Source organism: Streptomyces sp. NPDC047002 (assembly GCF_040704505.1).
Taxonomy (GTDB): Bacteria; Actinomycetota; Actinomycetes; order Streptomycetales; family Streptomycetaceae; genus Streptomyces.
Genome location: NZ_JBEYWC010000001.1, coordinates 110008 through 165489 on the forward strand (window position 1 = coordinate 110008; position 55482 = coordinate 165489).

Annotated in this window: 52 protein-coding genes and 1 pseudogene (2 of these 53 cut by a window edge); 19 read left to right on the forward strand and 34 right to left on the reverse strand. The window is 75.0% G+C overall.

Annotation, left to right across the window (positions count from 1 at the left end; all coding sequences use genetic code 11):
* A protein-coding gene (pepE, locus tag AB0910_RS00565) for a dipeptidase PepE (protein ID WP_366742263.1) crosses the window boundary here: on the reverse strand, positions 1–457 show its 5' portion. The gene continues 269 nt to the left of window position 1, outside the view; the window shows 457 of its 726 coding nt (coding positions 1–457); it begins with the start codon at positions 455–457; its stop codon lies off the left edge, out of view.
* A gap of 110 nt (positions 458–567) precedes the next feature.
* Positions 568–1410, reverse strand: a complete 843-nt coding sequence (locus AB0910_RS00570; RefSeq protein WP_366742264.1) for an IclR family transcriptional regulator — start codon at positions 1408–1410, stop codon at positions 568–570.
* Positions 1411–1671: 261 nt separating this feature from the next.
* On the opposite strand from AB0910_RS00570, the gene AB0910_RS00575 reads away from it, so the two are divergent.
* The 4 genes from AB0910_RS00575 (at position 1672) to AB0910_RS00590 (ending at position 6155) form a co-directional block, all read left to right on the forward strand.
* Positions 1672–2685: a DUF1177 domain-containing protein gene (locus tag AB0910_RS00575; protein ID WP_366742265.1), complete on the forward strand. Its 1014-nt coding sequence runs from the start codon at positions 1672–1674 to the stop codon at positions 2683–2685.
* Between the two features lie 230 nt (positions 2686–2915).
* The gene (locus tag AB0910_RS00580; protein WP_366742720.1) at positions 2916–4553 is read left to right on the forward strand and encodes an OPT family oligopeptide transporter; all 1638 of its coding nucleotides are present in this window, start codon (positions 2916–2918) and stop codon (positions 4551–4553) included.
* A 61-nt stretch (positions 4554–4614) separates the two neighbouring features.
* Entirely contained in the window at positions 4615–5388 is a 774-nt protein-coding gene (locus AB0910_RS00585; RefSeq protein ID WP_366742266.1) for an AroM family protein, read from the forward strand.
* 74 nt (positions 5389–5462) lie between these two features.
* Positions 5463–6155: an aspartate/glutamate racemase family protein gene (locus AB0910_RS00590; protein ID WP_366742267.1), complete on the forward strand. Its 693-nt coding sequence runs from the start codon at positions 5463–5465 to the stop codon at positions 6153–6155.
* Between the two features lie 46 nt (positions 6156–6201).
* Here the strand turns inward: AB0910_RS00590 and AB0910_RS00595 are convergent, their stop codons facing one another.
* Positions 6202–7167, reverse strand: a complete 966-nt coding sequence (locus tag AB0910_RS00595; protein WP_366742268.1) for a pirin family protein — start codon at positions 7165–7167, stop codon at positions 6202–6204.
* Positions 7168–7291: 124 nt separating this feature from the next.
* Between AB0910_RS00595 and AB0910_RS00600 the strand changes: the two genes are divergently transcribed.
* Entirely contained in the window at positions 7292–7675 is a 384-nt protein-coding gene (locus tag AB0910_RS00600; RefSeq protein ID WP_366742269.1) for a tetratricopeptide repeat protein, read from the forward strand.
* Here the strand turns inward: AB0910_RS00600 and ligD are convergent, their stop codons facing one another.
* From ligD to AB0910_RS00625, 5 genes are all read right to left on the reverse strand, one after another.
* Positions 7676–8608, reverse strand: coding sequence for a non-homologous end-joining DNA ligase (gene ligD / locus AB0910_RS00605; RefSeq protein WP_366742270.1), 933 nt, complete (start codon positions 8606–8608; stop codon positions 7676–7678).
* A 37-nt stretch (positions 8609–8645) separates the two neighbouring features.
* On the reverse strand, positions 8646–11027 hold the full coding sequence (locus tag AB0910_RS00610) for a phosphoketolase family protein (RefSeq protein WP_366742271.1): 2382 nt from the start codon (positions 11025–11027) through the stop codon (positions 8646–8648).
* 55 nt (positions 11028–11082) lie between these two features.
* Entirely contained in the window at positions 11083–12480 is a 1398-nt protein-coding gene (locus AB0910_RS00615; RefSeq protein ID WP_366742272.1) for an NADP-dependent succinic semialdehyde dehydrogenase, read from the reverse strand.
* A 222-nt stretch (positions 12481–12702) separates the two neighbouring features.
* The gene (locus AB0910_RS00620; RefSeq protein WP_366742273.1) at positions 12703–14547 is read right to left on the reverse strand and encodes a transketolase; all 1845 of its coding nucleotides are present in this window, start codon (positions 14545–14547) and stop codon (positions 12703–12705) included.
* Between the two features lie 75 nt (positions 14548–14622).
* Positions 14623–15927, reverse strand: a complete 1305-nt coding sequence (locus tag AB0910_RS00625; RefSeq protein ID WP_366742274.1) for an NAD(P)/FAD-dependent oxidoreductase — start codon at positions 15925–15927, stop codon at positions 14623–14625.
* A 326-nt stretch (positions 15928–16253) separates the two neighbouring features.
* On the opposite strand from AB0910_RS00625, the gene AB0910_RS00630 reads away from it, so the two are divergent.
* Positions 16254–16703 (forward strand): DUF5709 domain-containing protein, encoded by a 450-nt coding sequence (locus tag AB0910_RS00630; protein WP_366742721.1) that lies wholly within the window; start codon positions 16254–16256, stop codon positions 16701–16703.
* Positions 16704–16826: 123 nt separating this feature from the next.
* Here AB0910_RS00630 and AB0910_RS00635 read toward each other — a convergent pair whose 3' ends face one another.
* Together AB0910_RS00635 and AB0910_RS00640 are read right to left on the reverse strand one after the other, a co-directional pair.
* Positions 16827–17345 carry an ATP-binding protein gene (locus tag AB0910_RS00635; RefSeq protein ID WP_366742275.1) on the reverse strand — a complete coding sequence of 173 codons (519 nt, stop codon included), beginning with the start codon at positions 17343–17345 and terminating at the stop codon, positions 16827–16829.
* A gap of 202 nt (positions 17346–17547) precedes the next feature.
* Complete coding sequence (locus tag AB0910_RS00640) at positions 17548–17928, reverse strand: hypothetical protein (RefSeq protein ID WP_366742276.1); 381 nt, start codon at positions 17926–17928, stop codon at positions 17548–17550.
* Positions 17929–18074: 146 nt separating this feature from the next.
* Here AB0910_RS00640 and AB0910_RS00645 point away from each other — a divergent pair, with 146 nt between their 5' ends.
* The gene (locus tag AB0910_RS00645; RefSeq protein ID WP_366742277.1) at positions 18075–18455 is read left to right on the forward strand and encodes a VOC family protein; all 381 of its coding nucleotides are present in this window, start codon (positions 18075–18077) and stop codon (positions 18453–18455) included.
* Positions 18456–18603: 148 nt separating this feature from the next.
* Here AB0910_RS00645 and AB0910_RS00650 read toward each other — a convergent pair whose 3' ends face one another.
* The 5 genes from AB0910_RS00650 to AB0910_RS00670 all read right to left on the reverse strand — a co-directional run bounded on the left by AB0910_RS00650 (position 18604) and on the right by AB0910_RS00670 (position 22702).
* Entirely contained in the window at positions 18604–19137 is a 534-nt protein-coding gene (locus AB0910_RS00650; RefSeq protein WP_366742278.1) for a type 1 glutamine amidotransferase domain-containing protein, read from the reverse strand.
* A 101-nt stretch (positions 19138–19238) separates the two neighbouring features.
* A complete protein-coding gene (locus AB0910_RS00655) occupies positions 19239–19625 on the reverse strand; it encodes an SAV_915 family protein (RefSeq protein WP_366742279.1) in 387 nt (128 codons plus the stop codon).
* 143 nt (positions 19626–19768) lie between these two features.
* The gene (locus AB0910_RS00660; protein ID WP_366742280.1) at positions 19769–20860 is read right to left on the reverse strand and encodes an ABC transporter substrate-binding protein; all 1092 of its coding nucleotides are present in this window, start codon (positions 20858–20860) and stop codon (positions 19769–19771) included.
* Between the two features lie 170 nt (positions 20861–21030).
* Complete coding sequence (locus AB0910_RS00665) at positions 21031–21897, reverse strand: ABC transporter permease (protein ID WP_366742281.1); 867 nt, start codon at positions 21895–21897, stop codon at positions 21031–21033.
* The gene (locus tag AB0910_RS00670) at positions 21887–22702 is read right to left on the reverse strand and encodes an ABC transporter ATP-binding protein (protein ID WP_366742282.1); all 816 of its coding nucleotides are present in this window, start codon (positions 22700–22702) and stop codon (positions 21887–21889) included. The genes AB0910_RS00665 and AB0910_RS00670 overlap by 11 nt, the downstream gene beginning before the upstream one ends.
* A gap of 223 nt (positions 22703–22925) precedes the next feature.
* Here AB0910_RS00670 and AB0910_RS00675 point away from each other — a divergent pair, with 223 nt between their 5' ends.
* Positions 22926–24554 (forward strand): sensor histidine kinase, encoded by a 1629-nt coding sequence (locus AB0910_RS00675; protein WP_366742283.1) that lies wholly within the window; start codon positions 22926–22928, stop codon positions 24552–24554.
* On the forward strand, positions 24551–25246 hold the full coding sequence (locus AB0910_RS00680) for a response regulator (RefSeq protein WP_366742284.1): 696 nt from the start codon (positions 24551–24553) through the stop codon (positions 25244–25246). Before AB0910_RS00675 ends, AB0910_RS00680 begins: the two co-directional genes overlap by 4 nt.
* 10 nt (positions 25247–25256) lie before the next feature.
* On the opposite strand, the gene AB0910_RS00685 is transcribed toward AB0910_RS00680, so the two are convergent.
* The 7 genes from AB0910_RS00685 to AB0910_RS00715 all read right to left on the reverse strand — a co-directional run bounded on the left by AB0910_RS00685 (position 25257) and on the right by AB0910_RS00715 (position 33852).
* Complete coding sequence (locus AB0910_RS00685; protein ID WP_366742285.1) at positions 25257–27149, reverse strand: glycoside hydrolase family 15 protein; 1893 nt, start codon at positions 27147–27149, stop codon at positions 25257–25259.
* 114 nt (positions 27150–27263) lie between these two features.
* Positions 27264–28508 (reverse strand): M20 family metallopeptidase, encoded by a 1245-nt coding sequence (locus AB0910_RS00690; RefSeq protein WP_366742286.1) that lies wholly within the window; start codon positions 28506–28508, stop codon positions 27264–27266.
* Between the two features lie 2 nt (positions 28509–28510).
* Positions 28511–29554, reverse strand: a complete 1044-nt coding sequence (locus tag AB0910_RS00695; protein WP_366742287.1) for a 2-dehydropantoate 2-reductase — start codon at positions 29552–29554, stop codon at positions 28511–28513.
* Positions 29551–30387: an SDR family oxidoreductase gene (locus AB0910_RS00700; protein ID WP_366742288.1), complete on the reverse strand. Its 837-nt coding sequence runs from the start codon at positions 30385–30387 to the stop codon at positions 29551–29553. The genes AB0910_RS00695 and AB0910_RS00700 overlap by 4 nt, the downstream gene beginning before the upstream one ends.
* A complete protein-coding gene (locus AB0910_RS00705; protein WP_366742722.1) occupies positions 30384–31724 on the reverse strand; it encodes an MFS transporter in 1341 nt (446 codons plus the stop codon). The genes AB0910_RS00700 and AB0910_RS00705 overlap by 4 nt, the downstream gene beginning before the upstream one ends.
* 2 nt (positions 31725–31726) lie before the next feature.
* Entirely contained in the window at positions 31727–32707 is a 981-nt protein-coding gene (locus tag AB0910_RS00710; protein ID WP_366742289.1) for a polysaccharide deacetylase, read from the reverse strand.
* A gap of 332 nt (positions 32708–33039) precedes the next feature.
* Positions 33040–33852 (reverse strand): MurR/RpiR family transcriptional regulator, encoded by an 813-nt coding sequence (locus AB0910_RS00715; RefSeq protein WP_366742290.1) that lies wholly within the window; start codon positions 33850–33852, stop codon positions 33040–33042.
* A gap of 302 nt (positions 33853–34154) precedes the next feature.
* Here AB0910_RS00715 and AB0910_RS00720 point away from each other — a divergent pair, with 302 nt between their 5' ends.
* Positions 34155–35159, forward strand: coding sequence for an aldo/keto reductase family protein (locus AB0910_RS00720; protein ID WP_366742291.1), 1005 nt, complete (start codon positions 34155–34157; stop codon positions 35157–35159).
* A 61-nt stretch (positions 35160–35220) separates the two neighbouring features.
* Here the strand turns inward: AB0910_RS00720 and AB0910_RS00725 are convergent, their stop codons facing one another.
* Together AB0910_RS00725 and AB0910_RS00730 are read right to left on the reverse strand one after the other, a co-directional pair.
* Positions 35221–36063 (reverse strand): DUF4232 domain-containing protein, encoded by an 843-nt coding sequence (locus AB0910_RS00725; protein ID WP_366742292.1) that lies wholly within the window; start codon positions 36061–36063, stop codon positions 35221–35223.
* 169 nt (positions 36064–36232) lie between these two features.
* A complete protein-coding gene (locus AB0910_RS00730) occupies positions 36233–37636 on the reverse strand; it encodes a serine/threonine-protein kinase (RefSeq protein ID WP_366742293.1) in 1404 nt (467 codons plus the stop codon).
* A 43-nt stretch (positions 37637–37679) separates the two neighbouring features.
* Between AB0910_RS00730 and AB0910_RS00735 the strand changes: the two genes are divergently transcribed.
* The 7 genes from AB0910_RS00735 (at position 37680) to AB0910_RS00765 (ending at position 43388) form a co-directional block, all read left to right on the forward strand.
* Entirely contained in the window at positions 37680–38234 is a 555-nt protein-coding gene (locus tag AB0910_RS00735) for a sigma-70 family RNA polymerase sigma factor (protein WP_366742294.1), read from the forward strand.
* 67 nt (positions 38235–38301) lie between these two features.
* Positions 38302–38916: a hypothetical protein gene (locus tag AB0910_RS00740; RefSeq protein ID WP_366742295.1), complete on the forward strand. Its 615-nt coding sequence runs from the start codon at positions 38302–38304 to the stop codon at positions 38914–38916.
* Positions 38913–39428, forward strand: coding sequence for a peptide-methionine (S)-S-oxide reductase MsrA (gene msrA / locus AB0910_RS00745; RefSeq protein ID WP_366742296.1), 516 nt, complete (start codon positions 38913–38915; stop codon positions 39426–39428). The genes AB0910_RS00740 and msrA overlap by 4 nt, the downstream gene beginning before the upstream one ends.
* 139 nt (positions 39429–39567) lie before the next feature.
* On the forward strand, positions 39568–40545 hold the full coding sequence (locus tag AB0910_RS00750; RefSeq protein WP_366742297.1) for a helix-turn-helix domain-containing protein: 978 nt from the start codon (positions 39568–39570) through the stop codon (positions 40543–40545).
* 227 nt (positions 40546–40772) lie between these two features.
* Complete coding sequence (locus AB0910_RS00755; protein ID WP_366742298.1) at positions 40773–41741, forward strand: aldo/keto reductase; 969 nt, start codon at positions 40773–40775, stop codon at positions 41739–41741.
* Between the two features lie 7 nt (positions 41742–41748).
* Positions 41749–42039, forward strand: coding sequence for a hypothetical protein (locus AB0910_RS00760; RefSeq protein WP_366742299.1), 291 nt, complete (start codon positions 41749–41751; stop codon positions 42037–42039).
* A complete protein-coding gene (locus tag AB0910_RS00765; protein WP_366742300.1) occupies positions 42036–43388 on the forward strand; it encodes an MFS transporter in 1353 nt (450 codons plus the stop codon). The genes AB0910_RS00760 and AB0910_RS00765 overlap by 4 nt, the downstream gene beginning before the upstream one ends.
* Before the next feature lie 74 nt (positions 43389–43462).
* On the opposite strand, the gene AB0910_RS00770 is transcribed toward AB0910_RS00765, so the two are convergent.
* On the reverse strand, positions 43463–44452 hold the full coding sequence (locus AB0910_RS00770) for an adenosine deaminase (RefSeq protein ID WP_366742301.1): 990 nt from the start codon (positions 44450–44452) through the stop codon (positions 43463–43465).
* 147 nt (positions 44453–44599) lie between these two features.
* Positions 44600–46030 carry an NAD(P)/FAD-dependent oxidoreductase gene (locus tag AB0910_RS00775; RefSeq protein WP_366742302.1) on the reverse strand — a complete coding sequence of 477 codons (1431 nt, stop codon included), beginning with the start codon at positions 46028–46030 and terminating at the stop codon, positions 44600–44602.
* Positions 46031–46158: 128 nt separating this feature from the next.
* On the opposite strand from AB0910_RS00775, the gene trxA reads away from it, so the two are divergent.
* Entirely contained in the window at positions 46159–46557 is a 399-nt protein-coding gene (gene trxA, locus AB0910_RS00780) for a thioredoxin (protein WP_366742303.1), read from the forward strand.
* Between the two features lie 189 nt (positions 46558–46746).
* Here the strand turns inward: trxA and AB0910_RS00785 are convergent, their stop codons facing one another.
* Both AB0910_RS00785 and AB0910_RS00790 read right to left on the reverse strand, forming a co-directional pair.
* Entirely contained in the window at positions 46747–47925 is a 1179-nt protein-coding gene (locus AB0910_RS00785; protein ID WP_366742304.1) for a 4-hydroxybenzoate 3-monooxygenase, read from the reverse strand.
* A gap of 11 nt (positions 47926–47936) precedes the next feature.
* A complete protein-coding gene (locus tag AB0910_RS00790) occupies positions 47937–49127 on the reverse strand; it encodes a thiolase family protein (protein WP_366742305.1) in 1191 nt (396 codons plus the stop codon).
* A gap of 167 nt (positions 49128–49294) precedes the next feature.
* Here AB0910_RS00790 and AB0910_RS00795 point away from each other — a divergent pair, with 167 nt between their 5' ends.
* The gene (locus AB0910_RS00795) at positions 49295–49759 is read left to right on the forward strand and encodes a type II toxin-antitoxin system PemK/MazF family toxin (RefSeq protein WP_366742306.1); all 465 of its coding nucleotides are present in this window, start codon (positions 49295–49297) and stop codon (positions 49757–49759) included.
* Positions 49760–49827: 68 nt separating this feature from the next.
* On the opposite strand, the gene egtD is transcribed toward AB0910_RS00795, so the two are convergent.
* The 6 genes and pseudogenes from egtD to AB0910_RS00825 all read right to left on the reverse strand — a co-directional run.
* Complete coding sequence (gene egtD, locus AB0910_RS00800; protein WP_366742307.1) at positions 49828–50799, reverse strand: L-histidine N(alpha)-methyltransferase; 972 nt, start codon at positions 50797–50799, stop codon at positions 49828–49830.
* Positions 50796–51551 (reverse strand): ergothioneine biosynthesis protein EgtC, encoded by a 756-nt coding sequence (egtC, locus tag AB0910_RS00805; protein WP_366742308.1) that lies wholly within the window; start codon positions 51549–51551, stop codon positions 50796–50798. The genes egtD and egtC overlap by 4 nt, the downstream gene beginning before the upstream one ends.
* Complete coding sequence (gene egtB / locus AB0910_RS00810; protein ID WP_366742309.1) at positions 51551–52945, reverse strand: ergothioneine biosynthesis protein EgtB; 1395 nt, start codon at positions 52943–52945, stop codon at positions 51551–51553. Before egtB ends, egtC begins: the two co-directional genes overlap by 1 nt.
* Positions 52942–54216 carry an ergothioneine biosynthesis glutamate--cysteine ligase EgtA gene (gene egtA / locus AB0910_RS00815; RefSeq protein ID WP_366742310.1) on the reverse strand — a complete coding sequence of 425 codons (1275 nt, stop codon included), beginning with the start codon at positions 54214–54216 and terminating at the stop codon, positions 52942–52944. The genes egtB and egtA overlap by 4 nt, the downstream gene beginning before the upstream one ends.
* A gap of 423 nt (positions 54217–54639) precedes the next feature.
* A pseudogene (locus tag AB0910_RS00820) lies at positions 54640–55428 on the reverse strand (lysophospholipid acyltransferase family protein); the annotation flags it as partial.
* Positions 55425–55482, reverse strand: partial view of a GNAT family N-acyltransferase gene (locus AB0910_RS00825; protein ID WP_366742311.1) — the 3' portion only. It continues 746 nt past the right edge of the window; the window shows 58 of its 804 coding nt (coding positions 747–804); its start codon lies beyond the right edge, outside the window; the stop codon is at positions 55425–55427. The pseudogene AB0910_RS00820 and the gene AB0910_RS00825, both read right to left, overlap by 4 nt.

The window sequence follows — 55482 nt, forward strand, 5'->3', positions numbered from 1 at the left end:
TGATCTGGAACGGCAGCAGGGCGAGCGCGTCGAACGACGGCGGCTGCACGATCGGCATGTCGTTGGTGGTGCGCAGCGTCGGGCAGGCCATGTTGGTGCCCGCGCTCGACCCCAGGTAGGGGGCGCCCGCCGCGGCCCGCTCCCGGATCGCGGCCACGAGGCCGAGGGCGTGCAGCGCCTTGAGGAGCCGGAAGCTGTTGCCGCCGCCGACGAAGACGGCGCCCGCCTCGCGGACCGCGGCCGCCGGATCGGCCGCCGTGTGGGCGCCGGTGACCCGGATGCCGAGCGGTTCGAGCGCGGCGGCGACCTGCGCGGTGTACGCGTCGTGGTCGGCCAGCGCGTACGGCACGAAGAGGAGGTCGGCGGCGCCGTCGAGCACCTCACGGATCTCCTCCTTGGCGTGCTCCAGGTAACGACGGCCGGGGGCAGTGGAGTTGGAGAGCAGCAGCAGCTTCATGGCGTCCTTGTCCCGTGGTGCGGATGGTTCGTGGTACGGAGGGCTAGTGGTGCGGAGGGGAGGGGCGTGGCGGTGCGCGGGGGCGGGCCGCGGCGTGGTGTGCGCACGGCTCAGCGCGCCTCGCCGCCGCGTACCGTGCGGGGCCTGCGCGGCGTGAGCAGTCTGCCGAGGTCCGCCGCGCTGCGCAGCAGCGGGGCGACCAGGTCGGCGCGGCGGCTGCGCAGCGCCTCGTGGGAGCCGACGACGGAGAGGGTGCCCACGGCGCGGCGGCCCACCGCGACGGGCGCGGCGAGCGCCGCGGTCTCCGGGTCGTACTCCCCCTCCGAGTACGCATAGCCGACGCGGCGCACCTCGGCGAAGCGCTCCTCCAGTTCGGCGGGGTCGGTGAGCGTGCGCCCGCCGAAGCGGCCCATGGGGCGGCTGTAGAGCAGGGCGGCCCGGTCGTCGGGCGGGAGCATGCCGAAGTAGGCGCGCGAGGTGGCGCCCGCGTGCGCCGGGTACAGCTCGCCCGCGAGGCCGTGCACCCTGAGCGGCCCGTGCACGCCGTCCGCCGCCGCCACGCAGCGCATGTGGATGCCGTCGGGCACGGCGAACAGCGCGCTCGCGTCCGACTCGTCGGCCAGCCGCTGGAGGACCGGCATCGCCAGTCCCGCGAGCCCGCCGTCGCGCTCCCAGCCCCTGGCCAGGTCCCACACCGCGGGGCCGAGCCGGTAGCGGCGGGAGCGCGGGTCGGAGACGAGGAAGCCGCGGTAGGCGAGGGCGGCGAGCAGCCGCTGCGCGACGGACTTGTCGAGGCCGAACTCCTTCGCCACGTCGGAGACGCCCCATTCCGGCCGGTCGCGGTCGAACGACTGGAGCAGGCTCAGCAGCCGGTCGGCGGTCTGGAGCGGCGGGCGCGAGGCAGGCGCGGCCACCGGCGGCGGCCCTGACGTTGCGCGGCGGTTGTCGGACATGACGCGCAGCGTAACAGTTCTCGTATATCGGGAAATAATTGCGCTCAGCGCACTGTCCGGGGAACTCTGGGCGCACCGGCGAACCGGAGAGCGGTCGTCCGCGGTACGGCGGCCGTGTGCGCGGTCCGCGGCCGCGGCCGTGCCCGGCGCGGCTGCGGGCGGTGGGCACCCTCCCCCGTCCGGCGCGCGCACCGGTCCGTCCGGCCGTTCCACCGCGGCGGCCGCACCCGTCGGGTCCGGCTCCTCAGAAAGGCGTTTCCCTTGTTGCAGCACGTCCTCGATGTCATCCGGCTCCTCGACCGCCCCCAGACCGGCGGCGAGCTGCTCGCCGCCCATCTGCGCTCCGTGCTCGCCGCGGCCCGCCGCGAGACCGCGGAGGCGGCCCGTTCCGGGGGCGTCCCCGACGCGGCGAAGGGCGTAAGGGCGGGCAGCGGCGAACCGGTGATCGAGGTGCGGGAGGTCTCGGGCGAGAAGGGCGCCACGGAATTCGTCTCGGTGACTGTCCCCGGCAGCAGCGGCCGGCTCGCCGGCGGTGAAGCGCCCACGCTCGGCGTCCTCGGCAGGCTCGGCGGCGTGGGCGCGCGCCCCGAGCGGATCGGCCTGGTCTCGGACGCGGACGGCGCGGTGGCGGCCCTCGCCGCGGCGGCGAAGCTGCTCGACATGCACGCGCGGGGCGATGTACTCGACGGCGACGTGGTGGTCTCCACGCACGTCAGCGGCTGGGCGCCGACCCGGCCGCACGACCCGGTGCCCTTCATGGACTCCCCCGTCGACGTGCTGACGTGCAACCGCGAGGAGGTGTCGGACGCGATGGACGCGATCGTGTCCATCGACACCACCAAGGGCAACCGGCTGCTCAGCCACCGCGGCGTGGCGCTGACGCCGACCGTGTGCCAGGGGTGGATCCTGCGGGTCAGCGAGGACCTGCTCTCCGTGCTGGAGACGGTCACCGGGGAGCAGGCCAGGGTCCTCGCGGTGACGACGCAGGACATCACCCCGTACGGCAACGGCGTGCACCACATCAACTCGCTGCTCCAGCCGGCGGTCGCCACCGCGGCGCCGGTCGTCGGGCTCGCCGTCACCGCGGGCACCGCGGTGGCCGGGTGCGCGACCGGCGCGAGCCACGAGACGGACATCGCAGCGGCGGCGCGCTTCGCGGTCGAGACGGCGAAGGAGTTCGGCCGGGGCGCGGCGCGCTTCCTCGACCCGGCCGAGTTCGAGCGGCTCGTCGAGCTGTACGGGCCGATGACCCGGCTCCAGGCGGCGGCCGGCTGACGCAGGGGGCCGCCCGCGAGGGCTCTCCCGTCCCGCGACCGGCCGGGTGGCGTCCGCCGTCCGGCCACAGGACCTTCCTCCGCGGGCGGCGCCCGCGATCCGCCCGCATCCCCGACCAGGCCCAGGAGGCACCCGTGCGACCCACCGCCCCGACCGGCCCGCCGGCCGCCGCCGACCCCGGAGCGCCGCCGCCCCCCAGGCACCCGCGCGCGCTCGAACCGGTCACCGCCGTGCTCACCGTCCTGCTCTCCGTGCTCGGCGCGCTGATCGGCGTCGTGCTGATCACCTCGCTCGGCGTCTCGCCCAACACGGCCGTGATCGGCGCGCTCGTCGCGATGGTCATCGGGCGCGTGCCGCTGCGCGTGCTGCGGGGCATGCGCTCGCCGCACCGGCAGAACCTCGTGCAGTCCGCGGTCTCGGGGTCCACTTTCGCGGCGGCCAACTCGCTGATGACACCGATCGCCGTGCCCTTCGCCCTGGGCCGCACCGACCTGGTCTGGCCGATGCTGGGCGGCGCCGTCATCGGCCTCGCCGTGGACAGCTGGGTGCTCTACCGGGTCTTCGACTCCCGGCTGCTGCCCGCTTCCAACGCCTGGCCCGCCGGGATCGCGGCGGCCGAGACCATCAAGGCGGGCGACTCGGGCGGGCGCAAGGCCGCCGTGCTGGGCGTCAGCGCGCTCGTCGGCCTCGTCGGCGCGGCCTTCAAGCTGCCGACCAGCGCGGCGGGCGTCGCGTTCCTCGGCAACATCTGGGCGCTGCTGATGTTCGGCGTCGGGCTCCTCGTCGCCCAGTACGCGCCCACCGTGCTGCACACCGACCTGTCGGCGGCGCACGTGCCGCACGGGCTGATGATCGGCGCGGGCCTCGTCGCGCTCGGCCAGGCGATCCGACTGATGCGCGGGGGCCGGGGGAAGCGGCCGGACGCGCGGGGCAGCGGGGCGGGCGCGGAGGATGCGGGCGCGGACGGCGCCCCCGCGGCTCCCGGGGCGGGCGCCGCCGGGCTGCCGGAACCCACGGTCGGCACCGGGCGGCTGCGCCGCGGCCTGCTCGAAGGGATGGGCCTCTTCCTCGTCGGCGCGCTGGTGGTCGCCCTGACCGGCGGGCTGATGGGCGGCATGGCGCCCGCCGCCCTGGTCGGCTGGGTGGCGCTCGCGGGGGTGGCCGCCGTGGCGCACCAGCTGATCGTGGGGCTCGCGGCGATGCACTCGGGGTGGTTCCCCGCGTTCGCGGTGACCCTGATCGTGCTGATCGTCGGCCTGTTCCTGCACATCCCCACCGTGCCGCTCGCGCTGCTCGTGGGGTACACGGCCTCCACGGGGCCCGCCTTCGCCGACCTCGGCTACGACTTCAAGGCGGGCTGGCTGCTGCGCAGGGACGCCGTGCCGTGGCAGCCGTTCGAGCTCGACGGGCGGCGCCAGCAGTACATCGCCCAGCTGCTCGGCTTCGGCGTGGCGCTCGTCGTGGTCGCCGTCGCCTGGCACTCGTTCTTCACCGACGGCCGCGTCCCCCCGGTCTCCAAGGTGTACGTCACGACCATCACGACGGGCCTCGACCCGGACGTCATGCGCACCCTGCTGCTGTGGGCGATCCCCGGCGCGCTGATCCAGCTGATCGGCGGCTCGTCCCGGCAGCTCGGCGTGCTGCTCGCCACCGGTCTGCTGGTGGCGACGCCGCAGGCGGGCTGGATGGTCCTCGGCGCCCTCGCCGTCCGCTACGGCTATGTGCGCTGGCGCCGCCGCGGCGCGCGGGACGCGGCCGAGCGGCGCCGCAGTGACGAGGAGGCCGACAACGAGCTGTCCCTCGTCGGCGCGGGTCTTGTGGCGGGCAGCTCGCTCAACGACCTGGGCCAGCTGACGAAGGCCCTGTGACACCCCGCCGGCCCCGGCGCGCCCGCGCCGCCCGCCGCCCATCCCAGGAGAGGTCCCCCCGATGAAGACCGCACACGACCCCGAGCAGGAGCAGGCCGCCGCGGCGGCCGCGGGTGGCCGGCGCCCGGGTGCCGCGCTCGGCCTGGTGACGATCGGCCAGGCGCCCCGCGACGACCTGCGCCCCGACGCGGAGCCGCTGCTGCCCGGCGTGCGGCTGATCGAGCACGGCGCACTCGACGAGGAGGACTTCTCCGGGGCGGCGGAGGCGGGGACCCGCAGCGCGCTGGCCCCCGAGCCCGGCGAGGCGCCCCTCGTCTCGCGGCTGCGGGACGGCCGCTCCGTGGTGCTCGGCCACGGCGCCGTCGTGCCCAGGATCGAGCGCGCCGTCGCGCGCGCCGAGCGGGACGGGGCAGCGGCGACCCTGGTGCTGTGCACCGGGCACTTCCCCTCCGTGCGCTCCGCCCGGCCGCTGCTGTACGCGGAGCCGCTGGTGCAGCACGCCGTGGCCGCCCTCGTGGGCGAAGACCCGGTGGGGCTCGTCTGCCCGCGCGACGACCAGGCAGGGGACGTGGGCGAGCGCTGGGCGAGGCTGCTGCCCGGCCGGGTGACCGCCGCGGGCGCAAACCCGTACGCGCCGCGCGACGAGGCGGTCGGCCTGGTCGCCGCGGCGGCGGGGGAGCTGGTGGGGGCCGGTGCCCGCTGGCTCGTCCTCGACTGCATCGGCTACACGGAGGAGATGCGGCGCGCCGCCGCGCGCGCCGCGGGCCGCCCCGTCCTGCTCGCCCGCTCGCTCGCAGTCAGGGCCGCGGGCGAGGCCGTCGCCGCCCACGGCTGACCCGCCCCGCTTCCCCACCCGTCCGCAACCCGACCCGAACGCCGGAGTTCCCGGCCCGCACTCAGGAGACGCCCGTGACCACAGCACGCCCCCTCAAGGCCCCCGCGACAGGCACCGCGGAGCGCACCGCGCCCGTCGGGGTGATCCGCGTGCTCACCAGCGACGACCCGGCCCTCGTCGACGACCACGGGCGGCTGCTGACCGAGCGCTACGGCTTCCCGACCGTCTCGCGCTGCATCCCCGGCCAGCCCGACGGCATCCACGACGACGCGACCCACCGGACGGCCGAACCCAAGATCGTCGCGCTCGCCCGCGAACTGGCCGCCGAGGGCGTCGGCACGATCGTCATCAGCTGCGCCGCCGACCCGGCGCTCGACGAGACGCGCGCGGCCGTGCGCGTACCGGTCGTCGGCGCGGGCTCGGCCGCCGCAGCGGTCGCCCTGGGGCTCGGGCGGCGCATCGGGGTGCTGGGCATCCGCACAGAGGCGCCGCCCGCCGTGGCCGCGCTGCTCGGGAACCGGCTCGCCGGGTCGGCGCGGCCCGAGGGCGTGCGCGGCACCCGCGACCTGCGCACCCCCGAGGGCACCGAAGCCGCGGTGGCGGCGGCCGCGGGCCTGGTGGAGCGCGGCGCCGACACCCTGCTCCTCGCCTGCACGGGGCTGACCTCCATCGGCGTCAGGAGCCGCCTCGAGGCCGCGCTCGGGGTGCCGGTCGTGGACCCGGTGCTCGCGGCGGGCCTGGTCGCCGCCTACCGCCGTACGGCCTGAGCCGCCGGGCGCCCGTCCCCCGCGCCGTGCCGGGCCGGGCGCGCGCTCAGCGGACCCGGCCGCGCGCCTTGAGCGGGGTGGACGGCAGCGCGGGCGCGTCCAGGCGTGCGCCGTCGTAGCCGTGGACCTCGCCGAAGCGGTCGCCCGCCACCCAGTCCTCGCGGGCCCGGGCGATCTCGTCCTGGGTCCTGCCGACGAAGTTCCACCACATCAGCAGCCTCTCCTCGAAGGGCTCGCCGCCCAGCAGCATCAGGGACGCGTCGGTGGCGGCCCGCAGCGGCAGTTCGCGGCGGCCCGCGCCGAGGTAGAGCATCGACCCCGGCAGCACGGTGACCCCGTCGGCCTCCGCCTCGCCCGCCATGGCGAGGACGCCGTACTCGAAGTCCGGCTCGACGGGGACGCGCTGCGCCGTACCCGCTGCGAGGGTGAGGTCTGCGCCCATCAGCGGGCTGTAGACGGTGCCTGGCGACGCGGCGCCGTCGAGGCTGCCGAGTACCACCGTGGCGGCGAGTCCCGGCGCGGTGACGGTCGGGAGTCCCGCGTGGTGCTCGAAGTGCGGTGCGACATGGCGGTGCGCGTCGGGCAGCGCCACCCAGAGCTGGGCGCCGTGCAGCAGGCGCGCGTGCTGCCGCGGGCTCTCCTCGGAGTGGGAGATGGCCCTGCCCGAGGTCATGAGGCCCAGTTCGCGCGGGCGGATCGTCTGCAGGCTGCCGAGGCTGTCGCGGTGCAGCACCTCGCCCTCGTGCAGCCAGCTGACGGTCTGCAGGCCCATGTGCGGGTGGGGCGGCACCTGCATGCCGGGCTCGTCTGCGATGTCGTCGGGGCCGTAGTGGTCGATGAAGGCCCAGGCTCCGATCATGCGGCGGCCGAGGTTGGGCAGCAGCCTGCGGACCTCGGTGGACTCTCCGAGCCGCACCCGGCGCGGGCTCAGCAGCTCACGGACCGGTGCGGCGCCCACGTCCTGCCGGCCGCCGCAGGTGGTGACGGTCGCCCGGCGCTCCAGATTGCTCATGGTGCCCAACGTAAGCCCGGGGGCACGGGCCGCGCACCGGCACCCGCGCAAAGCTTGTGGAATATTCAACTACTGATGCGGGTTGACGCCCGTGTCCGAGCAACCCGGCCCGTGAGGAGGCCCCGTGGAAGAGTCGAGCTACTTCGAGTACGGCACCCCGGCGGAGCGCTGGGACCGGGCACAGCTGTTCTTCGACGCCAAGGAGTACGTGACGGCCGCCCGCATCCTGCTGGGGCTCGTCGAGGAGGCACCGGAGCAGGTGGGGCCGCGGCTGCTGCTGGCGCGCGCCTACTACCACTCCGCCCGGCTCGGCAGGGCCGAGGAGCAGCTGCGCGCCGTCGTCGAGCGCGACCCGGTCGAGGCGTACGCGCACCTCATGCTCGGCAGGACCCTGGAGCGCCAGGGCCGGGCCGGGGAGGCCGCCACGCACCTGCGGATCGCCGCCGCGTTCGCGGGCGAACAGCTGGAAGGTCCCGGCAGCGCGCCGTCCGGTGTCACGCTGCGCTGATCAGCGCAGGGCCCGCAGGCGGCGCGCCGCGGGCCCGAGGCCGCGGCCCCTGGCCGGCAGATGGGACCAGGGGTCGCTGCGGGCCTGCTCCAGCACGTCGCCGACGCTCCAGCGCCGCGCGTGCACCCCGGGGTCGTCCAGCTGGTCCCAGGTCAGCGGCGTGGCGACCGGGGCGTCCGGCTTCGCGCGCACGGAGTAGGGCGCGACCGAGGTCTGCGCGTAGGCGTTGCGCTGGAGATCGAGGTAGAGGCGGCCGCCGCGCGCTTCGGTGCGCATCTCGGTCGTGAGGTGCTCCGGGTCGCGGAGGGTGAGCAGGTCGGCCGCCTCGCCCGCGAAGGCGCGCACCTCGTCGAAGCCGGCGGCCCGGTCGAGCGGCACGAGGACATGCAGCCCGCGCGAGCCCGTGGTCATCAGGGCAGCGGGCAGGCGGATCTCTTCGAGGAGTTCGCCGAGCCGCCTGGCCGCCGCCCTGACCTGCTCGAAACCACCGCCGTCCGCGGGGTCGAGGTCGAAGACGAGCCGGTCGGGGCGGTCGGGCCTGTCGGCGCGCGACTGCCAGCGGTGGAAGGTCACGCACGCCTGGTCGGCGAGGTAGAGCAGGGTCGCCGTGTCGTCGCAGACGGCGTGGGTGACCGTGCCGCCCTTCTTGGGGAGTTCGGCGCGGCGGATCCACTCCGGGTACGACTCCGGCGTGTTCTTCTGCATGAAGCGCGGCCCGCCGACGCCGTCCGGGTGGCGCTCCAGCATCAGCGGCCGCCCCTTGAGCCCCGGCAGCATGTACGGGGCGAGGTCCCGGTAGTGCCCGACCAGGTCCGCCTTGGTCAGCGGGGGCTCGCGGTCGGGGAAGAGGACCTTGTCGGGGCGGTGCACGCCGATGTTCCTGCGCCCCGCCCGTACCGTGCGGACGTCGCCGCCCGTGTGTCCACCGCTCACCGCGTGCTCCCTTCCGCCGTACGCGCCCGGCCCGGCCTCAGCCCTGCCAGGTCCAGTCCGCGACCTCCGGCAGGTCGGTGCCGTGCTCGCGGATCCACGCCTGGTGCCGGGTGCGTACGTCGGCCATGGCCTGACGCACCGACACCGCACGCACCCCGAGGCCGGGTACCCGGTCCAGCACGTCCATCACCAGCCGGTAGCGGTCCAGGTCGTTCTTGACGACCATGTCGAACGGCGTGGTGGTGGTTCCCTCCTCCTTGTACCCGCGCACATGGAGGTTGGCATGGCCCAGACGCCGGTAGGTGAGCCGGTGGATCAGCCACGGGTAGCCGTGGTACGCGAAGATCACCGGCTTGTCGCGGGTGAACAGCGCGTCGTACTCGGACTCGGTCATGCCGTGCGGGTGCTCCTCGTGCGGCAGCAGCCTGGCCATGTCGACCACGTTCACCACGCGCACGGCGAGCTCCGGCAGGTGGTGGCGGAGCAGTCCCGCGGCGGCCAGCGTCTCCTGCGTCGGTACGTCGCCCGCGCAGGCGAGGACGATGTCCGGCTCGCGGCTGCCGTCCTCGGTGCCCGCCCACTCCCAGACGCCCGCGCCGCGCGTGCAGTGCGCGATCGCCTCGTCCATGGTGAGCCAGTCGAACGTGGGCTGCTTGCCCGCCACGATCACATTGACGTAGTCGCGGCTGCGCAGGGCGTGGTCGGCCACCGAGAGCAGCGTGTTGGTGTCCGGCGGCAGGTAGACCCGCACCACCTCGGGGCTCTTGTTGAGCACGTGGTCCACGAACCCGGGGTCCTGGTGGGAGAAGCCGTTGTGGTCCTGGCGCCACACGTGTGACGTGAGCAGGTAGTTGAGCGAGGCGATGGGGCGGCGCCAGGCGAGGCGGCGCGAGGTGCGCAGCCACTTGATGTGCTGGTTGACCATCGAGTCGACGATGTGCGCGAACGCCTCGTAGCAGGAGAAGAGTCCGTGGCGGCCCGTCAGCAGATAGCCTTCGAGCCAGCCCTGGCAGAGGTGTTCGGAGAGCACCTCCATCACCCGGCCGCCGCGCGCCAGGTGCTCGTCGGTGGGGCGGGTGAGCGCGTCCCACGCCTTGTCGGTGGCGCCGTAGAGCGCTTCGAGGCGGTTCGACGCGGTCTCGTCGGGGCCGACGACGCGGAAGTCGCGGCGCCCTTCGGTGTCCGCCATCACGTCTTCGAGGAGCGCGCCGAGCACCCGGGTGGGCTCGTGCATCACGGTGCCCGGCCGCTCGACGGGCACGGCGTGCCGGGTCAGCGGCGGCAGCGGCAGCTCGCGCAGCAGGAGGCCGCCGTTGGCGTAGGGCGTCGCACCCAGTCTGCGGGTGCCCTCGGGGACGAAGCGCAGCACCTCGGGCCGGGGCGCGCCGGTCGCGTCGAACAGCTCCTGCGGGCGGTACGAGCGCAGCCAGCCCTCCAGTTGGCGCAGGTGTTCGGGGTTGGTGCGGACCTCGCTGAGCGGTACCTGGTGGGCGCGCCAGGTGTCGGCGACCGGCAGCCCGTCCACCTCGGCGGGTCCTGTCCAGCCCTTGGGCGTGCGCAGCACGATCATCGGCCAGCGGGGGCGCGCGGTCTCACCGCCCTCGCGGGCGGCGCGCTGGATCCCGCCGATCGCGTCGAGGGCGCGGTCCATGGCGGCGGCCAGGGCGCGGTGGACGGCCATCGGCTCGTCGCCCGTGACGTGGATCGGCTCGTGGCCGTAGCCGCGCAGGAGCGCGTCGAGTTCGTCCTCGGGCAGCCGGGCGAGCACGGCCGGGTTGGCGATCTTGTAGCCGTTGAGGTGGAGGACGGGCAGGACGGCGCCGTCGTGGACGGGGTCGAGGAACTTGTCGGCGTGCCAGGACGTGGCGAGCGGGCCCGTCTCCGCCTCGCCGTCGCCGACCACGCAGGTGACGAGCAGCCCGGGGTGGTCGAGCGCGGCACCGTAGGCGTGGGCAAGGGAGTAGCCGAGTTCGCCGCCCTCGTGGATGGACCCCGGCGTCTCGGGCGCGACATGGCTCGGCACGCCGCCGGGGAAGGAGAACTGCTTGAACAGCCGCTCCATGCCCGCCAGGTCCCGGCTCACGTCCGGGTACGTCTCCGAGTAGGAGCCCTCGATCCAGGAGTTGGCGAGGACGGCGGGCCCGCCGTGGCCCGGCCCCCAGACGGCGAGCGCGTCGATGCCCCGGTCCCGCACGACGCGGTTGAGGTGGGTGTGGACGAGGTTGAGGCCGGGCGAGGTGCCCCAGTGCCCGAGCAGCCGCGGCTTGATGTGCTCGGGCGCGAGCGGCTCCAGCAGGAGCGGGTTGGCCATCAGGTAGATCTGGCCCACCGCCAGGTAGTTGGCGGCACGCCAGTGCGCGTCGAGCGCCGCCAGGTCGGCGTCGGTGAGCTGCCCCGCCGCGGTCTTCGCCTTGCGCATCTGCCTCTCCCTGTTCGTGTCCCGGCGTCCGGCTGCCCCGGGCCGCGCGACGGTGTCAGTCTGCCGGGCCGTACCAGACCGTGGTGGCGTTCATGAACTCCCGGATGCCGTGGCCCGCCAGTTCGCGGCCGTAGCCGGAGCGCTTGACGCCGCCGAACGGGAGGGCGGGGTGGGAGGCCGTCATGCCGTTGAAGAAGACGCCGCCCGCCTCCAGGTCGCGGGTGAACCGCTCGGTCTCCGCATCGTCTCGGGTCCACACGTTGGAACTGAGCCCGAAGGGGGTGTCGTTGGCGACGGCGACGGCCTCGTCCACGTCGGCCACCCGGTAGAGGGTGGCGACCGGTCCGAAGGTCTCCTCGCGGTGGATGCGCATCGAGCCCGTGATGCCGGCGAGCACCGTGGGCTCGTAGAACCAGCCCGCGTCGCGGCCGGACGGGCGGCGCCCGCCGCACAGCACGGCCGCGCCGTGGCCGACCGCGTCGTCGACGAGCTCCTCCAGGTCGGTGCGGCCCTGCTCGCTGGAGAGCGGGCCGACGTCGGTGCCCTCGTCGAGCGGGTCGCCGACGGTGAGGGCGCGCATGGCGTCCGTGAACAGCGCGGCGAACGCGTCGTACACGTCCTCGTGGACGATGAACCGCTTGGCGGCGATGCAGGACTGCCCGGTGTTCTGCACGCGCGCGGTCACCGCGGTCTTCGCCGCCCTGGCGAGGTCGGCCGACGGCATCACGACGAACGGGTCGCTGCCCCCGAGCTCCAGCACGGTCTTCTTGATCTCGTCGCCCGCCACGGACGCGACCGCGCGCCCCGCGGGCTCGCTGCCGGTGAGGGTGGCGGCCGCGACCCGCCGGTCGCGCAGGATGTCCTCGATGGCGCCCGAGCCGACCAGCAGGGTCTGGAAGCAGCCCTCGGGGAAGCCGGCGCGGCGGAAGAGGTCCTCCAGGTAGAGGGCGGTCTGCGGCACGTTCGACGCGTGCTTCAGCAGGCCGGTGTTGCCCGCCATGAGGGCCGGGGCGGCGAACCGTACGACCTGCCAGAGCGGGAAGTTCCACGGCATCACTGCGAGCACCACGCCGAGCGGCCGGTACACCACCCGCGCGCGGGCGGCGCCCGAGTCCCGCACGTCGTCCTGCGCCGGGTGCTCGTCAGCGAGCAGTTCCTCGGCGTGCGCCGCGTACCAGCGCATCGCCTTGGCGCACTTGGCGGCCTCGGCGCGGGCCTGCGCGAGGGGCTTGCCCATCTCCTCGGTGATGGTGCGCCCGATGTCCTCGGCGTCCTTGTCCAGCAGGTCGGCGGCGCGGCCGAGGAGTGCGGCGCGCTCCTCGAAGGAGGTGGTGCGGTAGGTGCGGAAGGTGGCGTACGCGGTGCTGAGCCTGCGCTCGATCTCCTCAGGGCCGATCGGTTCGAACGTCCTGAGCGTCTCCCCCGTGGCGGGGTTCACCGTTGCGATCGGCATGGCCGATTCCTCCTGGAGTCGATGGTTATGAGCCTGGGGTGCGCCGGTGAGCCGCGCAACACGGACTCCGCCGCCCGTCGGCGTGGCCGAGGGGCGGCGGAGCGGGGGCTCACTGCCGAACCCTCCCGGGAAGGGTTGGGAGCCGCGCCCGCACGGGACGGGTATCCACTCGGCCGGGGTTCTCACCTGTCGGCGCCGACCCCGGCGGGCGCGGGCCCGGTGTCAGCGGATGATCTTCTCGGCGAGCAGCCGGACGCCCGCGGCGACGGACTCCGCGTCGATGCCCGCGGCCCTGCGCTGCTCCTCGCCGGTGGCGGAACCCGGCAGGTTGGTGACGGCGAGCCGCACCAGGCGCCGCGGCGCGGGCCTGCCGTCGCCGAACGCCTCGGCCACGGCGTCGCCGAGGCCGCCCTCGGGGTGGTGGTCCTCGACGGTGACCAGGCACTCGGTGTCCTCCGCGGCGGCCGCAAGGGTGTCCCCGTCCACGGGCTTGAGCGAGTACATGTCGATGACGCGGACCGCGATGCCCTCGGCGGCGAGCGCGTCGGCCGCCTCCAGGCAGGAGTGCACGGTGACGCCGGTGCCGATGAGGGTGACGCGGTCGGCGTCGGAGCGGCGCAGCACCTTGCTGCCGCCGATCGGGAACTCCTCGTCGGGCCCGTAGACGACGGGGGTGCCGCTGCGCATGGTGCGGACGTAGCGCACGCCCTCCAGGTCGTACGTGGCGGCGACGAGCCGTGCCGCCTGGTTGGCGTCGCACGGCTGGAGCACGGTCGAGCCGTGGATCGAGCGGAACATCGCGAGGTCCTCGACGCCCATCTGGGAGGGGCCGTCCTCGCCGATCGACACGCCCGCGTGCGAGCCTGCGACGGTGATCGAGGCCCTGCTGACCGCGGCCATCCGCAGGAAGTCGTGGGCGCGGGTGAGGAACGCGGCGAAGGACGCCGCGTACGGGGAGTGCCCGACGGCCTGCATACCGACGGCGGCCGCGATCATCTGCTGCTCCGCGATGTAGCACTCGAAGTAGCGCTCGGGGTGCTCCTTGGCGAAGTACTCGGCCCTGGTCGAGTCGCCGACCTCGCCGTCGAGCACGACCACGTCCTCGTGCGCGTGGCCGAGCGCGGTGAGCGCCTCGCCGAAGGCGTCCCTGGTGGGCACGGTGTCGCCGATCTCGTAGCGCGGCAGGGACAGCGGGCGGCTGCGCGCCGCCCCGTTGCCCGGGGCTGCCTGCGGGCGTGCCACGTCGACGCGGATCGAGCGCCTGCCGCCGAGTTCCGCGATGGCCTCCTCGGCGTCCTTGACGGGCTTGCCGTGCATGCCCTCCCGGTCCTCGACGGCGCGCACGCCCCGGCCCTTGCGGGTGCCCGCGATGATCGCCGTGGGCTTGTCCGAGGTCGACTCGGCCTCGTTGAAGGCGCGTTCGACGGCCTCCACGTCGTGTCCGTCGATCTCGACGGTGTGCCAGCCGAAGGCGCGCAGGCGCCTGCCGTAAGCGTCGAGGTCGCGCTGGTGGCGGGTGGGGCCGCGCTGCCCGAGCCGGTTGACGTCGACGATCAGGGTGAGCGCGTCCAGGTGCTGGTCGCCCGCGTTCTCGGCGGCCTCCCAGACCGAGCCCTCGGCCATCTCGCTGTCGCCCGACAGCACCCAGACGCGGTGCGGCGTGTGGTCGAGCCGGCGGCCGGCGAGGGCCATCCCGACGCCGACGGGCAGCCCCTGCCCGAGCGAGCCGGTGGCGACGTCGACCCACGGCAGCCGCGGCGTGGGGTGGCCTTCGAGGCGGCTGCCGAGGGTGCGGTACGTGCCGAACTCCTCCTCGTCGAGGGCGCCGGCCGCCAGGTACATCGAGTACAGCAGCGGCGAGGCGTGGCCCTTGGAGAAGATCAGCCGGTCGTTGCCGGGGTGGTCGGGGTGGTCGAAGTCGTAGCGCAGGTGGTTGGCGAGCAGCACGGCCATCAGGTCGGCGGCCGACATCGAGGAGGTGGGGTGCCCCGAGCCCGCCGTGTCGGCGACCCGGACCGAGTCGACCCTCAGCTGCTGGGCGAGCTCAGTCAGTTCACTGGTGTCCATGTCACTCCTTGGGGGTTCGCGGTCCGCCGGGGGCCGGCGCGCGGCCCGTCAGCGGCGGGTGGTGGGGGTCGGGCGTCACCGCGCCCTCGCGGGCTCGGGCGGCGATGACTCCAGGGGCACGGCGCCGGAGCGTACGAGGCCGAGCTGCACGGCCTGGCGCGGCAGCGCGGCGTCGAGCAGCCAGTCGGCCGCCACCCGTATCCGGTTGCCCGGCATGGCGGCCAGGTGGTAGCCGCGGGTGACGGCGCCGGCGAGGGGCCCGGCGAGCGGCACGCCGAGCGGGTTGGCCGCCGCCTGGACGCCGCCGAGGTCCACGACGAACCCGAGGTCGTCGTGGCGGTAGGCGCGCCAGTCGCCGAGCCCGAGGGACGCGGCGACGTTGCGGCCCGCGGCCTTGCCCTGCCGGGCGGCGTGCTGCGCCGTCATCGGGGTGTACTGCCCCGGCCGTGTCAGGTCGGGCACCGCGGCGGCGTCGCCGCAGGCGAACACCTCGGGCCTGCCGGGGACGGTGAGCCGCGCGTCGACGACGAGGCGGCCGCGCTCGACGGGCAGCCCGAGCGCCGAGACGAGGGGGTCGGGGCGCACGCCCACGCACCAGACGAGGGTGCGGGTGGGCAGGTGTTCGCCGTCGTCCAGGGTGATGCCGTCCCGGGTCGCCTCCGAGACGGACGTCCGCGTGCGGACCTCGACGCCCCGCCGCCGCAGGACCCGGTCGGCGGTGTCCGACAGGTGCAGGTCGAGCTCGGGCAGGACCCGCGGCGCGATGTCGAGCAGCAGCCAGCGCGGCGGGCCGCCCTGCCACCACCTGTGCCGCCTGCGGACGAGCGCGTCGGTGAACATCGTCCCCTGGGCCGCGACCTCGGTGCCGGTGTAGCCGGCGCCCACCACGGCGAAGGTGGAGCGTGCGGCACGCTCGCCGGGGTCGTCGGCCGCGGCGACGAGCTCTATCTGCCGGGTGACGTGGTCGCGCAGGTAGAGGGCCTCGGCGAGGCCGCGGAAGCCGTGCGCGTGCTCGGCGACGCCGGGGATCGGCAGCAGCTTGTTGACGCTGCCGACGGTCAGGACGAGCCGGTCGTAGCCGAGCGTCCCGCGGTGCCCCTCGGGGTCGGTGTAGCCGACCCGGCCCGCTTCGAGGTCGACGTGGTCGGCCGTGCCGAGCACGAGGCGGGCGCGGGGCAGGGTGCCCGGCAGCGAGACCGTCACCCTGCGGGGCTCCAGGATACCGGCGGCCACCTGGGGAAGCAGCGGCAGATAGAGGAAGTAGTCGGTCGGGTTGAGCAGGACGACCTCGGCGCGGTCCCCCACCTCGCGGGTGAGGGTGCGCGCCGTCTCGTACCCGGCGAAACCCGCTCCGACGATGACGATCCGCTGTCGGCTCACGCTCGGCTCCGGTGGTCGTGTCGTTCGCTTGGCGCCGCCCGCGGGAGCGCGGCCGCCGCGGGCGGCCTGCTCCCGGTGTCTCCCTGCGGACGGAACCACCGCGTGCCCAGGGGTGGCACGGGCAAACACACGCCCGGTCCGACCTGCGGTTTGACAGCGCACCGTTTGGTGGCAGCGTTGTCCTGGGAAGGGCCGGCGGACGGCCGGGCCCCGGGTGCGCCCGGGCGGGCGGCCGCCGTGGATAGTGCGGGCTGCGCCGGGTAGCCGGGCTGAACGCAATCGGACTCGACGAGGTGATCCACGTGACCGCGGACAACAGCGACCCCATGGCGGACGACGTCTACCAGCCCGACGCGGACGCCGACGTGACGGAGGACGAGGGCATCCTCGACCCCGAGGACACCCTCAACGAGAGCGAGCTCGACCCGTACGACCAGGGCTACTCGCCGCCGGAGAAGCCGCTCGGCGTGGAGTCGGACGGCACCACGGCTCAGGAGCAGCACGAGGGCGAGAGCCTGGACGAGCGGCTGGCCGAGGAGGTGCCCGACCCGCCGCTGCCCGGCGGCGACGGCATCGGCGACCTGGACGACGGCGACGGCGAGGTGCATGACGACGAGGTGGGCGCGGAACGGTCGGGCCGGCTCGTCGCGCCGGACGAGGGCGCGCACGCGGACGCGGAGAAGGACATGATCGCCGAGGACATCGGCATCGACGGCGCCGCCGCGTCGGCCGAGGAGGCCGCGGTGCACACGGTGGACGAGGACAGCGCGCTCTGACGGACGGCTGACGGCGGGCGCGGGCGTGCCCCGTACCCCCTGGGGTCCCTCGCTTCGAGGGCCCGCGGGGTGCGGGGCACGTGCCGTGCTCGGGCGGTGCCGCCGCCGTCCTGGTCCGCGGCGTCAGGCCGGTTCCGGGACGCGGGGTGCGCGGGGCGCGGGCTCCCCGGCGGCCGGCACCGGCTCGGCAGCGGGTTCGGCGGCGCGCAGGGCGGTGTCGACCGGCGTGGGCGGCACGGCGGGGACGCGCGGCTCGGACACGGGCGCCTGGACGCTGCGCGTGAACCAGACGACCTTGCCGTCCTCCGTCGGGCAGGTCCCCCAGCTGTCGCTGAGCGCGGCGACCCGGGCGAGTCCGCCGCCACCCGCGCTGAGCAGGCGCGGCATGCGGGGCCCGTCGTCGGTGACGGAGGCCGTCAGATGGCGGCCGCTCAGGCGCAGTTGGAGCACGCACCTGCTGGTGTCGCCGACATGGCGGTGGACGTTGGTCAGCAGTTCGTCGACACCGCGGCAGACCGCCGGTACGTGCGGACCGAGGTTCCAGTACCGCAGGTACGCGGCGACGATGCGCCGGACCTGGGGCACGCGCTCCTCGGAGACGTGCAATTCCAGCTCGTAGTGACGGTCGAGTGGAACTGTCATGGTTGAGGCTCCTCACAGCGAGGCCCACGTGCTTCAGACCGCGGACGGCCCCCGAGCACGAAGCGTGAGCAACAGCCACTTCTGGGTCACCCACAGCCTCGCCCCGCTGGGCCGAATGCGCAACACGATCACCCGGGCACACTCCGTGACCTGCGGCGGCGCGCCGACGCGGGGACCGGTCCCCCGGTCCCCCGTGCGGCGGTCAGCGGGTGGCGAGCCGCAGCTGGACCTCCTGCTCCTGGTCGCCCGACGAGGTGCCGACGATGCGCACGGCGAAGGCCGACTCCAGCGTGGAGCGCACGCCGTCGACGGCCTGCGGGCCGCCCTGGAGCACGGCGGTGACGGGCGCGCCGAGCGCCACGGGGCGCGCGTCGCCGTGCGGGGCCGCCGTGTCGAACGTCGCCGTCCAGACCGTGGTGCGGCCCTCGGCGCCCGCACCGCTCGGCGCGTCGTCGCGGTCGCGGTCGGAGGCGTAGGCGCTGTGCAGGACGCCGAAGACGGCCTGCGCGTCCTCGGGCGCCGGTCCTGTGAGTTCCACCGCCACCTCCGCAGCCGGGTGCGCGGAGGGCTCCGTGCTGGTCATGTGCTGACTCCTTCCGGTCGCCTGACCCGGGGGCCGTCCCCCGGACCAGGGCCGGGTACCCGGGGTCGGCCCGCGCAACCGCGGGCCGGGGCGCGGTGCGCCGCAGGGCCCTGCGTCCCGCCCGCAGCCGGGGGTAGACGGCAGCCATGACCGTCGCGAAGACCACCGTGCTCGTACTGGACGCCGCGGAACCCGCGGAACTCGCCGACTTCTACGCCGCGCTCCTCGACGCCGAGCCGCGCCCGGGTGACGACCCCGACTTCATCGAGGTCGTCGGCGAGAACGGGGTGCGGCTCGCCGTCCGCAGGGACCGCGGCTACGCGCCGCCGAGCTGGCCGCGCCCCGAGACCTCGCAACAGGCGCATCTGCGGGTCCTGGTGGACCGCGCCGACATCGACGAGGCGGAGCGCGAGCTGATCGCGCTCGGGGCCAGGCCGCTGGACACCAAGGACAACGGCGGCCCCCGGGACACCCGGATCTACTCCGACCCCGCGGGCCACTCCTTCACCCTGGCCGTACGGATGTGACGGCCGTACGGATGTGACGCGGCGCGGAGGGGGCGGGACCGTACCGGTGCGACCGGCGGGGTCCAGGGGTCCGACGGGTCGGTGTGCCGCCGTACGGCGGCCCCCGGGGCCCGGCCGCTGCCGGGCCCCGCGCGCTGCGGGGCGCGCCTCAGCCGCCGAGCTGGGTGACGAGCGCCTCGCAGAAGGCCGGCAGGTCCCCGGGGTTGCGGCTGGTGATGAGGGGGCTCGGCGCCGCCGTGCAGACCACGACCTGCTCGTCGACCCAGGTGCCGCCCGCGTTGCGGATGTCGGTCTGGAGGCTCGGCCACGAGGTGAGGGTCCTGCCCCGCACCCGGTCGGCCTCCACGAGCGTCCACGGCGCATGGCAGATGGCGGCGACGGGCTTTCCCGCCTCGAAGAACGAGTCGACGAACGCGACGGCGCCCTTGTCGGTGCGCAGGAAGTCGGGGTTGGCGACGCCGCCGGGCAGCACGAGGCCGTCGTAGTCGTCCACGGACGCCTCGCCGACCGTGCGGTCCACGGGGAACGTGTCGGCCTTGTCGAGGTGGTCGAAGCCCTGGATGCGACCGGCTTCGGTCGAGACCAGATGGCGTTCGCCGCCCGCGTCGCCGACCGCCTTCCAGGGCTCGGTCAGCTCGACCTGCTCCACGCCCTCCGGAGCCATCAGAAATGCGACTCGCATGTGTGTCACGTCCTTTCCGCTCGCACGGGAATCCCGGGCCGGTGGGCCCGAAAGCTCCGTGTGCCCAGCGCGGCCCTTCTCACACCGCGGCGCGAGAGGGGTCAGGACGCGCCGACGCGCCCGGCCGGCAGCGCGGGGCCGCCCGCGCGGCCGGTGCGGAGGACCTGCGCGGCGACCGGGAGGGGCGCGGCGACCGGCGCGGGCCTGGGGGCGGCGAGCTGCGGGTCGACGGTGAGGGCGGTGACCCCGAGGGGCAGGGCGAGGGCGCGCAGCGCCGGCTCGGCGAGCCTGATCCACGGCCGGTCGGCTCCGAGGGTGGCGGCAAGCAGCCGCGGTGAGGTGAACGCGACGGCCGTACGGCCCCCGAGGGGGGTGCGGAACAGGCGCAGGCGGTACCCCGTGCCGTCCGGCAGGACCGGTACGACGAGGGTTCCCGCCGGCCCGCTGGGCGCGGGCGCGGCCTCTTCTGCGCTGGGCAGCTCCGGCATGGGGTCACTCCTGACGGCGGGCGGGACGGCCCTGCCGCCCGTGGGGACCGGCGTCCGTCAGGACCGGCGGGGTGCCGGTCCTACGATATGCCCCTTGGGCGGCACCCGGTGCCGTCCCCCGGCGCCCCGCCCCGGGGACGGGCTCAGTCGTCGGACGACGGCGCGGTGTCCTTCACGAACTCCGTGGTGTACGTCTTCTCCACGTCGACGTCCACGTTCTGGAGGTTGGGGTCGAAGGTGGACAGGACGCGCTTGACGGTGGAAGGGCCGTCGGGCGGCATCACGCCGTCGGTGGTGAACATCGGCAGGCTGTTCTTGACGGCCTGCGCGTAGAGCGCCCTGCCGCCGCCCTGCTGGTAGTCGGCGGGCATCTTCGCCGCGATGTCCTCGGGGGTGTGGGAGGCCATCCAGCGCAGGGTGCGCACGAAGGCGCGGGCCAGCCGGTGCACGGTGTCCTTGTGGCCGTTCACCCACGCGGTGTTCATGTAGAGGCTCGACGAGGGGTAGAGGCCGCCGAGCGCGGCCCGCGACCCGTCGGGGGTGCGCAGGTCGACCAGGACGGATCCCGCCTTCTTGTCGAGGATGGTCGACACGGTCGGCTCGGTCGTCATCCCGGCCTGGATGGAACCCTGCTGGAGCGCGGAGACGAACGTCTGGCCCGCGCCGACCGCGACGGGGGTGAACTCGCTCGTCTTCAGCCCGCCGTGCACGGCCAGGTACTTGGTGAGGAAGTCGGTGGACGAGCCGAGCCCGGTGACGCCCAGCTTCTTGCCCTTGAAGTCCTCGGGGCCCTTGATCTCGTCTGCCGCCTTGGTGGAGACGACCTCCACCTCGCCGGGCGCCTGCGCCAGCTGCACGACCGACTCGACCTGCTTGCCCTTGGCCTGGAGGTCGAGGGTGTGGTCGTAGAAGCCGACGGTGCCCTGGACGTCGCCCGAGACGAGGGCCGTCTCCGCCTGCACCCCCGCGGACTCGGTGAGCAGCTGCACGTCCACGCCCTCGTCCTTGAAGTAGCCGAGGCGCTGGGTGAGCATCGCGGGCAGGTAGATGACCTTGTCGAGGCCGCCCACCATGATCTTCACCTTGCCCGCACCGCCCGCCGAGTCGGACGAGCCGGAGGCGTGGTCGGCGCAGCCGGTGAGCGCGGTCAGGGCGAGGACGCCGGTGAGGGCGACAGCGGCCCGTGCCGCGCGGGTGGCGCGGCGGGTCGGGATACGCGGGGTCGGAGCACGCATGGGAGGTCACGTCCTTGTGAGGTGCGAAAGCCTGAAGTGTGGTGCCTGCGGATGGCGGGGTTGTGACGGGCCGGCGGGAGGTGTGCGGCGGCGGTGTGCGGGTGTGGCGCACGCGGCGCCGGCCGCCGTCCGGTGCACGGGTGACGCGGGCGGCCGGTGGGGCGCGCGGGTCAGCGGCCGTCGCCCGGCTCGGCGGGCTTCCAGCGGAAGAGCCGCCGTTCCAGGAAGGTCAGCAGCCCCTCGGCGAGCAGCGCGACGACCGCGAGGATGACCATCGCGGCGTACACGCCCGCCGCGTTGAAGCTGCCCTGCGAGGCGGAGACCAGCAGGCCGAGGCCCTTGGTGGCGCCGATGTACTCGCCGACGATCGCGCCGATCAGCGCGAACCCGAAGCTGACGTGCAGGCTGGTGAAGATCCAGGAGGTGGCGGAGGGGATCACCACGCGGTAGGTGACCTGCCGGTTGCTCGCGCCGAGGATGCGCGCGCCGTCCACCAGGCGGCGGTCCACCTCGCGGGCGCCCTGGAAGGCGTTGAAGAAGACGGGGAAGAACACGAGGACGACCGCGGAGGCGATCTTGGAGGCGGGCCCGAGGCCGAACCAGATCAGGAAGATCGGGGCGAGCACGATCCGCGGCAGCGCGTTGAGCACCTTGATGTACGGGCCGAGTACGTCGGCGAGGAAACGGACGCGGCCGAGCGCGATGCCCAGCACGACCCCGCCGAACACCCCGGCGAGCCAGCCGAGGAGCGCCTCGTAGAGCGTGTACCAGATCTGCTCGGCGAGGGAGCCCTGCGCGGTGCCCTCGGTGGTCCACGCCCAGATCTGGGACCAGATCTTCGACGGCATCGAGAAGTTGAAGGGGTCGATGATCCCGGCGCGGGCGAACCACTCCCACAGGCCGAGGACGGCCACAAGGACCAGGACGCGTACGGACTGCACCAGGCGGCCGCGGCGGCGCGCGGCGCGCGCCCTGCCCCGGGTGCGGGCGCCGTCCGGGGCGGCGGACGGCGCGGCGAGAGCGGTCTCAGGCGGCATGTCCCGCCCCCCTCTCGCGGGTGATGCGGACCTCTTCGCCGAGCGAGGACCAGATCTCCCGATAGATGTCGGTGAACTCCTTCTCCAGCCGCACCTGTTCGACCTTGCGCGGGCGCGGCAGGCCGATCTCGAAGACCTCCTTGACGGTGGCGGGCCCCGCCGTCATGACGACGACCTTGTCGGCGAGGGCGATGGACTCCTCCAGGTCGTGGGTGACGAAGACGACGGAGGCGCCGGTGCCCGACCACAGGTCGAGGAGCTCGTCGGACATGAGGGCGCGCGTCTGCACGTCGAGCGCGGAGAACGGCTCGTCCATCAGCAGGATCTCGGGGTCGCCGACGAAGGTCGCGGCGAGGGCGACACGCTTGCGCTGCCCGCCCGAGAGCTGGTGCGGGTAGCGGTCCTCGAAGGCGCCGAGGCCGACCCGGTCCAGCCACCGCCTGGCGCGCTCGCGCGCCTCCGCCTTCGGCACGCCGCGGAAGCGGGGGCCCGCCATCACGTTCGACAGGACGGTCCGCCAGGGGAAGACGGCGTCCTGCTGGAAGACGAAGCCGACGTTGTCGGGAATGCCGCGCACGGGCTCGCCGCCGATCAGCACCTCACCCTCGGTGGGTTCCGTGAGGCCGCTGACGAGGGTCAGCGTGGTCGACTTGCCGCAGCCCGTGGGGCCCACGACGGCGACGAACTCGCCGCGGCCCACGGTCAGGTCGAGGTCGCGTACGGCGGTGTGCGGCATGCCCGAAGGGGTGCTGAACACCTTGCTTGCGCCCCGCAGTTCGATGGCGGGGCCGGTCCGACTGTCCATGGCGCCAGACGGTAGGAGCGGGGTGCGGCGCGCGGGAGCCTTGTTCGCACTACCGGCGTTGTGCGCACAAGCCGGTGTTCTGCCCGTTCTGCTCACCGCGCGGCGGACGAATCCGGGAGAGGGGCTGGGCAGCGGGCCCGCCCTCGGTCTACCGTGCGGCGACGCGGGCGCGGACGGCCCGCGTCGCCGGCGGGGCCGCCGGTGGCACGGACGGAGGAGTCGCATGCGCATCCGCTGGCCGCGCCGTGTCTTCGCCCAGGTACTGCTGGTCCAGCTGGCCACCACGACCGGGGTGCTGATGCTGGTCACCGGCCTGTTCCTGGCGCCGCTGAGCCGCCAGCTCGACCAGGGCTCGATGCGGCAGGCGCTGTCCATCGCGCGGACCACAGCGGCCGAGCCCGGGCTCGGGCGCCTGCTGGCCACCACGGCGCCGAGCGCGTCGGGCCCGGTGCAGGCGGAGGCGGACCGGATCAGGCGCTCCACGGGCGCCCTGTACATCGTGGTGATGGACCGGCGCGGTGTGCGCTGGTCGCACACGGACACGGCCAGGATCGGCGAGCGGGTGTCGACGGACCCGAGCGGCGCGCTCGCCGGGCGGGACGTGATGGACATCGAGCGGGGCACGCTCGGCCTCTCCGCGCGCGGCAAGGCGCCGCTGCGGGACGGCAGCGGCCGGGTCGTCGGGGCGGTGTCGGTGGGGATCGCGTACGGCAGCGTGCGGGACGAGCTGGTGCGGGCGGTGCGCGGGCTGCTGCTGTACGCGGGCGCGGCGCTCGCCGCCGGGGCGCTGGCCGCGTACGCCGTCTCGCGCCGGCTCCAGCGCCGCACGCACGGGCTGGCGTTCGCGGACATCTCGGCGCTGCTCGACGAGCGGGAGGCCATGCTGCACGGCATCAGGGAGGGCGTGGTGGCGCTGGACGGGCGCGGTCGGATCCGGCTCGTCAACGACGAGGCGCAGCGGCTGCTCGGGCTCGGGCAGGACACGGCGGGCCGGCGCCTCGACGAGGTGCTGCCGCCGGGCCGCACGGCCGACGTGCTGGCGGGCCGGGTCGCGGGCGCCGACCTGCTGACCGTCTCGGGCGACCGGGTGCTCGTCGCGAACCGGATGCCGGTACGGGACGGCGGCGCGGTCGTCACGCTCCGGGACCGTACGGAACTCGAGCTGCTGGGACGGGAGCTGGACAGCACGCACGGGCTGCTCGACGCGCTGCGGGCACAGGACCACGAGCACGCCAACCGCCTGCACACGCTGCTCGGGCTGCTGGAGCTCGGGCTCTACGAGGAGGCGGCGCAGTTCGTGGCGGACGTGTCGCAGGCGCACCGGGCGTCGGCCGAGCAGGTCGCCGAGCGGGTGCGCGACCCGCTGCTCTCCGCGCTGCTCGTGGGCAAGGCCGCGATCGCGGCCGAGCGGGGCGCCGTGCTGCGGATCGCGCCCGCGACGCTGCTGCGGGAGCGCGTGGTGGACCCCAGGGACCTGGTGACGGTGCTGGGCAATCTGATCGACAACGCGCTGGACGTGGCGCGCACGGTCGAGGTGGAACTGCGCGCCGAGGGCGGGAGGACAGCGGTGGTGCGGGTGAGCGACGACGGTCCCGGGGTGCCGCCCGCGCTGCGGGAGCGGATCTTCGCCGAGGGCTGGACGACCAAGAGCTCCCCCGCGCACCGGGGGCGCGGGCTCGGGCTCGCGCTGGTACGGCGGCTCGCCCAGCGGTACGGCGGGATGGCGCGGGTCACGGCGCGTGCGGGCGGCGGCGCCGTGTTCACGGTGGTGCTGCCCGAGGCGCTCGCGCCTGACGCCCCCGCGACCGGGGCGGAGCGGGGCGGGGTGCGCGCGTCGGGAGGCGGGAGGTGATCGAGGTGCTCGTCGTCGACGACGACTTCCGGGTCGCGGAGATCAACGCCGCCTATGTGGCCAGGGTCCCGGGCTTCCGGGTCGCGGCCCGCGCCCACACGGCGGCGCAGGCGCTGATGACGCTGGAGCAGCACCGCGTCGACCTGGTGCTGCTCGACCACTACCTGCCCGACGCGCCGGGGCTCGCGCTGATCCGGCGGATGCGGCAGGAGGGCCACCACGCCGACGTGATCATGGTCACGGCCGCGCGCGACGTGGCGACGGTGAGCGCGGCGATGCGCCACGGCGCGCTCCAGTACCTGGTGAAGCCGTTCAGCTTCGCCGGGCTGCGCGCCAAGCTCGAAGGCTACGCGGCGCTCAGCCGCACCCTGGACGCGGTCGGCACGGGCGGCGGCGAGGCGGGCCAGGAGCAGGTGGACCGGATCTTCGGGGCGTTGCGGCCCCCCGAGCCCGGGGGCGGCCCGCTGCCGAAGGGCCACTCGGCGCCCACCGCGGACCTGGTGCGGCGGGTGCTCGGCGAGGCGTCGGCGCCGCTCTCCGCCCAGGAGGTGGCGGAGCGCGCGGGCATCAGCCGCTCGACGGCGCAGCGCTATCTGAAGGTGCTCGAACGGGCGGGCCGGGTGACGCTGACGCTGCGCTACGGCGACACGGGCCGCCCCGAGCACCGCTACGGCTGGGCCCGCAGGGGCTGAGCCGCAGCGCTCAGCCGTCGAGGTAGCGGTCCAGGTTGATGGCGGAGCTGATCAGCGCGAGGTGGGTGAAGGCCTGCGGGAAGTTGCCGAGGTGCTCGCCGTTGAGCCCGATCTGCTCGGCGTACAGGCCGACATGGCTGGAGTAGGTGAACATCTTCTCCAGGGCGAGCCGCGCCTCCTCGAGCTGTCCGGTGCGGGCCAGCGCCTCCACCCACCAGAACGAGCAGATGGAGAAGGTGCCCTCGGTGCCGTCGAGCCCGTCGGGTGCCTGCTCGGGGTCGTAGCGGAAGACCAGGCTGTCCACGACGAGCCGGTCCCGCACGGCGTCGAGCAGGTCGAGGAAGCGCGGGTCGGTGGGCGCGACGAACTTGACCATCGGCATCAGCAGCAGCGAGGCGTCGAGGACCGGCGCCTCGGGCACCGGCGAGCCGTCCGCGATGCGCTGGCCGAAGGTGCGGGCGCCCTCGTGCCAGCCGTGTTCCATGATCTGCCGGTAGACGGCGTCGCGCACCGACGTCCAGCGGTTCAGGTCGCCCGGCAGGCCGCGCCGGCGGGCCACGCGGATCATGCGCTCCACCGCGACCCAGGTCATCAGCCGGGAGTACGTGTGGTTGCGGCGGCCCGCCCTGGTCTCCCAGATGCTCTCGTCGGGGCGGTCCCAGTGGTCGAGGAGCCATTCCAGGATGGTGCACAGGTCGGTCCACGCCTCGTGCGAGATGCCGGAGCCGTACTTGTTGAACAGGTAGACGGAGTCGATGAGTTCGCCGTAGATGTCCAGCTGGACCTGCCCGGATGCGGCGTTGCCGACCCGGACGGGCGCGGAGCCGCGGTAGCCCTCCCAGTGGCCGAGCTCCTCCTCGGAGAGGTCCGCGTGGCCGTCGATGGAGTACATGACGCGCAGCGGCCCGCCCTCCGCGCCCCGGCAGGCCCGCCGGAGCATGCGGGTCAGCCAGCCGATGAACGCGTCGGCCTCCTCGGTGAAGCCGAGGCGCAGCAGCGCGTAGAGGGAGAAGGCGGCGTCCCTGATCCACACGTAGCGGTAGTCCCAGTTGCGCGCGCCGCCGATGCGCTCCGGCAGACCGAGCGTGGGGGCCGCGACGATGGCGCCGGTGGGCTCGTGGGTCAGGAGCTTGAGGGTGAGCGCGGAGCGGTGGACCATCTCACGCCACCGGCCGGTGTAGGCGGACTGCCGCAGCCAGCCGCGCCAGAACCGCACGGTCTGCTCGAAGAGTTCGTCGACTGCGGCGGGGTCGGCGCAGGGCACCGGCGCCCCGGGGGCCGCGGGCGCGGGCCCCGGTTCGAGTACGAACAGCGCCGTGGCGCCCATCTCCAGGGTGAAGCGGGCGGCCGCGTCGTCGCCCTCCACGTCGAGGGGGACGGTGGAGCGCAGGGTGAGGGCGAGGTCGTCCGAGGTGAAGCGGACGCCGTCGTCGAACCGTTCGGTGCGGTGCCGGCCGCGGCCGTAGTCGAAGCGCGGGGCGACCCGCACGGCGAGGTCGACGGAGCCGCGCACGTTGACCACGCGCCGGGTGAGCCGCTGCACGTGGCCGGGGTCGTGGGGGCGGACGACCGGCATGAAGTCGTGGAGCTCCACGATGCCGGTCTCGGTGTGCATCCGCGTCACGAGGATGTTGGTGTCGGGGAAGTAGAACTGCCGCCGTTTGACGGGTCCTGGGCAGACGGTGGTGATGTCCCAGTGGCCGCCCCCGCGCGCGTCGAGGAGCGCGCCGAAGACGCTCGGCGAGTCGAATCGCGGTGTGCAGAACCAGTCGACGCGGCCGCCCGTCGTGACCAGCGCGGCGGTCCGCAGGTCCCCGATGAGGCCGTGCTCGCTGATCGCCGGGTAGTCGTCCGCCGCGCCTCCGTGCCCGCCCGCCGGGGGCGTGCGCTCCGTCGCCTCCATCCGGGCAGTGTCTCGCAGGGCGGGGCGGCCCGCATCCGGCGGCGCCGAATGCGGGCCCCCTGCCCGGGCGGTGCGGCCGGGCGCGCGGGGCGGGCGCCCGGCCGCACCCGCGGCTCAGGCGGCGGTGCCGGAGGCCGCGGCGGGCTGTCGCAGGCCCGCGGCCACGGCCGGGTCGGCGAGGGCGGAGAGCACCCGGGCGGCGACCGCCGTGCGCTCGGTCATCCCGGCGATGCTGATGTGCTCGTCCCGGGCGTGGGCGCCGGCGCCGACCGCGCCGAGGCCGTCGAGGACGGGCACGCCGAGCGCGGCGACGAAGTTGCCGTCGCTCGCGCCGCCGACGGCGCACTCGCGCAGTTCCACGCCCTGTTCCGCGGCGCACGTCCTGGCGAGTTCGAACAGCCGGGCGATGCCGTCGGTGCGGGCCATGACGGGCCGGTTCCAGCCGCCGGTCAGGGCGAGCGAGGCCCGCGGGTCGTGCGGCCGCAGCGCGGCGAGCGCCCGGTCGACGCGCTCGGCCTCCGCGCTGTCGGAGACACGGATGTCCAGGTCGGCGACGGCGCGCCCCGCCGCCACGTTGGGCCGGGTGCCGCCGGTGAGCACGCCGACGTTGACCGTGGTCCCCGCCGCGGTGTCGGTCAGGGCGTGCAGGGCGAGCACCGCCCTGGCGATCTCGTCGACGGCGCTGACGCCGTTGGCGGGGTCGAGTCCCGCGTGCGCCTCCACGCCGGTCGCGGTGACACGGAAGAGGCCGACGCCCTTGCGTGCGGTCTTGACCGCGCCGTCGGCCGACGCCTCGAAGACGAGGGCGGCGGGCGCTTCGCCCGCCTCGGCCTCGATGACGGGGCGGGAGCCCGGGCTGCCGAGCTCCTCGTCGCCGTTGAGCACGAGGCGCAGCGGCGGCCTCGGCAGGCCGAGCGCGTCGAGGGCGCGGAGGGCCCACACGGCCTGGACGAGCCCGGCCTTCATGTCGAAGACGCCGGGCCCGGTGGCCGTGTCGCCGTCGAGGGCGAAAGGACGCTCGGCGACGGTGCCCTTGGTCCACACGGTGTCGTAGTGGCACAGCAGCGCGACGGGCGGCGCGCCGTCGCCGTGGCCGGTGCGGGCCCCCGGCCAGTCCAGGACGAGGGTGTCGCCGTAGACGCCGCCGTCGGCGCGGCGGCGGGCCGCGGGGGTGCCGAGCGAAGCGGTCAGCCACTGTTCGAGGCCCGGCAGGGCGGCGTCCAGGCACTCCTTGTCGTCGCTCGGGGTCTCCGTGTCGACGTAGCGGGCCAGTTCGGCGACCATGTCGTCGCGGTGGGAAGCGACCCAGGCGGTGAGGTCGGCGGGGGTCGCTGCGGGGGTGCGGGGTGCGGTGTTCACGGTCACTTCCGGGGGGTGGCGGGGTCGTACAGGTCGGTCAGGTTGGCCGGGGCCATGGGGCGCTCCCCCGACTCGACCTCGGCGAGCAGGGTGAGCAGGCGGCCGAGCAGCGGCACGGGCACGCCGTGCCGGGCCGCGGCCTCCCGCACGGGCCGGTAGTGGTGGTGCACCTCCACCGGCCGGTGGCGCACGGCGATGTCGCGCCAGATGCCGCTGCGGTCCTTGGCCTGGCCCGCGAGCCATGCCACGAGGGTGTCGGTGGCGCGCTCGCGCAGGTCGCGGGGCGCGCCGGGCAGGTAGGCGGCGGGGTCGTAGGCGTCGAAGGGTTCGAGACCGTGCCCCTCGGCGGTGGCGACGGCCTCGACCTCGGCGGCGAGCGCGTACATCAGGGGCCTGTGGACGTCGATGACACGGGCCATCGGCGCGTCGACCAGCGCGGTGGCGGTGAGCATCGTGCCGAAGGCCAGCTTGGACCAGAGGTATCCGGAGACGTTGCCGGTGGCGCGGGCGGGCCCCCAGGCGGCGAGGTCGGCCACGAGGGCGGCGACCCGCTCGCTCGGGGAGCCGTCGAGCTCCCCGACGACGAGGGCGCCCGCCCCGCCGTCCTGCACGACGCCGGGCGCGACCACGTCGGCGAAGAGGTTGACGAACGCGCCCACGGTCCTGTGCGCGCCGACCCGTTCTGCGATGAGCCCTTCGTTGAGGCCGTTCTGGAGGGAGACGACCCAGCCGTCGGGGGCGAGCCGGGGGGCGAGCCAGTCGGCCGCGGCGGCGGTGGCCTGCGCCTTCACGCACAGCAGCACCCGGCGCGGGGTGTGGTCGAGCGCGTCGGGTGTGGTCGCTGCGACGCGCACCGTGCGCTCGCCCCGCGGCCCCCTGAGGGTGAGTCCACGCTCGCGCAGGGCCGCCACATGGGCGGTGTCCGTGTCCACGACGTGGACGGTGTGCCCGGCGTCGGCGAGATGGAAGGCGAGGGTGCCGCCGATGGCGCCGCAGCCGACGACGGTGTACTCGGCGCGGGGCCCCGCGGCCTCGGGGGCGCTCATGACACCGCCTGCTCACGGTCTGCGCCCGCCTGGGTGCCGGAGAGTCCCGGCCAGTGGCGCGGCAGCGTCGTGGTGCCCGCGGACGCGCCCCCGTCGAGGCGTACGACGGAACCCGTCATCCAGGACGCCTCGGGGCCCGCGACCCAGCGCACCGCGCGCGCGATGTCGGCGGGCTCCCCCGGGCGGCCGAGCGGGTTGACGGAGACGGCGGCCGCGTACTCCTCGGTGACGGGGTTGACGGCGCTGTCCACGGTCACGAACCCGGGCGAGACGGCGTTGACACGGATGCCGTGGGGCCCGAACTCGACGGCGCAGGAGCGCGTCAGCATCTCCAGGGCGGCCTTGGACGCGCTGTAGTGCGCGGCGCCGAAGCGGGCGCGCAGCGCGGCGCCCGAGGTGATGTTGACGATCGCGCCCGGGGTGCCTGCGGCGGTCAGCAGGCGGGCGAGGGCGGCGCTGGTGAGCATCGCCGCGCGGACGTTGACGTCCTGCACGCGGTCCCAGAGCGCCGCCGTCATCTCGGCGAGGGGCACGGCGGGGTAGATGCCGGCGGCGTTGACGAGCACGTCGGGCGGGCCCGCGAGGTCCGCGGCGCGGCCGACGAGCGCGGCCGCCGCCTCGGCGTCCGCGAGGTCGGCGGGGAGCGCGCGTGCGGTGCCGCCGTACTCGCCGAGGCGCGCCACCAGCCCGGTGAGCGCGGCGGAGGGCAGGTCGCTCGCGGTGACGGTGCAGCCCTCCTCGGCGAAGGCGGCGCACACGGCGGCGCCGATGCCTCCGGCGGCGCCGGTGACGAGGACGTGCCGGCCAGGGGGCGGCTCGGCGTGGGGGCTCATGCGATCTCCTTGTTCTTCGTCTCGGGCATGGCGGTGTAGACGATCACGCCGACGAGTGCGGCGGCGGCCAGGTAGAGCCACACCAGGTCGCGGTGGCCGCTCGAACTCATCCAGGTGGTGAGGTAGGGGGCGGTGCCGCCGAAGACGGCGACGGCCAGCGCGTACGGCAGGGCGATGCCCGTGGTGCGCACCTCGGGCGGAAACTGCTCGGCCATGATGACGGCACAGTTGGCGGAGTAGCCGACCAGCAGGACGATGCCGACGAGCTCGACGCCGAGCAGGGTCCAGAAGTTGTCGTCGAGCACGTGGAACAGCGGCCACGCGAGGACCAGGAAGCCGCCCGCGAAGGCGGTCATGGTGGCCTTGCGCCCGATCCGGTCGGAGAGCATGCCGCCGAACGGCAGCAGCACGATGAACACCGCGAGGGAGAGGGTGTTGGCGAGCAGCGCCTTGTTGAGCGGCATGCCGGTGGTGACGTGGACGTACGACGGCATGTAGCTGACCCACAGGTAGTAGATCAGGGTGCCCGCCACCGTCACGCCGACCACGCGCAGCGCGGCGCGCGGGTGCTGCACGAGCATGGCGCGCAGCGGGTTGGCGCGGGGTCCCTCGGCGCGTTCGAGGCGCTGGAAGGACTCGGTCTCCTCGACGTGGGTGCGCAGCCAGAGTCCGACGAGGCCCAGCAGGCCCGCCACGGCGAAGGCGATCCGCCAGCCCCAGGTGTCGAGGGCGTGGTCGTCGAGGGTGCTGGTGAGGATGGTGCCCATCAGGGAGGCGATGAGCGTGCCCGCGCCGACGGACACCTGCTGCCAGGAGCCGGCGAGGGCCCGCCTGCCGGGGGCCGCGGACTCGATGAGGAAGGCGGAGGAGGTGCCGAACTCGCCGCCGGCCGAGAAGCCCTGCACGAGCCGCGCGAGCACCAGGACGACGGGGGCGCCGACGCCGATGATGGAGTAGCCGGGGCACACCGCGATGACGAGGGCGGCGCCGGCCATCATCGAGATGGTGAGGGTCATGGCCTTCTTGCGGCCGTGCCGGTCGCCGTAGGCGCCGAGGACGGCGCCGCCGACGGGACGCATCAGGAAGCCCACGGCGAAGACGGCGAGCGTCGAGAGCAGGGCGGCCTCCGGCGCGTGCGAGGGGAAGAACGTGCCGGCGAACACGGAGGAGAACGTCGAGTAGACGGCCCAGTCCACCCACTCGACGGTGTTGCCGACGGCGCCGGCCCACAGGGCGCGGCGGCGCCGTGCCGCGGCCTCCCTGTCCCCGGGGCCGGGCGCTGCGGTGTGTTTCGCGGATGCCGGCGGTGTGCCGGGGGGCGTGGCGTGCTGCGTCATCGTCATGGCCCTTCGTGAGCTGCGGTGCGCGGGGCGGATGGTGTGGTGCCTGCGGGGAGCCCGGCCTGCGCGGCCACGTGGCGGGCGAGGTCGGCGTGGGTGGTGAACCAGACGCCGGGGTGGGCGGAGATGTGGTCGAGCAGCTCGGCGAGTACCGGCAGCCGGGAGCGGTGGCCGATGAAGTGGGGGTGCATCGTCAGCTGGAAGACGCCGCCCTCGCGGTACGCCTGGTCGAACTCGTCGCGCCAGATGCCGAGGACGGAGCGCGGCGGCGTGTAGGGGCGCAGCCCGGTGTAGCGGTCCATGTTGAAGTAGGGCGCATCGTCCCTGATCCACTCGACGGGGATCTCCACGACGCCGGTGGCCTCGCCGTCGGCGAGGAGTTCGTACGGGTCGTCGTCGGCCATCAGGGACGAGTCGTAGAGCAGGCCCATCTCGCGGGTGATGGCCAGGGTGTGGTCGGAGAAGTCCCAGGACGGCGTGCGGATGCCGACGGGGCGCTGCCCGGAGACGCGCTCCAGGGTGTCGGCGCTGCGCAGCTGGAGCTCGCGCTCGGCCGCGGGCGGCAGCTGCATGTTGCGCTCGTGGATCCAGCCGTGGATGGCCACCTCGTGGCCGCCTTCGGTGTAGGAGCGCGCCTCGCCCGGGTGGAGCAGTGCGGAGACCGCGGGCATGAAGAAGGTGGTGGGCGCCTGGTGCCGGTCGAGCAGCCGGAGGATCTTGGGGACGGCGACGCGGGAGCCGTACTCGCCCTGCGCGAGCTTGCCCGGGCGCACCTCGCCGTCGCGCAGGGACGGCGTCTCGTGGTCGGAGTCGAAGGAGAGGGCCACGGCGACGCGGGCGCCGCCTGGCCAGGACGCCGGGACCAGGGAGCGGCCCGCGCGCACCCGCTCGACGTGGCCGCGCCAGGTGGGCTCGTCCCACTGCCAGGGCTCCCCGGCCGTCTCCGGGGCTTGGGGGGTGCGGGAGGGTTCGTCTGCCATCGTGGTCTCCTGGTTCGTTCGGCCGCCCGGCCTCGCCGGGGCGCGCGGGCGCTTCCGGTGCGCCGTCGGGGAGGGGCGCCGGGCGCGGGCGCGGTACCGCGCCGGTGTGCGGGGACGCCCGGGTGCGGCGGCGCCGCTCTCCGGGTGCGGCCGCGGTGCGGTGGTGGTGTGTGCAGTGGTGGTGTGTGCGGTGGTGCGGTACGGGTGTGGTGCGCTGGTGCGATGCGGGTGTGGTGGTACGGGGGGTGGTGTGTGCGGTCGGTGTGCCGGTGGAGGCGTGCGGGGACGCTGGGTCCACGGTGGCGGGCGGGCCCCGCGCCGGGCCAGGGACTTCAGCCCTCGAAGATGTCCATCTCCCGGCTGAGCCGTTCGCCGGCCTCCAGCCGGTCGGAGCCGAGGTGGCCGACGACGCCGAGGGTGAGCGCGAGGCCGAGGCTGACCGCGGCCGTGGTCGACGGCAGCCCGCCGGGCGCCTTGCCCGAGATGCGCAGGACCAGCTCGGCGTCCTTGGCGAGCGACGGGCTGCCGTCGTCCGTGACCAGCAGGACCGGCACACCCCGTGCGGCGAACATCCGGCCGATGTCCGCCGTGCTGCGGGTGTAGCGGCGGAACGTGAAGGCGATGAGCAGGTCGCCGGGGCCCACGTCGAGCAGCGGCTGGTAGTCGTGCAGGATCGAGGAGTTGACCCCGCGGACTCCGTCGCGGACCCGGGCGAGCGAGAAGGCGAGCGCCGCGGCCGACGACTCGGACGCCCGGCCGCCGAGCACCCAGACGGTGCCCGCGCGGGCGATCATCCGGGAGGCGGCGTCGAGCACGTCGTCGGGCAGCTCCCTGAGCTGTTCGAGGTTGCGCGCCTCGCGTTCCCAGACGCGCGCGTATCTCCCTTCGCCGCCGGTGGGCGCGGTGGGCGGGGCGAGCACGGCGCGCAGGTCGCCCCGTACGCCGTCCTGGAGGTGCGGGTATCCGTCGAACCCGAGGCGCTGGGCGAAGCGGGTCACGCTCGCGGCGCTCACCCCGAGCCGGTCGGCGATCTCGGCGGCCCGCAGGAAGGGCACGTCCTCGATGTGTTCGAGGAGGTGGTCCGCGATCAGCCGGTCGGTGCGCGACAGTCCGGAGGAGCACGACGCGATGCGTTCTGCCAGCACGGTTCCTCCGGGAGCTCGGTGGTCGCAGGAGGTGGGGGCTCTTGCCGCCACACCTGCAATCTCGATTTCAGTTGCCGGAACCTTACAAGCAGTCTTGCGGAATGGGAAGGGGGTGCGTCGCCCCGGGAAATTCCCGGAGGCCGACGCCCCGAAAGCGCCCTGACCGGCCGGGATACCGGCCGGTCTGCCACGGTGGCCACCGTACGTAACCGGCGGGGAACACACTCGTAACAGGACAAGCCGGAAGTCTCCCGCAGGCTGCCCCTTCTGCCGTGGTGACAGCCGAATTAAGGTGATCACCCATGGAATACCGTCACCTCGGGCGCAGCGGCCTGCGCATCAGCGAAATCTCCTACGGCAACTGGCTCACCCACGGCTCCCAGGTGGAGGAGGACGCGGCGACCGCCTGCGTGCGGACCGCCCTCGACTCGGGCATCACCACCTTCGACACGGCCGACGTGTACGCGGGCACCCGGGCGGAGTCCGTGCTCGGCCGTGCGCTGAAGGGCGAGCGCCGCGAGGGCCTGGAGATCTTCACCAAGATCTACTGGCCCACCGGCGAGGGGCAGAACGACCGCGGATTGTCCCGCAAGCACATCAGGGAGTCGATCGACAACTCCCTGCGCCGCCTCCAGACCGACTACGTGGACCTCTACCAGGCCCACAGGTTCGACCTGTTCACCCCGCTGGAGGAGACCATGTCGGCCTTCGCCGACGTGGTGCACTCCGGCAAGGCCCACTACATCGGCGTCTCCGAGTGGACCGCCGACCAGATCCGCCGCGCGCACGCGCTCGCCACCGAGCTGCGGATCCCGCTCGTGTCGAGCCAGCCCCAGTACTCGATGCTGTGGCGGGTCATCGAGGGCGAGGTCGTGCCGGCGTGCGAGGAGCTCGGGCTCGGCCAGATCGTCTGGTCCCCCATCGCGCAGGGCGTCCTGACCGGCAAGTACGAGCCGGGCAAGCAGCCGCCCGCAGGGTCGCGGGCGACCGACGAGAAGGGCGGCGCCAACACCATCAAGCGCTTCCTGCGCGACGAGGTGCTCGAGCGCGTGCAGCAGCTGAAGCCGCTGGCGGACGAGGCGGGCCTGTCGCTCGCCCAGCTCGCCGTCGCCTGGGTGCTGCAGAACCCGAACGTGGCCTCGGCCATCGTCGGCGCCTCCCGCCCCGAGCAGGTCACGGAGAACGTGAAGGCCGCGGGCGTGCGGCTCGACGCCGACCTGATGGCGAGGATCGAGGCGATCGTCGGCCCCGTCGCGGTCACCGACCCCGGGCTGACCCGCCAGCAGGTGCCTGCCGCCCGCCCCTGACCGGCCAAGGCCCCGCCGGGCCCGGCGGGGCCCGTGCGCCCCGCCGGGCCCGGCATACGGGTCAGCGGCTGGTGCCCGAGGGGGTGCCGGGGCCCGTGCGTGGCTGGAACGGGCCGACGTGCGGTGCCCCCGCGGCCGGCGGGTGCTCGCTGACCGGGCCGCCCTTCCAGGACACCGTGAGGTACGCCGTCTCGTCCGGCGGGGTGATCCTTACCTCGGCCGGGGTCGCGGTCCTGCCGCCCACCACGCCCGGGTTGGGGAAGCCGAGCGCGGCCCAGGCGCTGTGCCCGGGTGCCAGGCGCACCGTCTGCTTCTGGCCGCCCACGCGCTGCGGGTCCTGCGTCACCTGGCGGCCCGAGGAGTCGACGAAGGCGAAGCCGGGGAAGCCGTGGACCGTGCAGGTGCGGCCGGAGGTGTTGGTGAGCACCAGGGCGTAGTTCTCCTGGCCGGCGCCCGGGTCCTCAGGACCGACGGACGCCCGCAGCTGCGAGGTGTGGCAGCGGGAGACGCCCGCGGGCGCCGCGGCGGTCCTGCCGCCGTCCGCCGCGCGGGCGCCGACCGAAGCGGAGGGCGCGGGCGAGGCCGTCCCTGCCGTCGGCGCCCCGGAGTCCGCGCTGTCCGCCGCGCCGGCGGTGGACGCCGGGGGCGCGGCCGCCGTCTCCGGCGTCCCGGAGGCGGTCCCGGCGTCCGTGCCCGTGGCAGGCGCCGCGCTCCCGCGGTCCGCCGCGGGCCCCACGCTGCCGCGCGGCGTCCCCGGCGCCCCGGCGCCGCAGCCCGCGAGGGCCACCCCTGACGCCGCCACCAGGGCCACGGCGGCCGCCGCGCACCGCACGCGGGGGCGGGTGCGCCCGGTGCCGGGTACCGCCGTCCGCCCCCGCTCGCCCTGCTCAAGGTTGCTGACCATGCCTGCCATCCCGTCCGCCCGCGCTCCCCGCGGCCCGCGCACCCGTGCGCGGGCCGTCCTGCGCGTGCACCAGATCCGATGACGGCGGGGCCGGAAAAGTTCACGCCCGTTCCGGCTCCCCGGCCGTGCCCGCCGCGCGGGACGGCGGGCAGTGCTCCGGGTACCCCCCTCAGGCCGTCACGTGCAGGCTGCGCAGGATACGGTCGGTCGTCGCGCCGGAGTCGTCCCCGCTCCCCCGCCTGACCTGCACGTACACCTCCGGCGGGCGGCCGTCGGACGGGGCGAGCGCGACCTCGTCGAGCGCCCGGCCCGACGTCCCGCAGGACGTCCAGGTGCGGACCGTGCCGCGCCATGACGCGTCGGAGAACGTACGGCTTCCGTCGTACGTGCACGCCTTGTGGTGCACGGCCCCGACCTTCGCCGCGAGGTCCTTCGCCGTCCCGCCGTAGGCGCCGACGAAGACGCCGCTGACGTCGGTGCCCAGGTCCGGCCAGTCGCCGACGTCCTGCGCCACGGTGAGCCCCGGCTGGTGGCCGCCGCTGAGCCCGAGGCCCTTCGGGTCCCAGCCCGAGTCGACGAGCTGGCGGCCCCAGGAGCGCGGCACCGCGACGCTGACGCGTCCGGTGGCGTCCGCCACCCGCTCGGTCCTCGGACCGCCGTCGTGGCGCAGCAGCGCGGCCGCGGCGGCTGAGCCGCCGCCCGCCACCACGACCAGGGCGGCGACCCCGGCGAGCACCGTGCGGGTGCGGCTGCGGCGCCGCGGCCCCGCGCCCGGCGCTGCGGGACGGCCGGCCAGCCGGTCGAGCTCGTCCGCGAACGCGGCGGCCGTGGGCCAGCGCCGCTCGCGGTCGGGCTCCATGGCCCGCAGCACCGCGCGCTGCACGTCCTTCGGCACGTCGGGCCGCACCTTGACGGGCGGCAGCACCTTGCCTGGCGGGCCCGGCACCGAACCGGTGACCAGGTGGTACAGGACCGCGCCCAGGCTGTAGACGTCGGCGCGTGCGTCGATGCCGTCGAACGGCTCCGCCTGCTCGGGCGCCATGTACCCGGCGGAGCCCGCGACGACGGTGAGACCCGAGGCCTGGGCGAGGTTCTTCGCGAGGCCGAGATCCGCGAGCAGGACCCGCTCCTGGCCCTCGCCGCCGCTCGCGAGCAGGACGTTCGACGGCTTGATGTCGCGGTGCACGATGCCCGCCTCGTGCAGGTCGGCCGCGCCGCGGGCGGCCCGCGCGGCCAGCGAGAGGGACTCGGCGAGGGCGGGCGCCCCGGCGGTGAGCCGGTCCTCCAGCGTGCCGCGGTCCGCGTACTCCATGACGAAGTAGGGCCGCTCGTCCGGCAGCTCCCCGACGTCGAAGACCTGGACCACTCCGGAGGACGTCCCCTTGCGCAGCAGGCGGGCCTCCGCGAGGAAGCGCTCGCGCACGTCCATGCGGTAGGCCCAGTTGTCGGCCATCACCTTGACGGCTACGGGGGCGTCGAGGCGGTCGTCGTGGGCCAGCCACACCACTCCGAAAGCGCCTGTGCCAAGGCGTCGTTCGATGCGGTAGCGGCCGATCAGCTCTGGTCGGGACATGTGGTTATCATGCCCGGGTGACCGAGCGACCCGTGCAGACCCCGTGACCGACAACGACGACACCGAGGCCCTGGCGGCCCGTGCGGCCGCCGGCGACGACGCGGCACTCGACCACCTGCTGCGCGGGATCAGACCCGAGATCGTACGGCGCTGCGGCCGGTTCCTGCCCTTCAGGGAGGATGCGGAGGAGGCCGCGCAGGACGTCCTGCTCCAGGTGTCGAGGAACATCCGGCGCTTCGAGGCGCGGAGCAAGTTCAGCACCTGGCTCTATACGATCGTTACGAACTGCGCGCGCCAGAAGTACCGCGAGCTCAAGCGCCGGGCGGCGGAGCACCCCCTCCCCGACACCGAGGCTGCGGGCCCCGACCCGCGCACCACCAGCGTGATCGCAGGCTCCCGGCTCGACCTCCTGGACGCCCTGGAACGGCTGGAGAAGGACAGCCCGCACCTGGTGGCGCCGCTCGTCTACCGGGACATCTGCGCGATGGATTACGCGGAGATCGCGGAGCGTACGGGCATCCCCGTGGGCACCGTGAAGTCCCGCCTGCACCACGCCCGCAAGCAGATCCGCCCCTGGCTGCTCGGCGAGCGCCCGTAGCACAGCCCGCGCGCCCCGACCGTCCGCGCCGTCCACCGACAGGGGGGCCTCCACCGTGCGCGCCACCATGCTCATGTTCGACGGCCTCGACCGGCACCTGCTCGCCCCGTACGCGGACACCGTGGTCGACGCCGCGGCGCGAGCCGCGCACCCGCCGCTACAACTTCCTGCACAGCTCGTGGGGCCGCTCGAGCCATTCGACGACTCCATGCCGGAAATCCTCGGCGAGGCCGGCCTGCACACGCACCTCGTCTCCGACCACCCCCACTACGGGGAGGGCAGCGGGGCCACCTACCGCACGCGGTACACCACATGGCAGTTCTTCCGCGGTCAGGAGGACGACCCGTGGAAGGGCGTGGTGGACGGACTGCGCGAGGGCGAAGGGCCGGCGCTGCGCCGACAGGACGCCGTCAACCGCGCCTACATGCAGACGGAGGACACCGCACAGCACGACGTCGTTCCCGCCCCCTCGGACACCGCGCCCGCCTGCTGCGCCCCGCGCGCGAGGACGGCCCCGTCGGGCCGCCCCAGGGCGACGGCTTCCCCGCCGACGGCGAGGGCCAGGTGCGCCCGGTCGAGACTCCCGGGAGCCGGCCCCGCGGGCATAATCCCCATGGTCGGTACGGTTGACGGGAGGGCCGGGAACGCCCGGGTACCGACCATGGGGAGACGAGCAAGATGACGCGACCGACCGAGCGCGCAGTCCTCGCCGGAGGCTGCTTCTGGGGCATGCAGGACCTGATCAGGCGCCTGCCCGGGGTGATCTCGACGCGCGTCGGCTACTCAGGCGGCGACATCCCCCACGCGACGTACCGCAACCACGGTACGCACGCGGAGGCGATCGAGATCCTCTTCGACCCGACGCAGACCACCTACCGCGACCTGCTGGAGTTCTTCTTCCAGATCCACGACCCGAGCACGCTCAACCGCCAGGGCAACGACATCGGGCTGAGCTACCGCTCCGCGATCTTCTACACGAGCGACGAGCAGAAGCGGGTCGCCGAGGAGACCGTCGCGGACGTGGACGCGTCCGGCATCTGGCCGGGGAAGGTCGTCACCGAGGTGGCGCCCGTGGGCGACTTCTGGGAGGCCGAGCCCGAGCACCAGGACTACCTGGAGCGCTACCCCGACGGGTACACCTGCCACTTCCCCCGCCCGAACTGGAAGCTGCCGCGCCGCCAGACCACCGTCTGAGCCGGCCGCCCCGCGCGGCGTACGGGCCGGCCTCCGGCCCGTACGACCCCGGCCCTCTGTCGTTCTCCTGTGCGAAAATCGGTCCCGCCGATCAGGTACAGGGCGGCTCCGGGGGGCCGGGGGCACGCGGGAGGGACGGGTGAGGGGCATCCTGCGCGAGACGGAGTTCCGCAGCGAGGACCTGCCGGTGCAGGACCGGTTCGACGCCTGGCGCGCGCTGATGAGCAGCACCCACGCGCCGATGCGGCTGGAGAGCGAGCGCGCCGCCGACTTCCGGGCCCACCAGCGGCTGATCGACCTGGGCGCGGTGGCGGTGTGGCCCGCGCGGTTCGAGCAGCTGGTGTTCCTGCGGACGCCGCAGCTGATCCGCCAGGCCGATCCCGAGGTCTACCACCTCTCGCTCCTGCGGGACGGCAGGGCAGGGGTGTCCTGGGGTCGCGAGCAGAACGTCTACCGTGCGGGCGACTTCCATCTCAACGACTCGTCGCGCCCCTACGAGATCTGGACCCACCGGGGCTGGATCTCCTCCGTGGGCGTGGAGATCCCCAAGCAGCTGCTGCCGCTGCCCGCCGCCACCGTGGACCGCGCGGTGGGCCGCCACCTCGGCGGCCGCTCGGGCCCCGGAGCGCTGCTCGCGCACTTCCTGACGCAGCTCGCCGCCGGCACCGGCGGCTACCGGCCGGCCGACGGGCCGCGGCTCGCCACGGTCCTCGCCGACCTGGTCGCCGCGGTGCTCGCGCACGCCGTCGAGGACGAGCGGGCCCAGCACGCCGAGACCCGTACCCGCGTCCTGACGCTGCGCGCCAAGGCGTTCATCCGGCAGAACCTGCACGACCCGGACCTGACGCCGGGCCGGGTCGCCGAGCACCACCACATCTCGCGCGGCTACCTGCACCGCCTGTTCAGGGCCGAGGGCGAGACCGTCGCCGCCTACATCCGCGGGGCCAGGCTGGCGGGCGCGCACCGCGACCTGGCGGACCCGGCGCACGCCGGGACGCCCGTGCATGTGATCGCCGCGCGCTGGGGGTTCCCGCGCGCCGCCGACTTCACCCGGGCCTTCCGCAATGCCTACGGCATGCCGCCGTCCGAGCACCGCAGGCTCGGCGCCGGGGCGTGACGGCGGCGCGGCCCCGGGTGCACCCGGCGCCCCCCGCCCGCCAGGTGCACCGCCGCGCCGCCGCCCCGCGGCGAGCAGCCGGGCCCTGGTCCCGGCCCGCGGTGCTGCTCACAGCCTGCCGTGCGGCGGGTCCCCCTGTCGTTCGCACCGGGTGCCCGACCTCCTTGGCACTGCGTGCACCGGGCCGGTGGCGCACCGGGGGCACAATGGCCCGGGAGGTGAGGCGGATGTCCTTCGATCGCGCGGCCGCCGCGGGCACGGCCAGGATGGGCCTCGGGCTCGCGGCCGTCGGCAGGCCCGCGTACATCACGTCGGGCAGGGCGGCGGAGCTGCCCGCCGCGCGGACCGTCGAGGCCCTGCGGGAGCGGGCCTTCGAGGTGCTGGACGCGGCGTACGAGAACGGTGTGCGCTACCTCGACGCGGCGAGGTCGTACGGCCGGGCAGAGGAGTTCCTCGCCGGCTGGCTCACGCACCGGCCCGCGGCCTGCGACGTCACGGTCGGCAGCAAGTGGGGCTACACGTACGTCGGGCAGTGGCGTCTCGACGCGGACGTGCACGAGGTGAAGGACCACAGCGCTGCGGCCTTCGAGCGCCAGCTCGCCGAGACGCGCGCGCTGCTCGGCGACCGGCTCGACCTGTACCAGGTGCACTCGGTGACCCCGCAGAGCCCGGTGCTCACCGACCGGGCGCTCCAGGGGCGGCTCGCCGCGCTCGCCGCCGACGGCGTCACGGTGGGGCTGTCCGTGAGCGGTCCTGGCCAGGCCGAGGCGATCCGCGCGGCGCTCCGACTCGACGTGGACGGCGTCCCGCTCTTCTCGACGGTGCAGGCGACGTACAACCTGCTGGAGACCTCGGCGGGCCCCGCACTCGCGGAGGCGCGCGCGGCGGGCCGCACGGTCATCGTGAAGGAGGCGCTGGCGAACGGCCGGCTCGCGGCCGGGGACCGGCTGCCCGCCGAACTCGCCGCCGTGGCACGGGAGTCGGGGGCCGCGCCGGACGCGGTGGCGCTGGCGGCCGTCCTGTCAAGGCCGTGGGCAGACGTGGTGCTCTCCGGCGCCGTGACGGCCGCCGACGTGCTCAGCAATGTGCGTGCGGCGGGCGTTGCCCTGGACGAGGCGGCGCTCGGGGAGCTGTCGGCTCTCGCGCAGCCGCCCGACGACTACTGGCGCGAGCGCGCGGCGCTCCCCTGGTCCTGAGGGCGTGATGTCACGAGGCGTACCGGCGCACGCGTACACGCTGCGCGTGCAGCGCGCCCTCTACGAGGCCGGGACCGCGCCCGAGCCCTGGCGTGACGCGCTCGACCTGAGCGACCGCCCGCTGCGGATCACCGCGGCCGAGGCGGTCGCCCTCGGGGAGGAGCTGCGCGCCGTGACCGAGCGCCACCGGCGCGACTCCCCCGGCTCCCGTGGCGACGCGCCGGGCGGTACGGAGCGGGTCTCGGTGATCACGTTCGTCCTGCCCGAGCTCTCCTGCGCCGAGCAGGACGCCCCGTGAGGCCGGGCCCCGCAGGGGGCATACCGGCAGCCGGCACCACCCCGGGGCCGCGCAGCCTGCGTCCGCTGGTCGGCGTGCTCACGGCGACGCTCGTCTCCCTGACGGGCACCCGGGTGTCGGCGATCGCCCTGCCCTGGTTCGTCCTCGCCACGTCGGGCAGCGCCTCGCGCACCGGCCTCGTCGCCTTCTGCGAGATGGCGCCGTACGTCCTGGTGAAGGCGCTCACCGGGCCCCTGGTGGACCGGGCGGGCCCACGGGTCGTGTCCTGGACGACGGACCTGGTGAGCGCGGCGGCCGCCGCTGTCGTGCCGCTGCTGCACGCGCGCGGCGCGCTCAGCCTGCCCCTGCTGCTCGCCCTGGTCGCGCTGATCGGGGCCGCGCGGGGCCCGGGCGACCTGGCCAAGGAGATCATGGTGCCGGAGGCCGCGGACCGGGCCCGGGTACCGCTGGAGCGGGCCACCGGCGTCACGGGGGTCAACGAGCGCCTGGCCTCGACGGTGGGGCCCGCGGTCGGCGGCGCCGTGGTGGCGCTGTTCGGGCCGCTGACGGCCCTGCTGCTCAACGCGGGCTGCTTCGCGCTCGGTTCGCTGATCGTGGCAGCGGCGCTGCCGCGGGGCATGGGCCGCGCCGTGGCCGGCGAGGCGCTGCCCTCGGGGGAGCAGCGGGCCCCGGGCTACTGGCGGCGGTTCGGCGAGGGGTTCGCCTTCCTGCGGGGCGAACCGCTGCTGCTGACCGTCATCGTCATGGTCGGCGTGACGAACCTGCTGGACGCCGCCTACGCCGGCGTGCTCGTGCCGGTGTGGGCCCGCGACTCGGGCGGCGGCCCCGCGGTGATCGGCCTGACCTCGGCCGTCGGGAGCTGCGCGGCGATCGGCGGCAGCCTGATCGCCGCCGCTGTCGCGTCCCGGATGCGGCGCAGGCCGGTGTTCTTCGCCGGGTTCCTGCTCGCGGGGGCGCCCCGCTTCCTGGTCCTGGCGTTCGGCGCGCCGCTGTGGGCGGTGCTCGCGGTGTTCGCCGTCGGCGGGTTCGGGGCGGGGTTCCTCAACCCGATCATCGGCGCGATCTCCTTCGAGCGGGTGCCGCGCCGCCTGCTCGGCCGGGTCAACGCGCTGGGCAACGCCACCGCCTGGGCGGGCATCCCCTTGGGCGGACTGCTCGCGGGCGCCGCGGTGGGCGCCTTCGGCCTCGTGCCCGTGCTGCTGGTGGGCGGGGTCGCGTACTTCCTCACGACCAACCTGGCAGGACTGCGCCCCGAGTGGCGCGAGATGGACCGCCACCGCGGCCGCGCCGCGAGCGCCACGGCGCCCGCCGCCGTCGCAGGGGCCGAGCCGGGCGGCGGGGCGCCCTGAGCCTGCGGAACCCCCGCACGCTCGGGGCGGCCACGGCCGGCTGCGCACCGCGGCGGCCCGGCTCGTCGCACCGTTCAGAAGGTGTACGCCTCCACCTCGGCGAGGTACGCGGCGCGGAGGTCCTCGGCGTCGTCGAGGAAGGCGGCGTCGAAGGAGTTGCGGGCCAGCAGGCGCAGCTGGTCGTCGCCGAGCCCGAGCGCGTCGGCCGCCGCGCGCAGGTTGTCCTCGGCGTACCCGCCGAAGTACGCGGGGTCGTCGGAGTTGACCGTCACGACGAGACCGGCCTCCAGCATGGTCCGCAGCGGGTGCTCGGAGAGCACGTCCACGGCCCGCAGCCGCACGTTCGACAGCGGGCAGACCGTCAGCGGCACCCGGTCGCGCACCAGCCGCTCCACCAGGGCGGGGTCCTCGACGCTGCGCAGGCCGTGGTCGATCCGCTCGACGCCGAGGACGTCCAGGGCCTCCCGTACGTACGCGGGCGGGCCCTCCTCCCCCGCGTGCGCCACCCGGCGCAGCCCGAGGCGCGCCGCCTCCTCGTACACCGCGCGGAACAGCGAGGGCGGGTTCCCCGCCTCGGCCGAGTCGAGGCCGACGCCGGTGATGCGGTCCAGGTACGGGCGGGCCGCCGCGAGCGTCTCGGCGGCGGACTGGGGCGACTCGTCGCGCAGGAAGCACAGGATGAGGCGCGTGCTGACGCCGTGCCGCTCGGGGGCGCGGTCGAGGGCGCGCGCGAGACCGGCCACGACGGTGCCCATCGGCACGCCCCGCGCGAGGTGCGCCTGCGGGTCGAAGAAGATCTCCGCGTGCCGCACGCCCTGGGCCGCGGCACGGGCGAGGTACGCCTCGGCGAGGTCGGTGAAGTCCTCCTCGGTGCGCAGCACCGCCATCAGCTCGTAGTACAGGTCGAGGAAGGACTGGAGGTCCTCGAAGCGGTACCGCGCCCGCAGCTCCTCCGCGTCGGCGTACGGCAGGGCGACGCCGTTGCGGGCGGCGAGGGCGAAGGCGAGCTCCGGCTCCAGGGTGCCTTCGATGTGGAGGTGGAGTTCGGCCTTGGGGATGGGCACGGTTTCGCCAGTTCCTTCGTCTGCGGACACGGAGTGCCCATCCTAGACGCGCCGCAGGTCAGGCCGGGTGCCGGGCGGGTGCGGGAGGGGGTACCTGCCCGGGCGCCGGGCGCTGGGTATCGCGCCCGGCGCCCGGCTCGTCCGCGCTCAGCCCCGGTACGCCTCGAGGAGCCTGAGCCACACCTCACTGATCGTGGGGTAGGCGGGCACGGCGTGCCACAGGCGCTCGACCGGCACCTCGCCCGCCACCGCGATGCTCGCCGAGTGGATCATCTCGCCGGCGCCCGGGCCCGCGAAGGTGACGCCGACGAGGACCTCGCGGTCGAGGTCGACGACCATGCGGGCCCGCCCGGTGTAGCCCTCGGCGTAGAGCGCGGCGCCCGCGACGGCGCCCATGTCCTGGTCCACCGCGCGCACCCGCAGGCCCTCGCGCTCGGCCTGCGCGAGGGTCAGGCCGACCGAGCCGACCTCCGGGTCGGTGAAGACCGCCTGGGAGACGGCCAGGCGGTCGGCGGTCGCCGCGTGCATGCCCCAGCGGTCCGTCTCCAGCAGCGGCACGCCCTGGGCCCTGGCGGCGATGGCGGCGCCCGCGATCCTGGCCTGGTACTTGCCCTGATGGGTCAGCAGGGCCCGGTGGTTGACGTCGCCCACCGCGTAGAGCCAGTCGTGGCCCGGCACGCGCAGCGACTCGTCGACGTCGAGCCACGCGCCGGGGGTGAGGCCGACGGTCTCCAGGCCGAGGTCGTCGCTGCGCGGGGCGCGGCCGGTGGCGAAGAGGAGCTCGTCGCCCTCGACGCGCTCGCCCGATGCGAGGACGACGGTGACGGGGCCCTCGCCGCCCGGGCGCTTGACCGCGACGGCCGAGGAGTTCGTCCGCACGACGGCGCCCGCCTCGGTCAGCGCGTCGGCGACCAGCTCGCCCGCGAAGGGCTCCATGCCGGGCAGCGGGCGGTCACCGCGGACGAGGAGGGTCACCTGGGAGCCGAGTGCCTGGTAGGCGGTGGCCATCTCGCTGCCGACGACGCCGGCGCCGACGATCACGAGGCGCCCGGGGACGCGCTGGGAGCTGGTGGCCTCGCGGCTGGTCCACGGCCTGGCCTCGGCGGCGCCCGGCAGGTCGGGCACGACGGCGCGGCTGCCGGTGCACACGGCGACGGCGTGGCGGGCGGTGAGCAGGACCTCGCCGCCGTCCTTCCCGCTGACGGAGACCTGCTTCGGGCCCGCGAGCCTGCCGTGGCCGCGGTAGAGCGCGGTGCCGGTGCCCTCGACCCACGAGACCTGGCCGTCGTCCTTCCAGTGCGAGGTGAACTCGTCGCGGTGGGCGAGCGCCGCGGGCACGTCGAGGGGGCCCTGCACGGCGGCGCGCAGGCCGGGGATCCTGCGCGCGTCCGCGCGGGCGATCACCGGCCGCAGCAGCGCCTTGCTCGGCATGCAGGCCCAGTACGAGCACTCGCCGCCCACCAGCTCGCTCTCCACGATCGCCGCGCTCAGCCCGGCGGCCCGCGCCCGGTCGGCGACGTTCTCCCCGACCGGTCCTGCGCCCACGACGACGACGTCGTACTCCATTGCTTCCGTCATGGGCACAGTCTGCTGCGGCCGGGGCGGCATGGCCAGACGATCAATGGGAAGGGGCGCGGGGAATACGCTCCGGGCGCACGCCGTTGTCCGAAGCGGCTGAACCGATAACAGGAAGAGGTATTCAGCTCATGGCCACGATGGAACTCACGAAGGAGAACTTCGACCAGACGGTGTCGGAGCACGACTTCCTCCTCATCGACTTCTGGGCTTCCTGGTGCGGTCCCTGCCGCCAGTTCGCACCGGTCTACGAGAAGGCGTCGGAGCGCCACGACGACCTCGTCTTCGCGAAGGTCGACACGGAGGCCCAGCAGGAGCTGGCCGCCGCGTTCGACATCCGTTCGATTCCGACGCTGATGATCGTCCGGGACAACGTCGCCGTGTTCGCCCAGCCGGGTGCGCTGCCCGAGGCGGCCCTTGAGGACGTCATCGGCCAGGCGCGTGCGCTGGACATGGACGAGGTCCGCAAGTCCATCGCGGAAGCCGAGGCAAAGGGCGGCGCCACGGAGAACCCCCAGAGCGCCGAGTAACAGCCCCCTCCTCTCCCCACCCCGCGCGCCCACCACGCGCCCCGCACCGCCACGACCCGGCGGCCGCCCCTCCCAGCCCCACCCAGGGCTCGGGAACGGGGCCGGCACGCCGGGTCGCCGCGCGTGCGGGCGGCGACAGGAGCCCGGTCGGCTCGGTCCGGCGCCCCTCCCCCGCCCCGGGCCCTGCGGTCATGGCAGGGGAAGGCCGGTGTAGTGGGTGGCCAGTTCGGTGGCGGCGGCTTGGGAGGTGGTCAGGCGGTGGAGGCGGGCCAGTTCGATGCGGCGGTCGAAGGCGGTCTGGTCCGGCGGGACGTGGAGCATCGTGGTCATGTCGTACGAGAAGCGGGTCGCCTGCCAGACGCGGGTCAGGGCGGTGACGGGGTAGGCGTCGAGCAGGTCCGTCGAGCCGGTGCGGTGCAGAGCCTCGAAGGCGCGGCCGAGGAGGCGCACGTCGGAGACGGCGAGGTTGAGTCCCTTGGCGCCGGTGGGCGGCACGATGTGGGCGGCGTCGCCCGCGAGCAGCAGCCGGCCGTGGCGCAGCGGCTCGGAGACGAAGCTGCGCATCGGGGTGACGGACTTGGCCGTGACGGGCCCGCGGGCGAGCCGCCTGCCGGGGTCGCCGCCGGCGCCGAGGCGCGCGTCGAGCTCGTCCCAGACGCGCTCGTCCGGCCAGTCGGCGGGGTCGGTGCCCACGGGCACCTGGAGGTAGAGCCGGGAGACGGTGGGCGAGCGCATGCTGAGCAGGGCGAAGCCGTGTTCGCCTCGTGCGTAGACGAGTTCGTCGTGGGACGGGGCGACGTCGGCGAGGACGCCGAGCCAGGAGAACGGGTAGTCGCGCTCGTACGTCGTGCGCAGCGCGGCGGGTACGGCGTCGCGGGCGACGCCGTGGAAGCCGTCGCAGCCCACGACCCAGTCGCACTCCAGGGTGCGGGCGCTGCCCTCGTGCCGGTAGTGGACGAGCGGCCTCTCGCCCGTCGCGCCCTCGACGGCCTCGGCGCGCGCGCCGAACAGCAGCGGCGGGCCCTCGGCGAGCTGGAGGGCGACGAGGTCCTTCACGATCTCCGTCTGCGCGTAGACGGTGACGGTGCGGCCGGTGAGCGCGGGGAAGTCGAGGCGGTGCGTGACACCGTCGAAGCGCAGCTCGATGCCGCGGTGTTCGAGGCCCTCGGCGTCGAGGCGGCCTGCGGCGCCGACCGCGCGCAGCGCCTCCACGGTGCCCGCTTCGAGCAGCCCGGCGCGCTGGCGCGCCTCGATGTAGGCGCGGTCGCGGTTCTCCAGGACGACGCAGTCGATGCCCGCGAGGTGCAGCGTGCGGGCGAGCAGCAGCCCCGCGGGCCCCGCGCCGATGATGCCGACCGTGGTGCGCACCTGGCGCCCCCTCAGCGTTCGAGGACGAGGGCGAGGCCCTGTCCGACGCCGATGCACAGGGCGGCGAGCCCGGTCCCGGAGCCGGCGGCGGCGAGCTGGTGGGCGACGGATCCCGCGATACGGGCCCCGGAGGCGCCCAGGGGGTGGCCGATGGCGATCGCACCGCCGCGCGGGTTGACGACCGCGGGGTCGAGGTCGGGCCACTCGGCGAGGCAGCCGAGCGACTGGGCGGCGAACGCCTCGTTCAGCTCGAAGACGGTGAGGTCGGCGAAGGTGCGGCCGGACCTGGCGAGCGCGCGTCGCACCGCTTCCACGGGCCCGAGGCCGAACAGGTTGGGCTCGACGCCGGTGACGGCGGAAGCCCCGATCCTGGCGAGCGGTTCGCGGCCGGTCTCGCGCAGTCCGTCCTCGTCGACGAGGAGGAGCGCGGCCGCTCCGTCGTTGAGGGGCGAGGAGTTGCCCGCGGTGACCCGGCCGGTGCCGTCCGTGCGGAAGGAGGGCTTCAGCTTGGCGAGCGCCTCCAGGGACGTGCCGTCGCGGATGGACTCGTCGCGGGCCAGGTCGGTGCCGGGGCAGGGCACGACCTCGCCGTCGTAGAGGCCGTCGGCCCACGCCTTGGCGGCCTTGCGGTGGCTGTCGAGCGCGAACACGTCCTGCGCCTCGCGGCTGATGGCGTGCTTGTCGGCGATCTGCTCGGCGCTCTCGCCGAGCGCCACGGTCCACTCGGCGGGCATGCCCGGGTTGGTCATCCGCCAGCCGAGGGTGGTGGACCACAGCTGCTGGTGGCCCGCGGGGAAGGCGCGCTCCGGCTTCTGCACCACCCAGGGCGCGCGGGACATCGACTCGACGCCGCCCGCGAGGACGACGGACGCGTCGCCGAGCGCGACGGCTCGCGCCGCCTGGACGACGGCTTCGAGTCCCGAGCCGCAGAGCCGGTTGACGGTCACGCCGGGCACGGTCACGGGCAGCCCGGCGAGCAGGGCGGCCATCCTCGCGACGTTCCTGTTGTCCTCGCCCGCGCCGTTGGCGTCGCCGAGCACGACGTCGTCGATGCGCGCGGGGTCGAGGGCGGGGGTCCGCTCCACCAGGGACCTGAGCACGTGCGCGGCCAGGTCGTCGGGGCGCACGCCCGCGAGGGCGCCGCCGAACCTGCCGACGGGGGTGCGGACGGCGTCGACGACATAGACATCGCGCAGGCTCATGGCTCTCGTCCCTCTCCCCCGGCCGGGGGCACGGCGGCGGTGTGCGCATCGCGCACACTCGTTCGGATCGGCCCTCCGAGTCTCTGCCCCGTGCCGTGCGGTGTCAACGTCCCCCGGCGCGGGACCTGGTGGCGGGGGCACAGGCGGCAGGCTCTACGGTCGTGCCCATGACGCCCTACTCCGACGTGCACGACCACCAGGACAGCGGCGTGCCGGGCCGCACCGGCCCCGCCGCGACGACCGAGGCCGACCCCCGCGAGGTGGGGGCGGTGCGCACCGAGTACTCCCCCGCGCACGACGGGGACCCCGACCCCGGCGAGATCGTGTGGACCTGGGTGCCGTTCGAGGAGAACGACGGCCGCGGCAAGGACCGCCCGGTGCTGGTGGTCGCCCGCGAGGCGGCGGGCACGCTGCTCGCGGTGCAGCTGTCGAGCAAGCGGCACCGGGGCGACGCGGACTGGGTGGCGATCGGCCAGGGCCCGTGGGACCGGGAGGGGCGCGACTCGTGGGTGGCGCTCGACCGGGTGATGCGGCTGCACGACGCGGGGATGCGCCGCGAGGCGTGCGCGCTGGACCGCGGCCGGTTCAACCTGGTGGTGAACCGGCTGCGGGAGCGGTACGGCTGGAGCTGACGCGCCGCGGCGGCGCAGGCCCCCGTGCGGGGCCCGCGCCGCCGAGCGGCCGGGCGTGCGCCCTTGCCTCAGCCCGCCGTGGCCAGCGAGAGCGCGAAGCGGTCCGCCTCGTCCGTCCACCAGCGGGTGGGCGCGAATCCCGCGGCGTCCAGCTCCGCGTCGATGCCCTCCTTGCGGAACTTGGCGGAGATCTCCGTGCGCAGTTCCTCGCCCCTGGCGAAGTGGGCGACGAGGTCGAGTTCCGGGATCTTGACGGTGAGGTCGCGGCGGGCCCGCAGCCGCATCTCGATCCACTCGTTGGCGCGGTCCCAGAGCGCGACATGCTCGAAGTCGGCCGGGTCGAAGTCGGCGCCGAGCTCGCGGTCGACCACGCTGAGCACGTTCTTGTTGAACTCCGCCGTCACCCCTGCCGCGTCGTCGTACGCCCGTACCAGCACGTCCTCGTCCTTGACGAGGTCCGTGCCGAGCAGCAGGGTGTCGCCGGGCCTGAGCAGGGCCCGTACGGAGGCGAGGAAGCGGGCGCGCTCCGCGGGCAGCAGGTTGCCGACGGTGCCGCCGAGGAAGGCGACGAGCCTCGGCCCCTCGGCCGGGGGCAGTTCGACGCTGCGGGTGAAGTCGGCGATCAGCGCGTGCACCCGCAGCTCGGGGCGGTCGGCGAGCAGCGCCTCGGCTGCGCCGGTCAGCGCGCTCTCGCTGACGTCGACCGTCACGTAGTCGCGCAGGCCGGTGGCCCGGCCGAGGGCGTCGAGCAGGTGGCGGGTCTTCTCCGAGGATCCTGAGCCCAGTTCGACCAGGGTCCGCGCGCCGGTGACACGGGCGATCTCGGGCGCGCGGGCGAGCAGGATCTCCCGCTCGGCGCGGGTCGGGTAGTACTCGGGGAGCCGGGTGATCTCCTCGAACAGGTCGCTGCCGCGCGCGTCGTAGAACCACTTGGGCGGCAGGGACTTGGGGGTCGCGGTGAGGCCGCTCCGCACGTCGTCGCGGAGCGCGGAGCCGGTGGCGTCCTTGGGCAGGGTGCGGATGACGGTGTAGGGGCTCACGATGCGGGCTCCTTGAGTGGGGTGAGCGTGACGTCGGCGCGGGTCGCCACGAGCAGCGTGCGGTCGGGGACCTCGCGCCAGCGGGGGTCGTCGTCGTAGGGCTCGGAGGCCACCACCGTCCGGCGGCCCCGGTCGTGCAGGTACCAGAGGGTGTCGCCCCAGGCGGTGGCCGCGACGGCCGCGCCGTCGGTCAGCAGGAGGTTGAGGCGGGATCCCGGCGCGGCGCCCGCCGCGTCGTAGACGGTGTCGGCGAGCGCCTGCCCCGGGGTGTCCCCGGCGCGCAGCCGGTGCAGGATCAGCGCCCAGAGCAGCGCGGAGTCGTTTCGCGCCGCGAGCGAGAGCATCTCCTGCGCGGGCAGCGCGGCGGCGAGGGGTGCGAGGCTGTGCGGCCAGCCGGTGACGGCGCCGTTGTGGCTGAAGAGCCACGGCCCTTCGGCGAACGGCGCCGCGGCCGCCTCGCCGTCGGCGCTCGGCACCGTGGCGTCCCGTACGGCGGCGAGCAGCGCGCCGGTGCGCACCACGCGGGCCAGGTCGGCGAAGCCGGGGTCGGCCCAGATCGGCCCTGCGCGCCGGTAGCGTGCGGGCACGGGGTCGTCCTCGGCGTACCAGCCGACGCCGAAGCCGTCCGCGTTGACCGTGCCGTGGCGCTGGTGCCTCGGCGCCCAGGACTGCTGGTACAGGGCGTGCGGCGGCGCCACGAGCGCGGCGCCGAGCGGTTCTGCGGGGCCGAGCAGCGCCAGGTGGCGGCACATCAGGCGTCCCGCGCGGTGCGGAAGCCGGAGAAGATCTGCCGGCGCACCGGCAGGTCCCAGTTGCGGAAGGTGCCGCGGCAGGCGACGGAGTCCACGGCGAAGGACCCGCCGCGCAGCACCTTGTGGTCGCCGCCGAAGAAGACCTTGGAGTACTCCGGGTACGGGAAGACCGTGAAGCCCGGGTACGGCAGGAAGTCGCTCGACGTCCATTCCCAGACGTCGCCGATGAGCTGCCGCACGCCGAGTGGCGACGCGCCGGCGGGGTAGCTGCCGGCGCGGGCGGGCCGCAGGTGGCGCTGGCCGAGGTTGGCGTGCTCGGCCACGGGTTCCGCGTCGCCCCACGGGTAGCGGCGGGAGGCGCCCGTGGCGGGGTCGTGGCGCGCGGCCTTCTCCCACTCCTCCTCGGTGGGCAGGCGCCGCCCGGCCCACCGGGCGTAGGCGTCGGCCTCGTACCAGCTGACGTGCAGCACCGGCTCGTCGTCCGGTACGGGCTCGACGGTGCCGAAGCGGCGGCGCAGCCACTGGCTGCCCTCGCGGCGCCAGAACAGCGGTGCCGCGATGCCGTGTTCGCGGATCTGCGCCCAGCCCGCGGGCGCCCACCAGCGCTCGTCGCCGTAGCCGCCGTCCTCGATGAACGCCTTGTACGCGCCGTTGGTGACGGGCACGGTGTCGAGGTGGAAGGCGGGCACGAGGCGCTGGTGCTCGGGCCGTTCGTTGTCGAGCGCCCAGGGTTCCGTCGAGGTGCCCATCGCGAAGGGACCCGCGGGCACGAGGACCTCGGCGGGCAGCCCGGCCGCGTCCTCGGCGGCCGGGGCCGGCGGCTCGGGGGCGTGCAGCACGGCGGGGCCCTTGCGCAGCTGGTGGGTGATGAGCATGGTCTCGTCGTGCTGCTGCTCGTGCTGGGCGATCATCCCGTAGGCGAACCCGGAGCTGAGCAGGGGCGTTTCGGGATCGAGCGGGGTGCGTCCGATGACGTCGAGCACCCGGTCGCGGATGTCGGCCGCGTAGGCGCGGGCCTCGGCGGGCGGCAGCAGCGGCAGCGTGGGCCGCTCGGAGCGCGGGTGCTCGAAGGCGTCGTAGATGGAGTCGATGTCGGGGCGCACGGCGTCGCGGCCGCCGACGGTGCGCAGCAGCCACTGCTCCTCCTGGTTGCCGATGTGGGCAAGGTCCCACACGAGCGGCGACATGAGGGGCGAGTGCTGGGCGGTGAGGTCGTCCTCGTCGACGCAGGAGGTCAGCAGAGCCGTGCGGGCGCGCGCCCTGGTCAGGGTGGCGACGGCGTGGTCGCGCAGGGCCTCGGCGTCCTGGCCGGGTATCAGCAGCGGGGCCGGGGCTTTCGCGGGCTCGGCCGGTGCGGCGGAGGCCTCGCGGGGCCCGGCGTGGCGGTCGGTCATGTCCTGGGGTCCTTCTCGGGTTCGGGGAGGCGCAGGTCGTCGGCGGGACATCGCCCGCGCAGGACGTAGCGCTCGGTGAAGTCGGCGACGGCGTCCTGGACGTCCCGGCCCGCGCCGATGCGCGGCAGGGCGGCGAGGGCGGTCTCGAAGCAGACGGCGGCCGTCGCGCGCAGCTCGGGGTCGGCGAGTCCGTGCCGTGCGGCGTTGAGCCACAGGAGGTTGCCGGGGGCGGGCAGCGGCCCGGCAGTCTCGGCGAGCGGCTTGACCGCGCGGTAGACGGTCTCCGCGGCCTCGGGGTCGTCGAACAGGGCGGTCGTCACGGCGAGCGGGACGATCCAGCCGTCCTCGCCCGGCTGGGCGTCGATCATGCGCAGCTCCAGGTGGCCGCGCGGTCTGACCGGGGGGAAGAGGGTGGTGAGGTGGTATTCGAGGTCGGTGCGGTCGGGCGGGCGCGGCAGCCCGCGTCTGATCCACTCCCGGAAGGTGAGCCCGTCGGGGACGGCCCAGGGTCCCTGCTCCGCCCTGACGCACATCACGGGCGCGTCGAGGGCGTGGGCCGTCCAGCGGGCGCGCGGGTCGCCGCCCATGGCGGGGGCGCTGGTGCGTGCCGGGTCGAGCTTCGTCCACACGGCCTGCCGGGTGGAGCGCCAGCCGGTGGGGCGGCCGCGCCGCACGGGCGAGTTGGCGAAGGCGGCGACGAGCACGGCGCCGAGGAGGTGCGCGAGCTGCCAGCGGCGTCCGTGGCCGAGCGGGCCCGGCTCCTCGTGCCCCGCGTCGAGGCAGACCTGCACGGACGCGGTGGTGCGCATCATGGCGCGCCCGGTGTCGTCGTACTGGTCGAAGTACGCCTCCATCGCGTCGTAGCGCGGGGCGTGCAGCATCCGGTCGGGGTGGTGCCAGGGGTCCTGCCCGTATCCGGCGAGTGCCAGGCCGTGGGCGCCGAGGCCCGTGCGGACGGCGGCCAGGTCCGCCGCGACGGTGGCGATGCATGCGGTGAGCGAGGGGGCGGGCGGCGAGCTGAGCTCCAGCTGCCCGCCGGGTTCGAAGGTGAGTGCCGACGTGAGCGGCAGGGTACGCAGCCCGTCGAAGGCGGTGGCGCGGCGGTCGGCCGCGACGCCCTCCTCGGGGCGGCTCCGGTCGTGGACGAGCCATTCGAGCTCCACCCCTACGGTGCGGGGCGGCCCGGTCTTGAAGCAGATGCCGTCGAGCAGCGCCTCTGCTGCCTCCTCGGTGAGCACACTGCGCCCATCCGCGATGGTGTCGGGTGGCATGGCCGGTTCCTCCTGTCGAGGGCCGTGGCGGTCGGGGCCCTGGTCGGGCCCGAACCGCTCCGGCTCCAACCTAAAGCCACTCGTTTCCGCTCGCACAAGAGTGCCCGGGGCCCCGTCAGGAAAACGTCAGGTATTCGGCGTGCCGGACTGCCCGGCCGCGGCCCGGCGTCCGCGCTCCCCGCGCCGCCGCCTGCCAGGCACGGTGCCGCCGGGCGCGGGCGGCCGGACGGGCGACCCGGGCGGCAAGGACGCCGCGGCGGAAACCGGCCTGAGGGTGCGCCCCGGGTGAGCGGCCGGGCGCCCGGGGCCTGCCGTCGCGTCCGCCGGGTGGACGGCCGTCTCGTGCACCGGATGTACGGGCGTCCCGTCCGACCGGTGGACGGCAGTCCCGTCCGCCGGCTGCGCGGCGGGCGCGCCGCCCTGGACGGCCCGGCGGGCCGCGGCGGCCAGGGCCCGGCGGTCGGGGAAGGATCCTGCGGGGATCGGCGGCAGGACGGTGAGCTCGGCGGTGAGCCCGCCCGCCGTCGCCACCCGCCACAGGGACGCGGGCAGCGTGTCGTCGCCGACGAAGGCGGGGGCGCCGGAGGCGCGGCCCTCCGCGGTCCTGTAGGCGATCCGTACGGGCCGCACGGCGGCGCCCGCGTCGAGCGCGGCCTGGAAGACCGCGGCGGTGAACCGGCCGCTCCCGCTGCCGCACCAGGTGCACGCCTCGGGGAAGACCACGACGCGGGACCCGGCGCGCAGGGCGTGTGCGAGCGTTTGCACGGCCCCCGGCAGGGCCCGCAGCCGCTCGCGCTCCACGAAGAGGGTGCCGCCGCGCGCGGCCACCGGGCCCAGCAGCGGCCAGCGCCGTATCTCGCTCTTGGCGAGGTTGCGGCCGGGGAAGACCGAGGCGACGAGGGCGATGTCGAGCCAGGAGATGTGGTTGGCGACGACGAGCATCCCCTGCCCCGGCACCGCCGGGTCCTCGGCGCCGCGGAGCCGCACCCGTACGCCGAAGCCGCGCAGGACGCCGCGTGCCCAGCGCCGGGTGACGCGGTCCCGGCGCGCCGGGCCGAGCGCGGCGGCAGCCGGGGCGAGGGCGACGCCCGCCACCAGGAGCGCGACGCCGCACACCAGCCGTCCCGCGGCCCGCGGTACGCCCACGGCCCGGCCGCCGTGCACGGCGCAGCCGCGCGGGGTGCACGGCGCCGTGGGCAGCCAGGCGCTCATGACGCGGGGACGAGCGAGAGGAAGTGGCGCAGGTAGCGCTCGCTGACGCGGTCC

Excerpts from the sequence above, each read along its gene's own strand:
- AB0910_RS00570 (WP_366742264.1), bottom strand. The coding sequence starts at position 1,410 with ATGTCCGACAACCGCCGCGCAACGTCAGGGCCGCCGCCGGTGGCCGCG.
- AB0910_RS00585 (WP_366742266.1), top strand. The coding sequence starts at position 4,615 with ATGAAGACCGCACACGACCCCGAGCAGGAGCAGGCCGCCGCGGCGGCC.
- AB0910_RS00595 (WP_366742268.1), bottom strand. The coding sequence starts at position 7,167 with ATGAGCAATCTGGAGCGCCGGGCGACCGTCACCACCTGCGGCGGCCGG.
- AB0910_RS00610 (WP_366742271.1), bottom strand. The coding sequence starts at position 11,027 with ATGCGCAAGGCGAAGACCGCGGCGGGGCAGCTCACCGACGCCGACCTG.
- AB0910_RS00615 (WP_366742272.1), bottom strand. The coding sequence starts at position 12,480 with ATGCCGATCGCAACGGTGAACCCCGCCACGGGGGAGACGCTCAGGACG.
- AB0910_RS00620 (WP_366742273.1), bottom strand. The coding sequence starts at position 14,547 with ATGGACACCAGTGAACTGACTGAGCTCGCCCAGCAGCTGAGGGTCGAC.
- AB0910_RS00630 (WP_366742721.1), top strand. The coding sequence starts at position 16,254 with ATGGCGGACGACGTCTACCAGCCCGACGCGGACGCCGACGTGACGGAG.
- AB0910_RS00635 (WP_366742275.1), bottom strand. The coding sequence starts at position 17,345 with ATGACAGTTCCACTCGACCGTCACTACGAGCTGGAATTGCACGTCTCC.
- AB0910_RS00640 (WP_366742276.1), bottom strand. The coding sequence starts at position 17,928 with ATGACCAGCACGGAGCCCTCCGCGCACCCGGCTGCGGAGGTGGCGGTG.
- AB0910_RS00645 (WP_366742277.1), top strand. The coding sequence starts at position 18,075 with ATGACCGTCGCGAAGACCACCGTGCTCGTACTGGACGCCGCGGAACCC.
- AB0910_RS00650 (WP_366742278.1), bottom strand. The coding sequence starts at position 19,137 with ATGCGAGTCGCATTTCTGATGGCTCCGGAGGGCGTGGAGCAGGTCGAG.
- AB0910_RS00655 (WP_366742279.1), bottom strand. The coding sequence starts at position 19,625 with ATGCCGGAGCTGCCCAGCGCAGAAGAGGCCGCGCCCGCGCCCAGCGGG.
- AB0910_RS00660 (WP_366742280.1), bottom strand. The coding sequence starts at position 20,860 with ATGCGTGCTCCGACCCCGCGTATCCCGACCCGCCGCGCCACCCGCGCG.
- AB0910_RS00665 (WP_366742281.1), bottom strand. The coding sequence starts at position 21,897 with ATGCCGCCTGAGACCGCTCTCGCCGCGCCGTCCGCCGCCCCGGACGGC.
- AB0910_RS00670 (WP_366742282.1), bottom strand. The coding sequence starts at position 22,702 with ATGGACAGTCGGACCGGCCCCGCCATCGAACTGCGGGGCGCAAGCAAG.
- AB0910_RS00675 (WP_366742283.1), top strand. The coding sequence starts at position 22,926 with ATGCGCATCCGCTGGCCGCGCCGTGTCTTCGCCCAGGTACTGCTGGTC.
- AB0910_RS00685 (WP_366742285.1), bottom strand. The coding sequence starts at position 27,149 with ATGGAGGCGACGGAGCGCACGCCCCCGGCGGGCGGGCACGGAGGCGCG.
- AB0910_RS00695 (WP_366742287.1), bottom strand. The coding sequence starts at position 29,554 with ATGAGCGCCCCCGAGGCCGCGGGGCCCCGCGCCGAGTACACCGTCGTC.
- AB0910_RS00700 (WP_366742288.1), bottom strand. The coding sequence starts at position 30,387 with ATGAGCCCCCACGCCGAGCCGCCCCCTGGCCGGCACGTCCTCGTCACC.
- AB0910_RS00705 (WP_366742722.1), bottom strand. The coding sequence starts at position 31,724 with ATGACGCAGCACGCCACGCCCCCCGGCACACCGCCGGCATCCGCGAAA.
- AB0910_RS00710 (WP_366742289.1), bottom strand. The coding sequence starts at position 32,707 with ATGGCAGACGAACCCTCCCGCACCCCCCAAGCCCCGGAGACGGCCGGG.
- AB0910_RS00720 (WP_366742291.1), top strand. The coding sequence starts at position 34,155 with ATGGAATACCGTCACCTCGGGCGCAGCGGCCTGCGCATCAGCGAAATC.
- AB0910_RS00725 (WP_366742292.1), bottom strand. The coding sequence starts at position 36,063 with ATGGTCAGCAACCTTGAGCAGGGCGAGCGGGGGCGGACGGCGGTACCC.
- AB0910_RS00730 (WP_366742293.1), bottom strand. The coding sequence starts at position 37,636 with ATGTCCCGACCAGAGCTGATCGGCCGCTACCGCATCGAACGACGCCTT.
- AB0910_RS00740 (WP_366742295.1), top strand. The coding sequence starts at position 38,302 with ATGCTCATGTTCGACGGCCTCGACCGGCACCTGCTCGCCCCGTACGCG.
- msrA (WP_366742296.1), top strand. The coding sequence starts at position 38,913 with ATGACGCGACCGACCGAGCGCGCAGTCCTCGCCGGAGGCTGCTTCTGG.
- AB0910_RS00755 (WP_366742298.1), top strand. The coding sequence starts at position 40,773 with ATGTCCTTCGATCGCGCGGCCGCCGCGGGCACGGCCAGGATGGGCCTC.
- AB0910_RS00760 (WP_366742299.1), top strand. The coding sequence starts at position 41,749 with ATGTCACGAGGCGTACCGGCGCACGCGTACACGCTGCGCGTGCAGCGC.
- AB0910_RS00775 (WP_366742302.1), bottom strand. The coding sequence starts at position 46,030 with ATGACGGAAGCAATGGAGTACGACGTCGTCGTCGTGGGCGCAGGACCG.
- trxA (WP_366742303.1), top strand. The coding sequence starts at position 46,159 with ATGGCCACGATGGAACTCACGAAGGAGAACTTCGACCAGACGGTGTCG.
- AB0910_RS00790 (WP_366742305.1), bottom strand. The coding sequence starts at position 49,127 with ATGAGCCTGCGCGATGTCTATGTCGTCGACGCCGTCCGCACCCCCGTC.
- AB0910_RS00795 (WP_366742306.1), top strand. The coding sequence starts at position 49,295 with ATGACGCCCTACTCCGACGTGCACGACCACCAGGACAGCGGCGTGCCG.
- egtC (WP_366742308.1), bottom strand. The coding sequence starts at position 51,551 with ATGTGCCGCCACCTGGCGCTGCTCGGCCCCGCAGAACCGCTCGGCGCC.
- egtB (WP_366742309.1), bottom strand. The coding sequence starts at position 52,945 with ATGACCGACCGCCACGCCGGGCCCCGCGAGGCCTCCGCCGCACCGGCC.
- egtA (WP_366742310.1), bottom strand. The coding sequence starts at position 54,216 with ATGCCACCCGACACCATCGCGGATGGGCGCAGTGTGCTCACCGAGGAG.